The following is a 51,425-nucleotide window of genomic DNA, read 5'->3' on the forward strand; positions in this document are numbered from 1 at the left end:
GCCGTGTCGTCGATCACCGCGCCGCCGCCGGCCAGTGCCTGGAGTTCGTTGATAGCGCCGACCAGGCTGGATTTCTGAGTAGTGTTCAACGCGGCAAGGCTGCCTTGCGCCGCGGTCAGGGCTTTGATGTCGGCGCTGATGGCCTGCACCAACTCTGCAATTCGGGTCTGCAAGCTCATGTTCTTCTCCTCAAAGTTTCGCTATCTGGTAAAGCAGGGCTATGTCCAGGTCGAAGTCATCGACCACATTTTTACCCCTCGGCCCAACAGGCCCGGGCACGCCTTCAATCACGTGCAGTTCCGGCGTTTGCTCAACAACCACCGCCACCGCGGACGTTTCCACCACCACCGCCAGCGGGTCGTTATCCATCACCCGGCTCCTTCACCGTGAAGCGTCCGGCGATAACCGTCTGCACCGCGCCATCCGGCCACGTCAGTCCCAGCGCGCAAATCATCGGGCCAGAGGGCCAGCGCGCGGTGTCCGCTGGCAGAGCGGTAATCCAGATGCCCCCCGTTTCCAGTATCAGCGCCGGGGCCTGCGACAGCACGAGCAGCGTCTGGCCGCCCGGTTGCCGAAACGTCGCCCGCGCGCTCACGCCGGCCAGGTCCAGCGGCGCGCCGAACTGCAACACTGCGCCTCCGGTGTATCGCGGCCAGCCGGCGCCGGACACGTTGATCACCTCCAACGTGTTCGCATCAATCGCCACGACTTGATGGAAGTCATCCACCGCCGGCGGCCGGTTGCGTGCGGTCAGCCCGGGTAGAGCGACGCCGGTCACCGCGGCGCGCCAGGCGGGCGGCAGGCCATGTGCCGGCACGCTCAGCCGGACGGCCGCACCGCTTGAGTCAATTGCCGCCACCGGCCGCGCCGACAGCTGGCCGGACTCCAGCCGGACATGCCGACGCCAGGTGTCACCCTTGAAATGATCCATTCGAACTCCATGAAAAAACCCGCCGGCGGCGGGTCAGGCAAAGCAGATTGGCGCATCGTCAAAAACAAGCTGCCTGGTCACCGGGTGGACGGCGACGTGCGTTGCAGCCAAGGGCCATAAGGCGCCGGCGCCGGCGACCAGATCAACGACTCCATACCGAATTTCATCCCCCAGGCCGGTGGTCCGCGAAACCTTGACCAGACCATCGCCCACCATCGCAAACTGCGGTTCATCGCTCCAGATGAAGCCTGGCGCCTGCAGCAAGCCGGCCTGGATCTGCTGCAGGTCCGTGACCTGATAACCGGCCTCCACACTTCCTTCGGTCACCATCCGGTACTGCCCCAGCTTCGCCGGGCCGATGCGCCACTCCAGCAGGCCAGTGAATCGTTTCTTTTCCGTTCCCGGGATATCGCCAACCGATGACGAGAGCAGCACCGACTCGCAGAGCGCGGGAGCGACGCCAGTGCCTGAGGGATATCCAGCAAGATCAACACGCCGCTCAGTTGCAAACCCAACCTGCGCGCCGGTCCCGCCATGCTCAACAATGCTGAGGCTCGCCCCGTCCGGCGTGATCTGGAGCGTCACCGCATACACCGAACCTTTCACAAACGACAGCGCGGCGGCATGGCCGCTGGGCGACGCCGCAGTGAGGCTCCATTTCCATCCGGTGTTCGGCTTGAAGGCATCCGCCACCTGCCCCCAGTTCAGCGGAAACGATTTCGAGCCTGGCCGGTTCAGGCATTGCAGCGTGAGGCCGCTCGCGGATATCTCCACCGTCCAGATGTCGGCAACACCGAATGCAACGAGCCAGTCGCAGTTGTTAATCAAGCGGCCGTACAGATAGCAGCCGTCAAAAAACTTGTGCCGCTGGTAGATCGCATACGGCAGCCAGCTGTAGCCCGTGACTGGGTCGTATTGCTCCTGCCCCTCCCAGCCCGGCACCTGCAGCTTTGTCGAAATCCCCAGCACGCTGTACGGCACAACTCGGCCATTCGGCAGCGTCAGCCCCTGTTTGACGAGTCCGTGGAATGGATGGCCGGCCGCGGTCGGCCGCGCCATCGGTAGCGGCGAACGGGTATCCAGCTTCATGGCGCGGCGTACTCCATCACCACGGCCTTGCCGTTAGCGTCTGTCAGCGTGACCTGCTTGATGGGCTGGACCTTAATTACGAACAGCCCGTCGCTCGTCGTCATGCTCGTCTCGGCGTGGTACTGCCGCAGGCTCGCGTCCTTCTCCACCAGCGGCCCGGCGATGGCGCCGGTAGAAGCCGCCGGCCCACTGACCGTGCTGCGGCCGGCGCCGGTCTTCGCCGGCAGTGCGCCCGGCGCGGGCAGCTTCGGCAAAGCGGCCTTGGCCTGGCCCGCGCGCCGCGTCTGCTCCAGCGTCTGCGCCAGCATCTTGGCGTCGGATTGCTTCATGTCTGGATGACCTCCCCGAGCGTCAAACTCACATTCGACCACGCGCCGTTGCTGCCGGCGTGGTCCCAGCGCACCCAGATTTCAAGCGCGTTCTCCGCGCCTCCCTGGAGCGGCGCCGGCAATTCCAGCGCGCCGCCGGGCGGCGCCGTTTCCAGTGCCGCTTCGGTCCTGGCCAACCGGATCGACTCAATCGGCTCCCCGCTGCCGGCGCTGAGCGGCGCCAGCTGCAACGGAGGTGATCCCGGGTTGAACGTGCCGGGGTCTGGCGAGCCCAGCCAGAACCGCGCAGCCAGGCGCTGACCATCCGCCGCCATTCTCAGAGGCAGACCGGCCAGCTTCACGGTCAGCGCCGCGTCGCTGTAAAACCCCAATGTGACGGCCATTTCTACCCTCGCTTCAATGTAATGATGTCCGCCGGCACGCCGACCCGATACGACACCGTCGCCGGCGCGGTTAGCGGGTCTCGCGTGCTGGCCGGGATCTCCGGAACGGTGATGCGGAACTCGGACGCTCGCGTCGCATCCTCCGTTGACGGCTTGTCCGAGAAGCCCAGGAAGCCGTCATGGGTTGCCGTCGATGTGTTGCTGACGTCGAGCGTCGTCTGCCCGCTGCCGGTGGTACTCATTGGCGGCTGCGGGATCTCTGGCTTTTTCGGCGCCGGCAGAGGATCAACCGGCACCGTCCCCACGGCCAGCGCGCCGAACAGCACCATGGTGATTTCGTCGACCGCGCGGCCGCTGCCGGTGTCGAGCGTTGTCACCACACGCTGGACTTTGCCGACGGCGTCGACTTGCGGATGCTCGACGGCCACCGTGTGGCATACGTCCAACTCCGAGTGCGCCGGCACTTGAAACGACAAGGTCGCATTGCGGTGACTCGCGGCGATCTGCGCCGCAGCCTCGGCAAGAAGGCATTGCAGCGCGACGTTGACCTGCGCGCGGCCCTGGCCGGGCAACCAATCCAGATCGGGCATTGGCCCGTCAAACGTGGCTTCGCCTTTCTCCCAGCCGCTGGTATCGACCTCGACCGCCAGCTGCCCGCTGTTGCCTTCCTTCTTGCGGGTGCCGTAGGCGGCCACCGAGTCCGGCGCCACCGCGACCACTTTGATTTCTTCCGTGATCTGCTGAGCACCGCGCCACTTGAGCGCGACCTCGGCCCGGCCGCAGTACGGGTCCGCGTCCGGGGTGGTGGTAAAAGGGTTTTTCCAAAAATACAGCACGCCGTTTTCGGTAAAGTACTGCTGGGGCGGACTGGGCAGATAGGTCGTGTTCACCACCGTCCAGCCCGTGCCGCTGGCGGCGCCGGCGACAGCTGATTTCTCCGGATAGCGGAATTTGCCGAGAAAGAAGTCTGCCAGCCGCTGGCTGTTCTCCCAAGTGAAACGGTGCCGGCACTCGTTCAGCCGCGGGAAGCGGAATTCGAACTTCGCCTCCACGGTGTTGAACAGCTCCGCCAGCCGGTTCGTTTTCAGTTGCAAGGACTGATCGAGGATCACCCCGGCGTCGAAGCGGAATGCCGGCGGCCCGGCGCGCCATGGCGTCACCCGCGGGTTTCCGTACACGTCCAGATCGAACGAGGCCTGCACCGTCGACAGCCTGTCCTCCGCGTAGCGCAGCGAATCCGCGTCTGGGCTGAAGACCAGGTCGGACCAGTGACCGCCCAGCAGCGACGCCAGGTCCGCCCGCGTCTTGCGCGCCAGCAGATCGCGGCGGCCGTCGGTGGCGTGCAGCGTCAGCACGCCGGTCGCGCTGCTAAGCTCCGGCATTTCGATGCGCCCCGTGAATCGCCGATACCACGCGCCGCCGGGCTCGCATTGCAGGTCCACCGTGAGCCGCTTACCGCTGACGCTGGCCAGCGTGTAGGGCGCTCCGGGCAGCAGCTGGATTTCGCAGATCCGCGCCAGCCCTTCCTCCGCCTCAATCCGAACGGATCCGGTCAGCCAGGCGCTGACGTCCTGCTGCTCCAGCACCGCGCGCACATCCCATTGCCCGGCGTGCCGCGGACTGCCCAGCGCCACCAGGTGCAGCGGCAACGACAGCGCCACCGCACCCTTTGACAGCGCCAGCGGCAGGCTCACAACGCCACGCTCGCCCGGGCTCTTGCTCGGGCCAGGCAGCGCCGCCAGCGGCGCGCTGGCAATGGGAGTCAGAATCATGGGAGTCTCAGCTCATTCAAAACGTATGCCGCCGGCGGCGTGCTGGTATCGCCCCACATCGAGGGCACGTGCATCGCCAGATCCAAATACCACGCCCGGGTCTGGCCCGGCCCAATCTGCGGCGGCACGACCGCAGAGCCGTCTTTGTTTTTGATCGTGCCGTCGTTCTGCAGGGTGAACACGTTCCCGCTGTTGTTTGCGACAACGAAGGAACAGCGTGGCCAGGCCAGGGCTTTTGTATTTGGCGCATAGACAAAGCACTCGGTGCCGGCCGGCAGCCCGCTCAGATCGAACAGCACCGCCGGCGCCGTCGGCATCGCTTCAGCTTCAAACGCTTGGGTCGGCCGCTTGAACAGCGCGCTCAGCGACGCCGCGGACTGGGTGACGAAGGCCTGGCAGGCCACGCCATCCCAGTTGTGTTGCTGCTGCTGCATCTCTCCGCCGACGCGCACCGGCTCGGCGGCACGGCTGATAAAGAACTCCTGGAAGTCCAGGTGCATCAGCTCGGCCTTGCTGCCGTCGTTTGCACGAAAACACACCACCGTCCGCCGGTTGCGCTTATCCGCCGGCTGCATCGTGATGCCGAACGCGCGCAACATCAGCATTTCAGGGTTCGCCATTTGCGTGGGCGACAGCCCCGTGGGCAAGTCCGCTTTGAGGTCGTTCCAGTAAATGTCCATCACACCTCCTCGCAGTTGAGCGTCCACTGAAAATTGCCGGCGGCCAGGTCGCCGGTTTCCGTCAGCTCGGCGAACACGGTCAGCACCGGCCAGTAGCTGACCTGATAGCCAACCGCGCCGGCGACGGGCGTCAGATTGGCCACCGAGCCGGACACCTCCGCCACGACTTCCACCGTCTCGCCGCCGGCCAGCACCGCGACACCGTAAACGCCCATGTCCTGGCGGAACGCCGGCAGCGCGATGCTGGCGGCCGGGCTGGCGGTGGCGCGCGGCGCGGCGCACCACAGCTCCAGCGGCTGGGACAGGTCCAGCGCGGACAGGCCGGCCGGCAGCCAGCCACCGCCCTGGAGCGAGGTTTTCAGCCGGGTCCAGCGCGTTTGCCGGAAGCCCGCGCCGATGGCCGAGCGCAGCGTGACCCGCGCCGCCAGTTGCTCATAGTTCTGGGTGAAATCCAGATGCGACAGCAACGGGCAGACCAGCCCGCCGATCTGGAACATGGGTGCGCTCATACCGCCTCACGATTTGAGTTGCAGCCGGCGGACGCCGGCCATAAAGTCGCTGGCCTCGCCGGGGTCAGCCGATACCGCCAATTGCTGGCCACCCAGCGACAGCATCAATGTGCCCAGCGCCTTGGCCGCCGGCTGCGCCAGCCCGCCGACATCCGGCAGACTGATGCGGTCGGCGAACGTCGGCAGCGCGGCACCGACCAGCCCGCCGTTGGCATAGCCGCGCCAGTCCTGCAGCGCGCCCATCCCGCGGCGGTGGAAGTCCCACATGAAAGCCAGAGCGCCGGGCTCGCGCATCCGATCCTGCGTTTGCACGAACTCACCGGCGTGGACGATGCCGGATGGTTTGTACTTATCGCCGGGACCGGTCCAGCCGCCGCCGGAGAAGCCGGGAGGCTTCTCGGGTAGGCCGACATCTTTGCGGGCGTCGGTCAGATACTTGCCGTCCTGGCCGACATACTGCACCGGGATCTTGATCGGCTTCGCGTCGGCAGCCGCTTGAAAGCGCGCGATCAGGTTGTCCAGATCAAGATTGCCTTTCTCCGTGTCGAACCCTACCTGCAAGCGCTTCACCGAGTCCGCGGCCTTCTTCAGCTCCTCGATTTTCTGCATCGCCTGCTGCAGCTGGTCGGTGGCCTGGCCTTCGGCCTTGGCATCGAAGCCGTCCTGCGCTTTGCCGGCCTGGTCGTTGAAGAAGTTGAACTCCCCCTCCGTGATCTTGCCGGCCTCGCGCAGCTTGTTGATGGTGTCCATCAGGCTTTCGAATGCCTTCTCCGTCGCCGTGGCGTCGCGCGCGGCTTGCCGAAGGTCGGCATCCTTCCCCGTTTTGGCCGCCTTGGCTTGGCTCTCCTGCGCCTTCCGCCCAAGGGTGTTCGCTTTCGACAAACCTTCGTAGTAGTCGGTGACGCCCATGGTCGCCGGGTCTTTGGCCTTCTTCGCCGGGTCAACGGCTTTGTTGCCATACCAGGCCTCTTGATGCTTTTTGCGGGCCTCGGTCGCCGTCTTGAGCGCATCGTTGGCTTTGTCGTAGAGCTTCTGCTCCTTCGCCAGTTTCTCGGCCAAGCCCGCCAGCGCACCGTTGCGCACCGCGTCGACGTTCTTGCCGAAGCGCTCCTCCTCCTTCACGCGGTTTTCGGTGTAGCCCTTGTAGTCGGACAGGGCCTTGCTGTATGCCGCGGCCTCGCGCGCCAGCCTCCTGGCCTCGGCGTCTTGGGTGGCGTCGCCGCCGCCGCGCTCCACCGACTCGGCTCGCTGCTGGAGCAGCAGCTGTTTGGTTTTGAGCGCACGCTTGAGCGAGTCCTCATACTCCGCCAACTGCGCACGGCCAAACCCATTCAGAACATCCGCGCCAACGACCGGGACATCAACCGTCTCGAACTCCTTGAGGCCCTGGTACTGCTTCAGAATTTCGCGGCTCAATTCGAGCGCGCGCTCCTGCTGACCATTCCAGATTTCGAATTGATCGATTGCAACCTTTACCCCCGCCGCCGCGGCAAGGCCAAGTGCAGCAAACCCCGCCACGGCAGCAAGAGGGATTGCGCCAATCGCGGACTTGAGAAGAGCGATTTCACCTATCGCCTTGGCAATACCGGACGAATCGACCGCCATCCCAATCGCGATCTTGGTCGATCCAATCGCTCGCAGCGTATTCAGCGCCGCGGACAGCGCGCCCACCCATTGCACGACCTGAACCAGCACTTTCATGCCAATGAAGCTGCCAACCAACAACTTGATTGCATCAGCGTACTCACGCACGAAACCTACCGTCACGCGGATGGCCGCCCCCAGCGCATTGATGATGGAGGCTAAACTCCGCCCCATCTCAGCGGCCGTGCCGTCTGCCATCGATTGAGCGATGGCGTCCATCAATGCCTTGACCTGGGACTTGGCCGCCTCAAGCGGGCCGCTATTACCGATGTCGGCCAGATACTGGTCCCAAATATCTTGCAGTTGGGAAACCATGCCTTGCCAAGTATTAACCTGCGATGACGCCGCCCCTTTGGACTCCTCCTCCATTACTTGGATCAACTGGCGGATCACGTCACGCCCCAGCAAGCCTTTGCTCCCCAATTCCTGCAGTTCGGCCGCGGTCTTGTTTAGCTTCTTGCCGAGCAGATCCCACACGGGAACGCCGGCATCAACAAACTGCAAGACCTCTTCACCCTGCAGCTTTTGTTTGCTCCAGGCCTGGCCCAGCGCCAGCGCAATCCGAGTCAGCGTTTCCTGGCTTCCTCCCAGCTTTGCCGACTGGTCGGTAATCGCCTGGAGTGAGCCGGCCATCGGGTCGAGGCCGAAGTTCTTCAACTGGGTGTAGGTCTGAGTCAAACCTTGCACGCCGAACGGTGTGTCCAGCGCCAACTGCTTCAATTGCTTGAAGGTGTGAGCGCCAAGAACGGATGATTTCTCTACGTTGTTGAGTTGGACTTGCAGCGTTTCAAAAGCCCCTGTCTTACTCAGGACGCTCATGGTTGCCTGGACTGCGCCAGTCAGCGAACCCAGCGCGGCAACGGTGCCGATGATCTCGCCTCGGACGCCAGACAGGAAGCCGGTGCCGGCCGGCGCCGCCAACTCGCCGCGCACTTCACGAATCTTCGCTTGGAAAGCCTGGCCCGCCGCGATCTGCTCGCTGTAGTTGAGCTGGCCGCTGTTGATCAGCCGGTTGTAAGCGGCCTGCGCCAGCTGCAGACTGCGGCCGGCGTCGTCATCGCCGAGCCCAAGGATTTCCTTTGCGCGGTTCATCTTCTGCCGCGGGACCAGCCGGGCGCGGGCTGAATCAATTTTGGCGCTCATTTCCGCCTGCGCCGCCGCGAGATTCCATGTGTCGACGCCAGCGGCCTTCAACTCTTTGCGCAGCCCCTGGACAGAGTCGATCTGCTTCCTCATAGACTTCTCGGCCCGGTCCAGCGCCTTGTCCGTCGTTGCCAAGGCCTTTTCAAGATCCTTGGTCGGCCCGGTCGCCATGGAGATGGCCTTCTGGTAGGCCTCGCTCTCCTTCTTCAGCTTGGAAAACTCGGAGGTCGCCTTCTTTGCGCTTTCCTGGGCCTTGCCGAGCAACTCCATCTTGGCCGCGGTAGCCGACATGCCCTGCAGCGCGCTGCCGAATTTCTGCTCAGCGGCCACTACTTCTTTCAGAAACGGGGACGCATCGCCGGCCATCACCATCCTGATCAGCATGTCGTTATTTGCCATGGGCGGCCTCGGCTTCGTCTATCGCGTGTTGGAACTGGGAATGGGTGTAATGCCAGGCCTCGCTATGACCCAATCGGATCAGAGCAGAGACCAGCATGTCGAACTGTTTCAGGACCGCGTCGACGCGAGCAGATTTTCGAGGCGGGCCTGCATGCCGAAAAAATACGAATTGACCTCCCGGCAATCGGCCAGGACTTTCTCTAGTTGCGACGGCGGCAGCTCCGCCATCTCTTCCAGAGGCAAATTGGTCATGGCGGCCAACTCGGTCAGCGAGATGCCTGGAAGGAGCAGTGCGTCGACCTGATCGACAGGCGGACACTCAAACAACGCGCGGATCTCGGCGACCGTCAGCTCGCGGCAATGCACATCCCGTTCATTCGACAACGTGGTAATTTTGCTCTTTTTCATTGCGATCCTTTGGATTATTTAACTAACTAGAACATTGACAGGCATTGTCAGGAATTTGACTTTTACATATTGAGCACCAGCGACTAACGTTAATTTGCATGCAATTCGCATGAAAAGGAGATTGACATGGTTACTCGCACTATTACCTTTATTAACAAGAGTACTGAGTCTCGTGCTTTTCTTTGCTATCAGGAAAATCCTGACAACCCTAAGACTGCAAAAACTCTGGCCTGGTTTGCTAAAGAGGCAAGGCCAAACACAACCGTTAACTTTGAGTGGGACGAAACCTACTCTTTCGTTTGGGCTGAAACAGGGAAATTAGCTCCTGGCATACGTTTTTTTGCAACAGAAAATGTCCCCGCCAACCCAACCGGAACCAATAAAATCAATTTCAACTATCAAAACAATGCTTTTGGTTTTGTGGATGCATCTCAAGATGGTGGGCGTGGCACTTTAAGCATTCATACAGAGGGAAGTATCCCTCCCAATCGGGCGTCTATTGGGGTCGGCATGAATGGCACGCCGGTATGTGCAGTTCAGGCCTTGCCAAACGACAATGTTTCTTTTATTTTTCACCCCAGATATTATGCAGCCTTTGGCTCCTTCACTAAAGGCGAAGTACTAGATGTGAACAAAATCAGCGACTCCGTTGAGTTGAGATTTGACCCCGGCGTCTATTCTCTAGTTGTGACACTTGACAAACAGTTCAATTGGCACGTAGAAGACGCGCTTTCCTTTAATGAAAAGCTGCTCTCTGGCGAAAGAAGTCTTGCCGACATTAGCCAATTATAATTTTGGAAAAATGGGCGCTCTGGCGTCCATTTTCTTGGAGTCATTTATAATGAATAACAGCCCAAAAATTTATAAACTCCTAGCCACCTTTTTCATTTGCATAGTAGCACTTTACCCAAGACTTGCTCACAGTGAAGATTTTGAAGCAGCATACTCGTATGTAAATGAAATGAAAGGAAATGAAGATTTTTATAGCATATGCTCTGAAATCAAAGAGGATGGCAGCTTCAAAAGATACTGCCATTTAAAAGAACATCCAAGATATGGTTTTTTAGTATGCTACGAAAATGCAGGCTGCAGCAAGGATATTGACAATGAAATTCAGGCACTCAGTGACCTGGTTGATATCGGAGCTGACACTATTGGGTTTTATGCCGAAACACTGGAAAACTTGCCATGCCCCAATGACAAAGGAAAATGTGACGGTTTCATCGTTGAAAATACAGACGGGGCATTGGTAAAAATTAGTGAAGCAATGATAGGCCTTAACGACTGCAAAAACGATGAGACTGTAAATAAATTTGTACAAGACAAATATACAAATAGCACAGGCTTCGGCGCAATTAGATCTTTGCCTCAAGAAGCAAGAACTCACATATCAGACTCATTAATCAAATCAAACGAAAAAATCATAAACGCCAATAACTACATTAAGGATTTCCAGGGGTTTGCCACAAAAGAATTTGGATTCCTAATTTCAGACCCTGAATTAATGAATGGCAAAGGCAAGCAAAGAGAGCTAGATTGTTTTAATAAAATCAATCAAGCTCTAGCTAAAGTCATCAAAACTAATTTGTAATTGTGAAACTGGCCGGAACACCGGCCAGTTTGAGCTTGCTTCAAGCTACCTGCGTCGCCATCACCACCTGGAAGTACATGGACTTGCCGCCGGTCTTGGTGCGATCAGCCAGCACGCCGCCCTTGAGCTTCAGCGTGGCGAAATCGTCTCCGATCAGCGCCAAGTCGTCGGCCGGGCTGGGCTTGAAGCGATGGATGGTGAGATTGACCTTGGCGCCGCTCTGCGCCTCGTTCAGGCCTTCGAAAATCAACTTGTATTCGGTGCCCAGCTGGGTCAACGCCTCGATGGTCGCTTCCTTGCTCGTCGCGTCAATCGTGACATCGCCCTGCAAGGCCAGCGCGATGTTGTCCGGAGACAGCTCGCGCAGGTCCATTTCGACATCAACCGAGCTGATGCGGACAACCTTGTTGGCCGTGCCGCCGCCTCCGCGGGTGTAGTCAGTCAGCTTCTTTTCGTCGGTACTGATTTTGAGGCTCAGCGCTGAGCAGTTGCCGACCTCGCGCGCAGTGGCCGCGCCCTTCTGCACTTTCACCACGCCGTTGCCGATGTAGCTGAATTCCTGAATCGCTGCCATTTCCGTCTCCTGTAGGCATAAAAAAACCGCCTGGCGGCGGTGATGGTTTTTGTTGCGGGTAAATCAGGGCTCCTCAGTCCTGCGTCTGAATTTGACCTCGATTGCCAGGTCGACGACGTAAGTCATCTCCTCGCGGTTGAAGCCGTAGCGCGTGCCCGTTTCGGTCAGTTCCAGGATGTGGTGGACGCCGCCAAGGTTGTGATCGGCGAACAGCGCCTGGCGCAGCGCGCCCATGTGCGGCTCAAGCCGCGAATAGACCTGGCCGGGGATTGCATCGACAACCGTCGTCAGACGCAGTTGGGTCCGGTCATTGCGCACGGCCAGCCCCTTCTTGTCTTCCGGCTGGTGGTCATCGAGATGGATAACCGTCATCGGCTCGGCCACGTCCTCCGGCTCCAGCACCAGCACGCCAAGCGCAACCCGACCTGGAAGCGCGGGCTCCAGCCGCTGGTAAACCGCGCGGGCAATGTCGAAATCTTTCACAGCCTGGCCTCCATCATTTTGAGCAGCACTCCACGCGCGCCGTCGAGCGCCGCCTCTTTCGCTTCATCCCCAACTTCATCCACCGCGCGCGACAAGTAGGGATGCGGGTCCATTTTGCTGGTCCCTTGTTCAATAAACCGACCGTAGTAGGCGGTCACCAAATCCGTCTTTCGTCCCCTGCTGGCCTTGGCCGCCAGCTTGGCGCGGCTCAACTCGCCGGCGCGGTTGCGCTTGGCTCTGGTGGCCACGGTGACAAAGCCGGTCAGCGGAGCATCGGTTTTGCGGACGTTGGTCCATGCGATGATCTGCGACCGCAGGAAGCCACTGTCCCGCGGCGCCAGCTGCTTGGCGCGCCGCATGATGATGCGGACGCCGGCAAGCAGCGGCCGGCTGAGTTCGCGGCGTTCTTCCACCGCGCCGGCCAGCCCTTCCAGTTGCGCAAAGATCCGCGACCGAGCGTCATCGGCTTTGAGGCTGACGTCCATCGTCGAGCTCCAGAATCAGTTCCATGTCGCGGCGCCGGCCGTCTCGGTCAATCGGCGGCGCTTTGACGGTGTAGGTTCTGGTCACGCCGTCTTTGACGTGGACCAGGCGCATGCCGGCCTCGATGCCTGGCCGCCAGCGCAGGAAGGCCCGGGCGTCGATCTGGTGCAACGTGACATCGCCGATCCGGTCGCGGCCGGTGATGTCCGCCACGTTGGCCCGGGTCTTGCAGACCCGCTCCCATCCGCTGACGTTCTCGCCGTGGTCGTTTTTGCGCTTTACCTCGCGCTGGATCTGGACCAGATGCCGCAGGCGGCCGGCTCTCATAGCGCCACCACTTGCATTGCGTAAGGCGTCAGCATCTCGTTAACGAACGATTTCGGCAGGTCTGTCACGATGGTCCCGGTAATGAACTGCTCGCGGTACTCGTAGAACGTGCCTACCCGGTACAGCAGCCACTGCTGAATGTCCTCCGGGACACGGTCGCCAGCACTGCCAAAGCCGGCCGTGTAGGTGATCTGGATCGCATCCGGAACAGCATCGATCTTCGGCCACGCCGCGCGCGGCCGGATGAACAGGTGCGGCCCGTCTTCCAGTGCGACGAAGTCGCGCCACTCCACCGCCTGGCCGGCCTGGCGCAGCATGATGGATTGCACCGACTTGGCATTCGCGGTCTGCAGCAGCAACGAAGGGATCAGCGGCCACTGGCCGAAGGTCTCTCGGTAGCCCGCCGTCAGCAACGGTCCCTTGAGCTTCCCCTCGCATGCGCGCACCGCTGCCCGCTCCATCTGGATTAGCAGGTCGTCGTCATCGGTCATGTCGAGATCGATGTTGCACTGCTGTTTGATTTGTCCCAGCGTCAACACCGCCGCCGCGCTGCGCTGGGTCACCACGGCGGCCATGATCAGCTGGCCTCGCCGGTGGCACCGCGGCGGCCGGTGCTGCCTTGCCGCTTGTTAGCGTCGCCGCCTTCGTCCGCCTTGTCGGCTTGATACGGCCCAACGACCCCGGCCTCGGCCAGTTTTTCCAGCCGCTCCTTGTCCGACTCGTCGAAGCCGGCGACATCGCCGGGGGTGTAGATGCCGTGAGGCTTCAAAAATTTGACTACGAGTTTTTCCATCTCGATCTCCAGCTTGAGTTGTTCGCGGCCGGAAGCCCGGCCGCTACTGCCTTACTTGCCCCACTTCACCCCGGTGCCGATGGCGATCGACTCGCGGTGGCGCGGGCCGAAATCGTGTTTGGCGATCACGCGGATCAGGGTCTGATCGCGCTGGAAGGCGCTGATGACGTTGCCGTCGCCGTCCTTGTAGGTCGCCTCCTTGGAGAAGTCGATCATCAAGGCCTGGTCCTCGCCGATGAAGCAATCGGCGAAGTCGGCAAAATACAGCTCCGACTCGTCGCCGCCGGCGCCCAGGTTGTTGGGTATTTGCGTGGTCAGGCCGACCGGGTAGCCTTTCAGCTGCTTCTGGCCCAGCTCCAGATAAACCTTGTTGCCCTTCATGTCGCGCAGGCCTTCCAAGAAACGGAAGGTGCGCGGCGACATCACCCAGCCCGGCTGCACCATATTGGCGTCGACGCCTTCCAGCGCCAGGATCAGCGTATTGAGGAACAACTCGATGGCCTGCAGCGCCGCGGCGTCGATGGCGGCAATCGCCGGCGCCGGGAACACATTGCCCGGCAGCACCCAGTTGCGCAGGCCTTTGGGCAGGTTGCCACTGCCGTCATCGCGCAGGAACGCCTTGTCCTCGCGAGCGCCGACGGCCGAGGTCAGATCGTCCACAACGACGCGGTCCACGTTGGGGCTGATGCCCGAGTTGGCCAGCAGGTCGTTGCTGATCGGCACCAGCGCGGCCATCTTCTTGGACGACAGCTTCAGGTCGTCGAACTGAGCGCCGGTGACCGGGGCATCAGTATCGGTGCCGATGTAGCCGACCTGCGCGCCGCCCTTCAGCCGCGGGATGGTCAAGTTGCCGTTGTTGAGCGGCAGCGAGCGGGCTCCCAGGCGGCGAACCACGGTTTTCGGGCGCAGCAACTCGATCACTTCGCTCGCCAGGTTGGTCGGCACCAGCACGCCGCCTGCCGAGGGGGTGGCGGTATTCAGGGCGGCGGCCACTTCGGCGCCGTAGCCGCGCTTGTCGGCGATGTCGGCAGCGGCTTGGTAGTTGCCTTGCGCCTCGATCAGGGCCATGGCCAGGTGAGCTACACCGGCACCGGCGACCTTCGGGCCGGCGGGCTGGGCAAACGGCTTGCTCTCCGGCGGCGCGCCTTGAGCGTTCAGGCTCTCCACCTGAACGGCAGCTGCCGCCTGCATCTGCTCGGCAGCTTCCAGCCGTTGCAGCTGCGCGCCGAGTTGGTTGAACTCGGCGTGCATGGCATTGATCTGCTCGATCTGCTCGGCGCTCATCACCTCGCCGGCAGTCTCCAGGGCGGCCATCTCGGCCACCTTGGCGGACAGTTCGGCACGGCGGCGCTTCAGTTCTACGATCTTCGACATTCGGTTTTCTCCAGACGAAAAAAAACCGCCTCTCGGCGGTAGAAATAAAAAAAGCTCCTTTCGGAGCTGGGTTGTCGTCGCCGTGCGGCGGCGCGTTGGATCAGAGTTTCAGGTTCAGGCTCATGGCCATGGATGCGGCAATGGCCTGAGTGCTGCCGCGTGCTTTCGGCACACGGGCACGCTTGGCGGCGACGCCGGCGGCGATGCGGTTCACTGCCTGCTGCTGGCTTTCCAAAGTGTGGGCCAGTCCGGCCTCGATGGCCTTGCCGCCGTAAAACAGCCCGGCCTCGGTGCCTTTCACGTCAGCCACCTTCATGCCGAGGTTCCTCGCGACGGTGTCGCAGAACATTTCGTAGTAGTGGTCCAGCATGCTGTCGGCGGCGGCCATGGCCTCCTCGCTCAGCGGCCCGGTCTGCGACATATCGTCTTTGCGCGCGCCGCGGTAGAGGGTCGTAACCTTCACCCCCTCGTTTTCCAGCTTCTGGCTGAAATCGGCGTGCTTCATGATCACGCCGATGGAGCCAACGCCGGACGTCTTCGACAGCACGATGTCGCTGCAGGCGCTGGCGATGGCGTAGCCGGCACTGAACGCGCTGTAGTGAACCAGCGCCGTAATCGGTTTGATGTCGCGACCGGCGCGGATGTCGTCCACGAACTCGAAGCAGCCGGACACCGCGCCGCCGGGCGTGGCCAGGTCCACAACGATGTGCTCAATGCTCGGGTCGTTGAGTCCGGCATTCATCTGGCTGCGCAGGCCTTCATAGCTAGCCTGGTTCGAGCACAGCCCTACATCGTTGGTCCGCGGCACCAAGATGCCGGCGACCGGCAGCACCAGCACGCCGCTGCCGCGCGCGGCCTCCATGCGCCGGTCCTCGGCGGACACTGCTTGCACTTCGCCGTGGTCGCCGTCGTCCTTCCAAGCAGTCATCGGCAAACCGATGTTGACCTGCTGCAGGTTGACGCCCATGCGCTGGCCGGCCCAGGCCACCGCTTCATGCAGCATGTCCGGCAGCACCATGTGCGGCGTGTTGAACAGCTGGTGCAGGAAAAGATGCTTTCTCATTGGGTCTCCAGAATCTTGTGAATGGCGTCGATGGCGTCGGCCGAAGCCCCCGCCCCTTTCGGCAACCCCGCGCCGGCGTGAACCATGTTCAGCGGCTGCAGGTAGATTTCGCCGCCCGGGATCGGCGGCAAGTTTTCCAGCCGGCGGATGTCGTTGACCGAAAGCCAGCCCCATTGCCGCCCCACCGCATACGCGGCATAGCGGGTCTGCGTGTCGCCGCGCAGCAGGCCGCCCACGTTGAACTCGATGTAGTACTCGTCGCGCTCTTCCGGCAGCAGCAGGTCGCGCATCATGGCCTGCTCATGCCGGCGCAGCCACGGCATCAGGCAGTAGACGACGAACTCAATCGCCTGGTGCTCGATGTTGTTGTTGGTAGCCCGGTCCAGCAGCCCGACTTTGTGCGGCGGCATCTTGTAGATCTGGGCGATCTCCAGCGCCGACAGCTTGCGGCTGTCGATCAGCTGCGCATCCTCGTTGGTCATCGACAGCGGCCGGAAAGACATGCCGTCTTGCAGTACCGCCACCTTCATCGCGTTGCTGGTGCCGGCGTACTCCGCCCGCCAGCTATCTTTAATGTCCTGAACCCGGTCTTTCTTCAACGGCTCCAACGTGGTTTGCCCCACCACCGCCGGCCGCTCCAACACGCCGGCCAGGTGGGTGCCGTTGGCAAAAACCTGGCTGGCGTGGTCTTGCGTTGCAAGGGCCAGCCCGATGGTGTCGCAGTGCAGTTGCACCGGGCTCACGCCGGTATAGCCATTGAGGGTGAACCAGCGGACATGGTGGATCATCCGCATCGGCATCGCCGGGTTGCTGCCGATCCGGAAGTACGGGAGCAAGTCCTCACCTTTCAGGACCGTGACTTTGGGATGGTCCAGCGGAATCAGCGCCACCGGGTAGCCTGCCGCATCACGCTCGATAAAGCTGTAGGCGGCACCACGCAGCCCAGCCGAAATCTGCTGTTGCTCACGGTATTCAAACGAGGTCTGCCACTGGTTAGGCGCATGATGAATCAGCGAGTAAACCGGGTGCTCCGTAGCCCGAACTCGGTTTTCTCCATCGCGCCGGTACAGCTCGCAGGGAAGCTGGGCAACAGATTCGGCGATCTGCGTCACGCACGCCTGCAGCGTAGTCAGCGCCAGCGCCTTTTCAGGCGAAACCCGAACGCCCGCGGCGCTGCGCGCCCCGGCGCCCATCAGGCTGGATATCCAGCCGCGCTCCGGGTTGGCCGCATCCTGAACGCCAAACTGCTGTGAGGAGAACATTAGCCAGTCCTCCGAGCCGCCGCCCGTGCCGTCATGAACGACCACACCAGGGCGAAGCCGCCGCCGACAATCCAGCCGGCAGCGGAATGAAGAAGGGCCGCTCCGGTCGTAACCGCAGCGGCCCCCGCCAGGCCCACCAGCATGGTGAGCTTGTCCGTGTTGCTCATATATAAACCTCGTCCTCGTAGGCGGACTTGAAACCGCTGTCCGGCTGCTCCGGATTCATCGCGCGCGTCATGCCGATGATCAGCGCCACGGCGCCGTCGATCTTGTTCTGCGCGCTCTGCTTGTCCGGGAACAGGTTGTCGTTTTTGTCCGCCCGTGCGGTGACGTTGGACATCATCCAGGCCAGCACCGGGTCGCCGTTGTGATGCATCCGCCCTGAGCGCAGCGCCGCCTCAATCTCGCGCATGGCCGGCGTCAGGTACATGGCCTTCATCGGCACGTCCACCACGGTGGCGCCGCCAGCGGTCAGTTGCTGGGCGATCCAGGCCGCGCCGAACTTGTCTTGGCAGAACTCACGCACTTGGAACCGCGTCGGGATGCCCTCAAGATCCTGCAGGATCATGGCGAAGTCGTTCTCCGTCCCATCGTGCTGTTCGATCCAGCCGGCGTTTCGCCACCGCACATAGGCGGCCCGGTTCGGGTTGTCCTCCGCCTCCAGCGTCGCCTCGGGCAGATAGTGGTGAGCGAACACGTAATAGTGGGTTCGCCCGGTTTCCGCGTGCTTACGAGCAAAGATTTTGACCCGCGTTGCAAAGTCCAGCTTGCTGGCTAGGTCATACGCGGCCACGCACTCTTCACCGAGGAAGTCCTTCTCCCTCAACGTCTCGTCGCCAGCGGCGTGCCACTCCGCCATGTTGATCCAGGCCGATTTCGCCGAGCACCAGATGTTCAGGTGCTTCGTCTTGAAACGAACCTGCATGCTGGCGTTCTGCGCAGCCTGCCTCTGCTGGCTGAGCATGAAATCCGGATCAACGGATATTCCCCAGTTCGGGTTTGCCTTGATCAGCGTTCCCGGCGCATAAGGGTCGTCATCATCGTCGGCGCTGAACATGATGCAGAACAGTTCGTTGTTCTCCACCAGCCCCTGCAGCACCTTCTCCGCTTCGATCCTCTTTTCGTAACACGGCCCGGCCAGGTTGAAGCCTGAGGTCGTGATGATGAAGGCCAGCGGCTGCTCGCGTGCCCCCATGCCGGAAATCATTGTGTCGTACAGATCAGACGAGTCGTGCTCGTGGTATTCGTCGATCAGCGCGCAGGATGGCGACGCACCGTCGCCCGGCTTCCCAATCACAGGCTCGAATCGGCTGCCATCCTCGGGGATGGCCATGGCCTTCGCGTAGACCTCCGCGCCGGAGGCGTCTAGCAGATCCTGTGTCCTCTCCAGCATCTGCTTGGCCGGTCGGAAAACCTCCCAAGCCTGCTTTTCGCTGGATGCGCCCGAATACACCTCGGCGCCAAACTCCCCATCCGCAACAAAGCAGTACAGGCCGACGCCGGCCGCCAACACCGACTTGCCGTTCTTCCGTGGGATCTCGTTGTACGCCTCGCGGAAGCGTCGGAGCCCAGTCTTCTTGTGGACCCAGCCGAAGACGTTGACGAAGATGAAGCACTGCCAGGCGCCGAGCTTGATAGTCTCGGCCGACCGCGCCCACTTGCCCTTTGTGTGCGGAAGCTCTTCGACGAAGCAGCAGGAGCGCTCGGCCTCCGCCTTGTCCAGCTTGTACGGGAAGCCTTTGGTTTTTGCGCGGTCTAGGTCATCAATGAAGCGCTGAGCGGAAAGCCGCGTCCACTTCCCTGCCGGGAAGCGGCCTGCCACCACATCACGCGCCCACCTGGTAGCCGCGGTGACGTGGGGGTATGCCATCGTTTCATGACGCTTTCTTTTTCAGCAGCCCGGTAAACCGGTTGGTTGTCTTCGTGGCCGCGCCGGCCGTTCCGAGCCTGCTTCGGCTGGATGGGTCCAGGCCAAGCATGGCGCCGAAGGCGGCCAGCTGCCGGCTGGTCTCGTTGATGACGGTGCAGGCCGGGTTCTTCTTCGGCCCGAACGGCGTGTCAACAATCACGCCCTTCTTGCTGACGCTATCCTCGGCTTCCCGCCAGCGCGCATAGGCCTGGCAGAACACTTCGAGGTTGTGCAGGTCGACATCGGTCAACACCTTGGTGCCGGACAGCAGCGGCGCCAGCTCTTCCCACTTCTCAACGGCCAGCGGCGAAAGCCAGTCCGGCGGCGGCGCGGCCGGCACGGATGAATACTCCGGCTCCGCCTTGTTCAGCGCGCGCTTACCCGGGTTGCCGGTGACGATCTTGAGATGGGTCGGCTTCGGCTTCCGTCCTCCCCCTGGCGCTCGGGCCATCGCACCCCCAAATTTTTTATTTCGCGGGAAAAAAAATCGAGGGAAGCACGCGGTTCCGGCTGGCCGAATCCCGCGAAGGATTTACCCCCCCCTACCCCCTGGCATGGTTCAAGCGCGAACAGTTCGCACCGCAGCAGACTCAAGCGTCCGTCTTCCACCAGCGATCAACGCCATCGGTGCATTGATACCGTTCGACCTTGGCCTTGTAGGGGATGTACACGTTGCCGGCGATCATCGCCTGCTGCTGGTATCCAATCTCACCCGTCGGGCGGCATGCGGGGGACTCGCCGCAGCCTGCCAGCAGGGCCAGAACAATCGCCACGATCAACCGCATCAGCGTCTCCCATTCCCGAATCCACCATCCTCGCGGGCGGTCTTCTCCGAGTGGCAACGCCAGCACAGCGCCTGCCAGTTGGCTTTATCCCAGAACAGCGCCTGGTCGCCGCCATGCGGCTTGATGTGGTCCACGCACGCTGATGGCTCCAACCGGCCAGCGCGCTTACAGGTCACGCACCATGGGTTCTTGCGGCGGTAGCCGATTGACGCCTTGATCCACGCGTTCGAATAGCCGCGCTCGGTACGGGTGCCGCGCCGTGCGTCCGCCTCGGCGGCCAGCTTGCGCTCGCTCTCGGCATGCGTTGGGCAGTAGCGCGCCGGCGGCGTCACCAGGGCGCCGCAACCGGGCCGGCCACAGAGCCGCTTGGGCGAGCCCGCCATCAGAACCTGACGCCCTGGCGGACATGCTCCCGCGACAACTCGACCAACTCGCGCTGGCGCAGCCCCAGGTATTCGAACACGATGGAATGCAGCTTGATTTCGGCGACGCGCGCGGCCTGGCCGGAAGGCATCAGGACATGTTGACCGTGGGCCAACCCCAGGGCGTCATGAACAACCCGCGTTTGCCGCATGTGCATACCGCCTCCGGAAATAAAAAGGGCCCGACAGAGTTAACTGTCGGGCCAGGTCGTCTTTGTTGTGCGTAGCTTCGCCACCACGTCGTCAATATAGCGAATCCCCGTGGATATTGGAACCGGGCGTCGCTTTCGGCATATATGCCAGAAATAGCATCGCACAGAATAAGCTATATGAAGCCACCACTTAACTTCCTTTGCTCTATCACCTCCAAACAAAAGTCCGGCAAAACAATTTCTTCTTGCACTTCAATTTTTTCAACACTGGCGTTAAAGTACCTAAAGTGTTTTTTGATTGCATTTACATGCCCAGCACTCAGCTTCAGTGTTGCATATATTTCCAATGCAATAACCAATGCCTTGTACCCCATAAATATTAATACTTCTTGCTCTTTTTTGTATGCATCTTCTATGTCTCCAACTGAATTATAGTACCCTATAATCCATTCACGATATTCCATAACCTCATCGCGAAATCTATTCAACCTAGCCGTCACATCAATTGACACCAACTCCCAGTTGGCGACTGATCCATAATCAAATTCAATCCAATTCGGTATATTTTTTAAGGCACTATAATCATGGATCACATGCATTTCATGAATGCTATCATCAATATCAAACACCCTTTTTTTTACATTTTTTGCAAACCTCTCAAGATCAAAAGCAATACCAAGCAGCACATGGTTTATTTGCTTCTCATCCTTTTCCCTATCTTTTTCGTGCTGCTTGCTCTGCATTTTGATATTTACAAAAGCATTGACAATCGCAGCAAGGAGAGTGCTCGAAAACAGCAAGCCTATCCATTTAAAATACTCAACATCTATAGCGCCCCAGATTCTAGATAAAAACTCAAAAACATCACTTAAAACCATCATGGGTATTGCCACCTATAAAATCACTGACACATAAATAATAAGCATTGGACTTTTTCCTTCCCGCACCATCTCGGTCTTTAATCTCCGAAGCTACACTCCCTCTTTTTCTTAGCTTAACCAAAGCTGACATTATTTCAGAAGCAGAAAATTCAAAACCAAGAGCCGCCTCTATTTCTCCCAAGAATAATGGCCTTGGTGTATCCAAGAGCAAATAGCAGATTTTTGCGGACAATCCATTGCCACGTGGTTTCTGCATTTTACGCTACATTCCTACATTGGTTTCGCCACGCTTGTCCAAATCGCACCGTGGCAGCCAGCAGCAGAGTGTCGAAGGCCCGGGCGCTCATCGCCAGCCGGCGCGCGATGTCCTCGTTCGCCAGATGCGGATAATGCACGTGGCGCGCGCGGAGCGCCGCCTTCTCGCCCTGATGCAACTGGTTCACCATCTGCTCCACCTGGTTGGCGATCAGCGGGCTATAGCGGACCTCGCAGCGGCGCCTCGCCGTCTCGGCATCCTCGGCGAACCGGTAGCGCTCCGGGTCGCTGGCGTAGCGCCCTTCAATCGAAAATGTGGTGCCGCGCCAGCTGCCGCTGTCGTTCAGCCACTTGCCCCACTGCGCCAATGCTGCTGCCGGTTCGATCATGGCCGCCTCACGCCGCGAACAGTGCGCCGGCGATCTCGCGCACGGTCACTTCCACGCCGGGCTTATCCGCGTAGCGTTTCCGCACGACGATGTCGCAGGCCTGGACGTCATCCACCCAGACCACGCCGTTGATGCCGTCGAAGATGGCCTTGATCACGTTGTCCGCGTCCGGCTTCTTCGTCGGGTACACCTGGCCCTGCAGCGCGGCCGTCTGCTTCTTCTTGCTCCAGCTGGTCGGCACCGGCAGGAACATGGAGATTTCAACGTCAGCGGGGCCGGCGATCAGCGGGTTGCCGTCCATTGCCTCCTGAGCCGCCAGGGCGATGAGGGATTCATAGTTCGCGGTCTTCTCCGGCGTGTACATCTGGGCGAACTTGCCGCCGCGGCTGCTCACCTTGGGGCGGCCTTTGCCCACCGGCGCGCCTGGCACAAAAAACGAAATGTTCATCACTGCCCTTTCTTGTTCGTGTTGGCGTAGTGCTCCTCGCACCGCGCCATGTGGTCCTGGGCCGGGCCGGCGCCAACCGAGAGCATGGCTCCCTCCGGCGTGAACGCCCGGTAGATCGGGTCGCCGCTGGCGCCGTGGCCATATTTCACGACGCTGTAGCCGCGCCACTCCCTCGTGTCGTCGGCAGCCTTCGTCCATTCGGTCACGCGGCTTCCTCCCCGTGGTCATTGGCGGCATGCATCATGTTCGACCCCTGCAGGTACTGGACCAACGCCGGCGGCACCTGCTTACCCGAATCCCGGATGGCCTCTGCGGCCATTCGCTTGCCGATCATTCCCCCGCGATAGACGCCCCTGCCGGCCTCCTCGGCGATCCTGAACGCCCAATCCAACTTACGGGCGCTGTCTGCCGGGAAGGCCATGCTGCGAGCCGCGCGCTTTACCTCGGCCATTTGGGCCACGGACTCTTCACGACTCATCCTCGGTCCGGTGAGCTGGTTCGGGTTGTACTCTGGCGCCGGCGGTTGAAACTCGCGGGTGCAGCAGGCCATCACGAACTCATCCGCGCTTGGCGGGTACTTGAAGCGGCAAGTCAGGCCATGCTGGATGTCCGCATTGTTCAATTTCCGGAGCTCGTAGGCCCAGACGTCCATGGCCTCCAGCAAGCCAGGGTCAACCATCTTCCCCGTGACGGCATCGAACACCTTCTCGTCATCGGTCCGGAACTTGTCCACGAAGCCGTTTCCAAAGCGACCGCGCAGAGTGCGGAAGACGAAGCGGATGGTTTGCGAATCAGCGGAACTCATTGGCGGCCTCCAGGTACGGGACTTCACGGTATTGGGAACCCACGCCAAGCGCGGCACAGTCAGCAGCACGGCTGGATTGCTTGGTCTGCATTCGGGACTCGGTCACCTTGTCCCGGTCGGCGTTGTACTGCTGCTGGTCCAGCATCCACTTGCGGAACTGGGCCTCCCAGGCTTTGAGGTCGGCACGGGTTTCGCTTTTCGCCTGGTAGTGAGCGACGAAGCGCTCAACCTCGGTCTCCAGGTTCAGGCCAAGGGATGGTGCCTTTGCCGCGTCCATCCTGGCCGGTTGAAAGTCGTCAGGGACAGGGATGCCTTCGCAGATGTCACGCGCGCCCTCACCCACCGAACGTAGTGAGGTGGGTTTATCTTTATCTGTATCTTTATCTAGCGTGACATTGCGTGACTCGTCGTGACATTGCCGTGACTTGGAAAGCTCTTTGGCCTCTTTTTCACGTTGCCGCTGCTCTCTCTTCCGCTCTGTTGCTGACTTTGCGCCGGTTTGCTCATCTCCGGAGTCCTCGCGTTTAGGTTGACGGCCATCCCATCCAGAGAGCTTTTTCCCGTCCAGTACGCGGCCCTGCATGGCGTCTTGAATGGCCAAAATTTCACCCTCTGTCACGTCGAGGGCACTGGATAAATCTTCCGCCGTGACTGTCACGTGACCTCGCGTGACATTGCGTGACGCATCCACTAGTAAGTGCAAATAGACAGCTTGCACCAGCGCAATAGGTTGCCCAGAAATGCGGCTAATCGTCCGCCACTTTGGATCGTTCGGCATGTCGTGCCAGAGCCTTAGCCATTGATTGCTCATACGCCACCCTGTAGCTTCTTCATTGAATGCATGACACAGAGTTGACCAATCAAAGCGCTAACGAACACCTCCTTTTCTCTGCTGATTAGGTACTGTTGCATCAACAGAGTGTGCGCACGTTCAGGCCAGTTTTTGATAACATTCGAAATCTCGATGTCATGCTGAATAATGTTTTCAAGACTGGAGTTGTTCATGGCTGTCCTTTTGCACGACTGTCCGCATTGCAATGGAAGTAAGGTTAGCTTTCCTATCACTGCTTCTCGGCAAAACCCCCGGTTTGGAGGATGCTGGAATGTGCTCGCAACTTGCCCAGCATGCTCTCAACCAATTTGTGCTGTCATTGATATGACCAACATGAATGATCCAATGGCCTATCAACTTAACTTGACAGGAGCAGATGCGCTCAATTTGGTTCGAAGTATTGCTATTTTTCCAAAACCTGAAGCAATCGAAATCCCTAAAAACCTGCCTGATAATGTTTCTCGAGCATTTATTGATTCGGCAAAAGCCCGCAAGTCTCGTCTGTTCTCTCCAGCATGTGCCAGCTATCGCAGGACAATGGAGTTGGCTTTGAAAGGCTTTGCCCCTGAGATTGAAGCGTGGAAGCTTGAAAAGCGTATTGATAAACTTGCTGCAGAGCACAGGATCACCCCAGCTCTTCAAGAGTGGGCTCACCAACTCCGCTTGGATGGCAATGAGGCTATTCACGGGGATGACGAGGCCGACGAAGAGCTCTGCACTCAAATGCATGAGTTGACACGGTTTTTGCTCATCTACCTGTATTCCTTGCCTGCCCAGGTAGAGCAAGCTAAGCCGGCAAAGATGGATTGATTTGCCCATAAGATTTCTCTACTTCTCATCCACCTTGGCGAACTCCAGCTCCCAGCCTGCCAACTGCCCGGCGATCTGGCGCATGGCCTGGCGCGCGTGCTTGATCTGCTCGCGGTCGTCGTGGTCCACCTTGCCGTCCGCGATGATCTCGGCGAGGTGTACGAACAGGTCGGCGGTGGTGCGCATCGTGGCGCCCAGCGTTGCCGCGTCGGCGGTGGTGTCGTTGGCCACCGCCAGCATGCCGTGGACCTTCAACAGGTCGGCCAGGCACCCGTCGCGGTACTTACCTTCCAGGGTAGCTATCCAGGCATCCAGGATCTCCAACGGGAGTTTCACGTTTCGCTTGAGCCAGCGATCAGTTACCAGCGCGTTCTTGCGTTTGATCGCGAAGAAGTCGTCCACCGTCCCATCGACCGGGATTTCCTCCAGCGGGCAGGCTCGCCGGCCTTCCGGCGTCATGGCCAGGTAGTTGTCGGTCAGCGCCTCGGCGAACTGGGCAATCGGCTGGCGCGTTTCTTCCATCTGCTGAAGAGCCCACGCAAGCAGTGTGTCGGTGGGAGATACAAAGTGAGACATTTGCATCGTGTTTCCTTTGGGCCTAATGACATAGCATTATCCCGTGATTGATGATCTCGACGCCCTGACCTTGGGAGTGTTGCAAGTCTGCAAACAGGAGCTACTTGCGCAGCTTGTTAAACCATTCCCCAGCCCGATGCGCTGACTATGTTTTCTGAGTGCCGCTCAATTTTGAGGGCCAGACGAAGCGATGGCGTCCGATGTTTGCCGGCAAGTTGATACATATAAGCAACTGATGTACCACACTTTTTTGCAAACTCTGATCGCTCTGTCTTGCTCAGTGTGCGGAGGTATTCATGCAGTTTCATGATTCAAAATGTAGCACAATGCTAAACATTGAACAACACAAGTTCAACAAGTCGCTTATTTCGCTACTTGCTAAACATTCCTACCATGTAGGGATGGAACTTGATGTCTTTGAAATTCGCCGGATCAACCTGGATTCGATACTTGCTGGACGAGGCAAGGCGGCAGCGATTGCTGCAAAAACAGGTACGGCCGCCTCTTACCTTTCTTCCGTGAAGAAGGGCGACCGGCGCCTGGGGGACGAGCTCGCGCGCAGAATTGAAGAAGCCGAGTCGTTGGAGAAGGGTTGGTTGGATCGCATGCATGGCGAGCTGAGGCACGCATATGGTTCGGAGGAGGTTCTGCCGACCGATAACTTAATCGTCGCAGATACCCTCCTTGAGGTGGCAAGACAAGTGAAGGCTCGGGGCCATGATGAAGTGCTGGAGCTGATCAAACTGCTGGCCGACAACGCAGACGAAAACAGCAACAAAAAAAGCGACTGAAGCCAGTCGCTTTTTCCACTCACCGCAGCTCTACCCTCTTCAAAATCTCCCGGGCCGCTGCCAGCATTCCCGCTACATCTCCCCCGTAGTTCATGATCTTTTTCCCATCTCTCCGTATTGCCAGATAGAAAAAACTCACCAGGTCGTCTGCCTCGCCTGTAGTTGAACATGGCCGGAACTGACGACACTGGCCGGCATGCACGCATTGTTCTTGTAGTCTACCCATTACCGCCTCGCGAAGTTGTTGTTGCTGTTGCGGGGAGTAGATTAAGTCGCCATGACAAATGTGTGTATTAGTAGTTAGGACAGTGCAGTTAAGTCGCGCTTAAAAAATCTGTCTACTTGTAGGCCAGCTTTCGCATCATCAGTCGCACAATATGCAAACCCTCGGTGTCCACCATCGGGCTGAGCATGTTCAACTCCGCGATGATTTCGTCCCTTTCTTCGTCCAACTCGCCATGAACAAGCCAATCCACAGTGACATTGAAGAACTGTGCGAGTAAGGACAGATGCCCGCTGTTCGGCACTGATGTTCGCATCCAGGCGGACACGGCCGGGACGGAAACTCCGCAGGCCGTTGCAATTTCTTTGGTCAGAACTCTGTCGCGTTTTTTGAGAGAGCGCACTCTGTCATGTATCGTCTGCACTGCATATCTACGTGATATTACGTAAGTACAGATTTGGCACGACTTATCGCCGGTATCAAGTTTTGTTTCTAGTTATGACAAAACAAGACTGAACAACTGCCCAGACGGACAGTTGTATGCGCGGATCATTCAGATTTTGACTTGATGTCGAGGATCAGTTGCCAAAGTTTCGCAATTTCTGCGTTACCTCGGTCAACGAGTTGGAGCGCTAGGTCTTCGATGGACTCGGCCGCGATGTAGGTGTTCTCTGGTGCCGGCACTGGAGTGCGTGAGCCCTTCCCTGTTTCCAGCCACTGCGGGCTCACGTTGAGGGCTTTGGCCAAAGGCAGTAAGTGTGTGGTGCCCTTGCTGTTGCCATTTTCCAGGGCAGATACAGTGCCCCGTGTGATGCCAGCCTTCCGGCTCAGCGTTTCTTGTGACCATCCGCGCGCGATGCGCACGTCTCTGATGCGATTGCCTCGTCCGTTCATCAGGGTATTGTCACGGACAGCGTCGTTGGTATGCTTTCAACCTTCGACAGCATGCTAACGACCATCCTACTAGACGGTCTTCATGCCCTACTCTCTAACTCATATTGCATTTTTCCCATTTGCCCCAATCTAGTGTCAGTACCACCCACCTTGATAAATGGAGCTTGATATGGCTATTAGAGACGGTGTATATGGGGTTCGCTTTACAAATGGAACAATTGATTTTGGATCAGGAACAATTACGCTGCGTAATGGGATGATAAATGGTGGTGATCATGGGTTTTTCTATCAAGGAACCTTGGAGTCACAGGCTTCATCAGGTGATGGAATATGTGTTGCCGGCAAACTTCATGTAAACCGTTGGAACGAGCAGATACCCTCCGTAGTTCCTGGGCAGACTAACTATATGCTTGAGGTTAACGGTTCGATTAACCCTGAAACACACACTATTGAATTGCAGGGAACAAGCTCTTCTGTACCAGGTACAGTTCTCAAAATCAAAGCCACGAAACTGGCTGATCTAGTCTAGCAAAGGGATCAAAACTGAACCCCGCAATGCGGGGTTTAACTTCACTCCAACCTTTTCGCGTGCTCCTCCCAGATACGTTTACATCGACCAGTCATTGACCAATTTTCGGGCAAAGGTGCAACGTGATGGCAGCATGCTGTGACGCGAAGCCATACTTAAAACAAAGAAAGCCCGAAAACGGGCTTTAAGTTTGGGTTAGATTATTATGACACTAGTCTGAGTTGACTGTACGTCCAAATCCAGCAAGATCTTGTCCCTTTGGAGCTATGACATCAGTCTCTTTTAGTGGCTTAGTAGCTTCGTTAATCGCTTTAGCCAACCTTTCTTTTTCCTTTAGGTTTGATCTAAATTCCCTTAGTTCTTCTAACCACGACTCATAAAGAAGGACGCAGAAGACTCCAGCGCCAATTACCAGTCCAAAAATTCCACAAAAAATAGGGTCAACTGAGCCACCCTGCTCTAATGAAAGAACTGGAATTAAACACAAGGCAGACAAGAGTACATTTATCCTGCTAACTGCCCATAAATTGCGCAGCTTTAATTTTACAATTTTATCTAGCCTAAGATGCTCTTCGTAGGTTAATGCAGGAATATCAGTAATATCTGACACTTTACTCATCAAGCCTAAGAGCACTGTCCACAAAAAGGCAAAAACACCAATGCCCCACTTTGCAATTCCCGCTACTTGCGACGGTTGAAATGTTGAACCAATATACAATCCGGCAAACCATCCAAGCAACATGCAAAGAAGCGCGCGAGATAATAGGCGCATCACCCCTCCCGTATCTATTACTACACAACAATATCGCCTGATTTAATTAGCGTCACCAATAGATTAGAAAGCTCAGCAAATACACTGTCAGGCGACAAGATACCATTCAACGATGTTACTTTAACCTTTGTTTTAAGCTTGAGTTCATGACCGTTGATTTCTCCGCCGTCATTTAATATGATCTTTGTATCGGCATCTTCATAATTTCTAAGCACCATTGCTAATTGATCTAGCAAATTCTGAGCTTTTGGACCAATGACTCTATTGTACTTAATACGCAACGTCAGGTCTATATTTTCGTCCAAAGCATCTTTAAAATCCGGAAGCTTTGGCATCGCAGATTTTAGCGCATCAAAAACATCAACCCCTAATCCCCCTAAACCATATTCAACAGAGGACTCCTGTTTATTGCGTTCAACTGTATTTCCATCAGAGTCTTTTTCTACAACCAGCTGCCCATTCATTTCAAAGCTTTTAACGTGAATTTTTTCAATACGCTCTTTGATTTTTGCATTTACTGCATCAGTCAAATTAAAATTCACTCCTTTGCCATCAGGAGAAGCCTCCTTCAGCAGCCAGTAAAGGTATCTTTCAAAATCACCAGATCTCAATGCTTTTGACTGAATAATCGCCACAGCATTTCCCTGTATGGCAAAATAGAGCAACCCCTCAAGAAACTCTCTACGCTTTCCATTTTTTTCTGGCGGAACAAAACTGTCTACATCATAGACCTCGACTGTTTCATCCTCTGACAATGCAAGAGCATTAGCATTTTTTTCATACGAAAGCATAATGCCACAAAGCGCGCCACCTGATGTGGCAAAATTATTTATCAGCCTAAACTGAGTTTCTTCTGAATTTGTACACTCTTTTCTTTGATGTGCTTTTGGAAACCTTACCAGTGCGCGGCTAAGCAATTCACGGAGATTTTCATTCGCTCCAGAATTCGAGGAAATTTTTGCTTTCTTACAGTAAACATTTTTGGACACTCTACTTTGAGAATTTGCCACACCCTACTCCTCTCGCATGCTTAGACCAACCATGCATGCATATTTTAAATTTTCAATATAACTTATACCAACTGAATGATTTCAGTATTACTAAGCGCTGATATCAATATATTCCTCACATCACAAAACAACGTATCTCCATGTCTTTAGCCCCATCCTAATGGCAGATATCTTGGCAGACTCCTTGTTTCCCCATATCGGTGCTGCGCTCAGGTCGAGGGTGTCGGACAGCGTGTAGCCGGCCTCCGGACTGTCTCGTTGGTACACATACCACTTCACCTTTTCGCCAGTCGTGGCGAGAACATAGCTTTTCATATCACTCAAACTCTTTGCAGTTGTTGTCCTTCATGCCGTTTTGGACGTAGCGCTCCTGCCACTTGAGGTCTCGGTCCTTGGCGCCGTTGTAACCCTGGCTGCGCTCCTCGGCGTTGTCATCGCGCCAGCCCTTATAGAACTTGCATTTGCGCTGGTGATCCTTCTTGTCGGCATCCTCTATCGCGTTGCGGTACTCGTTCCTCGCCTGCTGCCGTAGACGGTCGTTCTCTTTCCGCGCCTCGCGGTTCTGCCGCAACCGCTCCTGCCGCTGGATGTCGCGGCTGTCGTATTCCATGTAGCCGCTGTCCAGCGTGTGGTGCCGCACCGATCCGCTGCAGGCCACGTCCGAGTAAGTCACCTTCCCGTCCGCTCCCACGCATTTGAAGATCGCGTGCGCCGGCGCCGCGGCGACCAGGCCCAAGGCAGCCACAACAAGGGCTTGCTTGCATTTGCTCAATGGCATGGCCTTCTCCTTCATGAATTGACGATTGCATTTTATGACGTTTGCCCATGGAAAACGTTAAGCACACAGTTGCACTTTCCCAACAATATTTTGCTTCGTGCTAAATTTTGTTTTGCATAATGTTTAGCACACTGCTAAATTTCACTCACCAGCCCAGACCACCGGGCAGCCAGCAGGCCATGAGCCTGTCCTACACCGACACCGGAAAGCCTAAGCGGTTGCGAAGAGCGAAGCGCAGGTGAACAGCAAGGGTCGGTTCAGCGGATGAAGCGTGATAGCGCGGACGCGGGGATCAGATAAGGACGGATGATGTCGAGCCGCCGTCCTCGTGGTCGCCACTGGGCGCGGCGCTGATTGGTGGAAGATCTTTGATGGCCGCTTCTCGGAGAGGCCGGTAGTAAGTATGGATACGGTTTCCATCTCTTCGGGGATGCGACATAGTGATATGTCATTCTCTTGAAGAGGTGGAAATCATGTCGTTGCGGGATGAGTACATCAAGGCAGGGATCATTAAACCTGCAGGAGTGGTTGCTGAACCAGTGGCCAGCCGGCCAAGAGATGTTGTTGGTTCGGTTTTGCCAAGTGACAGACCTGCAAGCCTCAAGGAAACAAAAAAGTCTTCGTCATTGGTCAAGAAGAGTAATAAGCGCGATCTATCTTTGCTGATTCACCCAAAGCAAAAACCTTTGTTTTGTCCTCTGTGCGGTGAAAAAGTAGCTGGGGGAAAATTGCTGGAGCACAAAAACCTTGTCCATGGTGAAAGACTGCACTCGCCTCCGCCTAAGCGAACAGCACCACTTCATATCGAGAAAGCATCTTTCGTCCGAGGCGGAGCGCCTGGACTGAAGAAAAGGTAGTCAACCCACAGCCCGCTGAGCGGGTTTTTTTACGACCATCGGCAGGCATACCAAAGCACCTCTGCCCTTAGCTTGGGTGCTTTGGTGTGCCACGGCACACAGGCGAGAGCGGCCTGCACAAGAACGGCTTCCGGGGCCAGCGTGGCCCCTCTTCTTTCCTCCTATTGAAAGGCAAGCAATGAGTTTCGAAATCAACGACAAGGTCAAATTCACCGTCAAGACCCGCTCCGGCTCGGGCGTCATCACCGACATCACCGAAGGCGCGCGCGGCGCGTTCTACGAAGTCACCGACGCCGACGGCAAGAAGACCAAGGTGCGCGCCGGCCAGCTGACCAAGGCCTAAGAATGGTTGCCGGCGATGGCCGGCACCAACACGCAGAACGGTTGCCCCGCAGCCGTTCCTCATGTTGGTTTTCAACCCCGTTGCCCAGCCTCCGCGCTGGGCTTTTTTATTCCCGAGGAGGTTGTATGCATGCACTGAAAGTTGACCTGGCGCCGCGCGTGGTCGCCAGCAACACCGAACTGCCGGCGGCGCGCATGGGCGCCTACGTGATCGACCTGCAGCAACCCCGCACCCGCATCCGCCGGACTCAGGACGTTGTCCATCGCGACCTGGACGCGGCCCTGGCCACCGCCGCGCGGCTTAACCCCGGCTTCCTGATTTCTGGCTGGCGGCCGGCGGCAGGCCGGCAATGATCCGCGCCGCAGCACTCTTTACCTACCGCATGGCCGCCCTCTTCGCGGCCATTGTCCTTCTCTCTATGGTGATCCCCAAATGAAACTCGAACACATCGCCGGCGACCCGGCGCTGATCCAGGCCGCCGGCCTGATCGCGGCATTCGCCGAACGCATCAACGGGCATTTTGAAGGCATGCAGCCCCGCCCCGCTGCGACCATCCGCCACGCCGGCGGCGGCCTGCTGCTGGACATCACCGCGCCGTGGGAGGGTGGCGGCACGATGTCGCGCTCTATCAGCAAGCTGGACTGGGAGGAAGCCGACATCCTGGGCGAGCTGCTGCGCGTGGCATTGAGCCGCAGCATGGAACGCGCCATCGCGCGCCGGCACGAGCTGGCCCGGGCTTGGGCCGGTGCCGCGGCGCGCAGTATGTCGGCGCCGGCCGAGGCTTCGCAGCGTGAGGACGACGGCAGCGCGCCGGCGAACTGGCAACGGGCTGAGGACGCGGCGTGATGGAACTGACAAAGAGCACCCCGCGCGAAATCGCACAGGCCTTACGCAAGGAAGGGATGCACTGCAATTGCGACTTGGATAACTGGGTTCCGGAGCAATCGACAGGACATTCTCCCGTTTGCCGCATCCACAAGACCGCCTGGTCCATCCATCGCGGCGACTTAGTGAAAACGGTCGGAGTGATGACGCACACTAAAGAGCCGTGGCCGCCTTTCATTGATCTTTGCGAGCCGGCCACACCACACCCTGACAGCGAGCCAATCGTCAGACTGTCACTTGAGGACTACTACCGGGCGAAGATCTGCGTCAATGCCTTGGCCGGCTGGGACACTGCCACGCTGGAACCCTATGCACAGGGTGGTGCGCCGGGCAATCCAAACCTCGGCCAGAAGGTCTCCGAGCTGATTATCGCACGCGAGCAGCGCGATGAACTTCAGGCCCATCTCGCAAAGGCAAACGATGCTTTGGCAGTGACGGCTGAGCAGCGAGATCAGGCTTGGTCCGAGCTGCGTGCGATCCGCGAGGTGATTGGCGCCAATCCGGAAGAGTCCACCCTCGACGAGGTGGCCAGTAAGCTGACCTACAACGACGAGGCCGTCAGCAAGCTGATCTCTCAGAGCGACAGTCTGCTCGCAGCGCTTGAGCTTATGGTGGAGCGCGTCGCCGAGCCTCCAGATGCTAACTGCTCTTGCCACCTATCGCCGCCCTGCAACGACTGCGTTGACTACGGTGGCGAACGGGAGGCCTTCGAGACGGCGAAGGCCGTAATTTCAGAGGCTCGAAACGCCAAATGATCAGCCACAACACCCAACTGCGCGACTACCTGATCACCGCCCGGCAGGCTCGGTCCAACGAACTGGTGCCGAAGGTCCGCAGCGCGCCTGATTCGCCCGAACTGCGCCGCCGGCGCGACGACGCTTGGGAACGCCGCATCGCCCGCGAGCTCGCCGGCAACGACCCGATAACCGACAAGGCCGCTTAGGCGGCCTTTTTTACGCCCATTGGGCGAGGAGGCAGAGCATTGACCGCAATATCTCGCGATGAATGGCTTGCGCTGCGCAACACCGGAATCGGCGGCAGCGACGCCGGGACGGTGCTGGGCGTGAACCCCTACATGACTCCCCTGCAGCTGTACTTGGAGAAGCGCAACGAGCTGGAGCCGGACGACATAGGCGCCAAAGAGGCAGTCCATTTCGGCAATGTGCTGGAAGACGTGGTGGCGCAAGAGTACAGCCGCCGCACGGGCCGGAAGGTGGAGCGCTGCAACACCATGCTGCGCCATCCCAAGCATGATTTCATGCTGGGTAATCTCGACCGCCTGGTATGGGAAGGCGACAAGCGTCCGCAGCACCGCGGCGAGATCCGCACACGCCATCTGCTGGAATGCAAGACCGCGCTCGGCCGCTTCATCGACAAGTCGGCCTGGGGGCCGGATGGCTCCGACGAGGTGCCGATCACCTACATGGCGCAATGCCAGCATTACCTGGCAGTGACCGACGCCGAGCAGATCGATTTGGCTGTCCTGTTGTCCGGGCCTGAGTTCCGCATCTACCCAATCCGGCGGGATGACGAGTTGATAGCCGCGATGATTGAGCAAGAGGCGGAGTTCTGGGAGCAGGTGAAAAGCGGCAGCGCCCCGGCAATGGACTATGACCACGCCTCTACGCCCGACTTGCTGGCCAAACTCTACCCCGGCACCGACGGCAGCGAGATCGTTCTGCCCGACGGCGCGCTGCACTGGCAGCAGGTCATGGCCGAAGCCAAAGAGCAGGCCAAGCACTATGAGGGAGTGGCCACCGGCGCCAAGAACCACCTCCTTCACCTCATGGGCAACGCCGCGATTGGCAAGCTTTCTGACGGGTCGCAGTTCACCCGCAAGGCCATCTCCCGCGGCTCTTACACCGTTGACGGCGTTACCTACATGGATTTCCGCTACAAGAAGGCCAAGGAGCAGGCAGCATGAGCGCCCTGATTGAACACGAAAGCATTGCCGAAGTGCCGGCATTCCACGGTCGCCAGACTTCCACCTCTGCGCTGGTGCTGGACGATGGCAGCATCGACCGCATGATGCGGGTTGCCGAGATCATGGCCAGCGGTCGGTCAACCATCCCTGAGCACCTGCAGAACAACCCAGGCGATTGCATGGCGGTGGTTATGCAGGCGATGCAGTGGAAGATGAACCCCTTCGCGGTAGGGCAGAAGACCCACATTGTGAATGGCGCGCTGGGCTACGAGGCGCAACTGATCAATGCGGTCCTGCAGGCCACCGGCGCAATCAAGGGGCGGTTTCACTACGAATACCGTGGCGAGGGCAATCACCTGGAATGTCGGGTGGCCGCTATTCCCGCCGGCGAAACAGATCTAGTCTGGAATGAGTGGCTGAAGAGCAGCGAAGTCACCGTTAAGAATTCCCCTCTCTGGAAGACGAACCCGAAGCAGCAGATGGGTTATTTGCAGGTCAAGAACTGGGCGCGGGCAACGACGCCTGGTGCAATTCTGGGCGTCTACACCACCGATGAGTTGGCAGAGCGCCAAGCAGAGCGCGACATCACGCCTCGCGCCGATAGTGCGCCGGCCGCTGCCGCGCCGGCTACGCGAACGGCTCAGCTCAAGCAACGGCTTGCGGCGAAGCCTGCGCCGGCAGCCTTGCCCTCTCCGAGCCTGGATGACGTGCTGCTTGCCATCAGTACCGCCGGCGGCCGGGCGCAAATGCAGGCCGCGAAGGAACTGGCCGGCCAGTTGGGCGAGCAGGACTACGCCGTCGCCGCGCAGCGCTACCAGCAACGGGTCGATGAATTGCGCGCCCAGGCGGCGCCGGCCACCAGTAGCACCAGCGGCTTTGATCTCGATGGGTTCAAGAACAAGCTGGCCAGCTGCAATGATCTCGACACCCTCGACGTGATGGCGGCTGACGCAAGCAGCCTTGCAGATGGCGTACAGCTGGACGAAGTAAGCCGGCTCTATGCGGCGCGGCGCGCCGAGCTGGGAGCCTGACCATGGCGCTCCCTTCTCTCAGCTGCCCCATTCACCAACTCTACACCGCCGACCAGTTCCGCCAGCTGCTGGCCAGCGCGGTGACCAACGCCGCCGGCCGGCCGTGGGACGAACAGTTCATCAGCGACCTGGCGCAGCGCTACCAGCAGCACGGCCAGGAAATGCTGATCAGCATTCTCCAACGGCACCAGCTGACGCGCATCGCCGGCGCTTAGGAGACAAGCCATGTCATTGGCCTTTTACAAAAACCTCTCGCTCTTCCACGTCCTGGGCGGCCGCTCCATCGTCCGCCTGGACATCGAGGAGAGCCTGGGCTTCCTGAAGTTCGCGCCGCCCAGCTCGCTGCAACTCACCAGCACCGGCTTTGTGAATCCGCTCACGTTGCAGCCTGATGACGAGCTGACCTATGCGGCCAACCAGTGCGTGTTCTTCGCCTTGCGCACTGACGAGAAGCAGATTCCCAAGCAGGCGCTGGAACAGCTGGTCGCCGCCAAGGTGGCCGAGGTCGAAGAGAAGGAGCAGTGCAAGGTCGGGAAGAAGTGGCGCCGCGAGTTGCGGGATCAAGTCATTGAGTCCGTCCTGCCGGCGGCCCTGCCCAAGCAGGCGCTGTTGCGCGGGTACTTCGACCTCCGCCAGCGGCTGCTGGTGGTGGACTCCGCCAGCGCCAGCAAGCTGGACGAACTGACCGGGGCTCTGACCAAAAACCTGTTCTTAAACTCCGGCAACGGCATCAGCTTCCTGGGCCTGGACGTCGCACAGAACGCGGCGGACGAGATGACGCAATGGGTCAAAGAGGGCGAAGCGCCTTTCGACAGCTTCACCATCGACGACCAGGGCGAGATCATCAAGACCGGCGACGACGCCGGCGCGATCCGCATCGCCCACCTCGACATGGTGGAGCCGGACATCATCAACCTGCTCTGCCCTGGCCGCGTCGTGAACAAACTGGGCCTGACCTGGGACAGCCGCATTTCCTTCGTCATCAGCGCGAGTTTCCAGTTCAGCAAGCTGGCCTGGGGCGAGGCGGTGCAATTGCGCATTGCCGAACAGGGCGCCGAAACCGTCGAGGATCATCGCGACGCCAGCATGACCATCATGACCGGCGACGTCCGCGAGTTGGTCTATCGCACCGGCGAATGCTTCGGCGGCATCAAGGTGCCTGACGAAGATGAGAAGAACCCGCGGCAGATCGAGCAAGAGCCCGTGACCGGTGACGGCAGTGACGCGCTGGCCAGTGAGGCCCTGCGCATCGTCACAATGACCGGCAAGGCCAGCATCAGCCACCTGCAACGCAACCTGCAGATCGGGTACAACCGGGCCGCGCGGCTGCTGGAGCATCTGGAATCCACCGGTGCGGTCAGCCCGATGGACGCCAAAGGCAACCGTGATGTCCTGATTGCAACCGAAAGGGCCGCCGCGTGACCCGCCGCTTGCGCAACTCCCTGCGCCCCGTCCTGATGCTGTTCCGGGACGGGGTAGTTTTTGGCGCGGGCGCCGTCGCCGGTGGTGCCGGCGTCGTGTCCCTCCTCCTCATATTCCAGTTCGTCGCGGAAGCGGCGGGAAAGTAAAACCATGGCCTCCGTTCCTTTCATAATTAAATTCGACACACCCGTCGGCCAAGCCATAAGCAAAGCAGTGAGCGAGATCGGCTACCTCGAACGGCTGAAAACCACAGTCGAGCGCCTGAAATACGACAACGAAAAGCTGACGCGCGGCATCGCGAAAGCAAGCGAGAACGCCGCGCGGCACTTCGCCGCCCACGCCCAGATCCAGCGCGAGCTGGCACTCGCCCAAGCCCAGGTGGCTGCAGTTGCGGCTGACTTCGAAATGGAGCGGGCGAACAGCGAGCGCCTGGCCGCCGAGGTTTCCGAGTTGCAGAAGCGCATCGGCATCCTTGAACAGGATGTCGAGCTGCGCGACCAGCATCTGGAAGCGCGCGACCGGGAATGTGACGAGTTGACCCAGGCTCTGGCCCTCGCCAAGCTGCCGGCCACCAGTCGCAATAACGTGATCGACCTGCTCCGGGATGCTGCGTGATGGCCGGCAAATACAACCCGCGCAAAGCAGCCGAGCGCGCGGCCCGGCTGACGGACAACTGCACGACGAACACGGTCGCGCGCGTAGTCGCCCAGGTCAACACCATGACGCCGGGCCAGCAGTCTGGGCTGATGATGACCCGGGAGCAGATCGAGACCCACAGCATCGGCATGCTTGCCGCGCTGGACCAGTTGCAGCACCGCTGGGACAGCTTCGCATACCGCTGCCTGAGCAGCTGGTACCGGATCGCGTACTACACTGCCCAAAACCTCAGCCGTCCGGATCTCGACAAGCTGGCGCGCGGCGCCCGCTGCGCGCTGTTCGACCTCAGCAACGACGGCATGCAACCGGTGATGCGTCCCAATCAATACCGCATCCTCCGCGGCATGGTGCTGGCGCTGATCAACGCCTTGCCCTTCGTGCCGGCCAAGTTGATGGAAGTCATGCAACAGCAAAGCCGAGAACAGTTCGAGCACGACGTCGCGCCGGAGTGGTACGACGCTCCGGCCTGGGCGCGTGACGCCGTGGTCAAGGTGATCAACGGCGCCAGCATGACCGCAGCGATGCAGCAGCACGACCTGGGCAACCGCGAGGCGCGCGAACAGGTGATCACTCTCGGCATGGCCGCGCACGCGATGCTGCACGACAGCACCACGCCTATTCCCGAAACCCTCCAGGCTCTGCGGAGTCTGCGCCGGCAGCTGCTGCCGGTGATTGAGCGCTTCAACCGCGGCGACTACCTGCCCGAACCCTTGAGGGCCGCGGCCTGATGTCGATTGCAGCCCACCGCCGCCGGATGTGGATTCGCGCGGCACTGAACAAACTGGCCCGCCAAGCGCGGGCCTTGTCATTGGAGCAGACCCAAATGGATGAAGCGGACGTGCAAGCCTGGCGCCGGATGAACCCCGGCGCGCCCATCAACCAACAGCCCCCCAGCCAACAGAAATAGGAGTCGCCATGTCGTCTTTCGCCATCATCGAGCAGCCTCGCGAGATCCGCCGCAAGCTCGGTCTGAACCAGCAAGAGTTCTGGAGCCGTGTCGGCGTCACCCAATCCGGCGGCAGCCGCTACGAGAGCGGCCGCAACATGCCCAAGCCGGTGCGCGAGCTGGTGCGCCTGGTCCACATCGAGCAGGTCGACCTCGCCGCGGTGACGCGGCACGATCTGGAAGTCATCGCGCTGCTGAAGGCCGAGCACCCCGACCTGTTCAAGAGCCTGCGCAAGGCGGCAAAGACCCGCGCGGAAGCGGCCAATCAAGAGCTGCAGGAGCAGGCAGCATGAGCAAGCTATCCGTCATCGACGTGATGAAAGCCATCTCTGCGCCGATCTCCATGCAGGCGCTGGCCGACGCCATGGGCATCGAACGCAGCGAGGCCCGCCGCCAGGTACGCGAGCTGACCGCCGCCGGGACCGTCAGCCCGGTCAAGGTCGGCAATGAAACCCACTACCGGCCGACCGACCATATTTACCCCACGGCAGCGCCGGCGCCAGAGACTGACGCCGCAGCCGAGCAGTTGACGGCAGTGCGCGGCCGAGAACAGCAGCTGGCGCGCGAGGTGGACGACTTGAATCAGCGGCTGGCCATCGCCGAGCAAGAGCGGGACAAGCAGGCCGGCCTAGCAGAAGAGGCGCTGCAACTTTGCCAGGAACAGGTAGACCGGCTGGCGCAGCTGGAATGCAACGCCGCGGCCTTGGGCTTCTCCCCTTCGGCCGGCGTCCCGCTTTTCGATTGGCTTGAACTGTCGCTGGCGGAGCTCGTCCACGAGACGGCTCACATGCAGGCGCTGCAGAGCCAATTGGCCCAGGCCCGGAACCTGAACCGCGGCTTGCGCCTGGCGCTGGAACTCAACCCGGCGGAGCGCGCGGCGCTGGCCGAGTGCATTTCGCCGGCGGTAGAGCAAAAGGCCGCCTAATTCCCACATGCCCAGGCTAATTGCCTGGGCGCTTTGCCGCCCTACGATCATGACCGACTACCTTGAATTCCTGCGCGCCAAGATCCGAATGGCGCGCTTCGCTGGTTTCGCCATCGAACCGGCTGAGATTCACCCGACATTGATGCCCCACCAGAGCGATATCGTTCGCTGGGCCGTTGCCGGTGGCAACCGCGCAATCTTCGCCAGCTTCGGACTCGGCAAGACCTTCATGCAGACCGAGTGGTGCAAGCAGATCCAGAAGCGCGCCGGCGGCCCTGCCCTGGTGGTAGCTCCGCTTGGCGTCCGGCAAGAGTTCCTGCTCACCACGCCTTCGCTTGGTGTCGAGTTCCAGTTCATCCAGTCTGCCAGTGAGATGCGCGCCGGCTGTGAGTTCTACCTGACGAACTACGAGACTGTCCGCGAAGGCAAGCTTGACCCTCGCCGGTTCGCTGCTTCCAGCCTGGATGAAGCCGCTGTACTGCGTTCATTCGGGAGCAAGACCTATCAGGAGTTCCTGCCGCTGTTCGACGGCGTGCAATACAAGCTGGTGAACACCGCCACACCGAGCCCGAACCGATACAAGGAGCTGATCCACTACGCCGGCTTCCTCGGGGTGATGGACACCGGCCAGGCGCTGACCCGCTTTTTCCAACGCGACAGCGAGAAGGCCGGCAACCTGACGCTGTACCCGCACAAGGAAGAGGAGTTCTGGCTGTGGGTGTCCAGCTGGGCTGTGTTCATCCAGAAACCCAGCGACCTGGGCTACAGCGACGAAGGCTATGAACTGCCGCCGCTGGACGTGCGCTATCACGAGGTGCCGAGCGACTACAGCGCCGCCGGCGCCGACAAGATCGGCCAGAACCTACTGTTCCCTGATCCTGCGCTTGGCCTGTCCCCGGCCTCCGCCGAGAAACGCGACAGCCTGCCGGCGCGCGTGGCCAAGGCCTGCGAGATCGTCAACGCGGATAGCGCTGACCACTTCGTGCTTTGGCACGACCTTGAGTCCGAGCGCCACGCGATACAGGCCGCACTACCCGAGGCCGTCAGTGTGTGGGGCAGTCAGGAGCTGGGCGAACGCGAACAGCGCATCGTCGACTTTGGCGCCGGCCGTTACCGCCTGTTGTCCACCAAGCCGATCATCGCCGGCAGTGGCTGCAACTTTCAACGCCATTGCCACCGAGAGGTGTTCGTCGGCATCGGCTTCAAGTTCAACGACTTCATCCAGGCGATCCACCGTGTTCAGCGCTTTCAGCAGCGGCACCCGGTACGCATCGACATTATCTACAGCGAGGCGGAGCGCGAAGTACTGCGCACCCTGCAGCAGAAGTGGGTTCAGCATGAAGAAATGGTGCAGAAAATGACCGAGATCATCCGCAAGTACGGCTTGAATCAGCTGGCCATGCAGGAGACGCTCGCGCGCGCCATCGGCGTGCAGCGCATAGAGGTGAGCGGCGAACGCTTCGTGGTGGCCAATAACGACTGCGTGGATGAAGCGCGCCGCCAGCCTTCCAACAATGTCGATCTGATCGTCACCTCGATACCGTTCGCCAATCACTACGAATACAGCCCCAGCTATAACGACTTCGGCCACACCGAGGACAACGGGCACTTCTGGCAGCAGATGGACTATCTGACGCCGGAGCTGCTGCGGATCTTGAAGCCTGGCCGGCTGTACTGCTGCCACGTCAAAGACCGAATCCTGTTCGGCAACGTCACCGGCGCCGGCGCGCCGACGGTAAGCCCGTTTCACGCGGAGGCGATTTTCCACGCACGCCGGCATGGCTTCGACTACATGGGCATGATCACCATCGTGACCGACGTGGTTCGCGAGAACAACCAGACCTACCGCTTGGGCTGGTCCGAACAGTGCAAGGACGGCACCAAGATGGGCGTTGGCTCGCCGGAATACGTCCTGCTGTTCCGCAAGCCGCAGACCGACCGGAGCCGCGGCTACGCTGACGAGCCGGTGGCCAAGGACAAGGCCAACTATACCCGGGCGCGCTGGCAGGTCGACGCACATGCGTTCTGGCGCTCCAGCGGCAACCGCCTGCTGTCGGCTGACGAGATGGCCGGCTACGGCCCGGCCAAGCTCGCCAAGCTGTTCACCGACTACAGCCTGGCCGGCGTCTACGACTACGAACACCACGTTCGCGTTGGCGAGGAGCTGGAAGCCCGCGGCGCGCTGCCGTCAACCTTCATGTCGCTGGCCCCAGGAAGCCATAGCCCAGACGTGTGGCATGACGTGAATCGCATGCGCACGCTGAACGGGGACCAGGCAAAGCGCAACGTGGAGCAGCACGTTTGCCCGCTGCAGTTCGACATCGTCGACCGGTTGATCGAGCGCTACAGCAGCCCGGATGAACTGGTGTACGACCCATTTGGCGGGCTGATGACCGTTCCATACCGCGCAGTCTTGAAGGGCCGTCTCGGCCAGGCCAGTGAGCTGAACCCCGCCTACTTCCTCGACGGTGCCCACTACTGCAAGGCCGCTGAGGCGGAATTCAGCATGCCGTCGCTCTTCGATTTTGAAAACCATCAGGAGGCAGCATGAACCCGCAACACCTGCACGACACCCCCGACACCGGCTCCGCCATCGCGGTAGTCAACGAAGCCCACGCAAGTGGGCTTTTTAGCGCCAGCGAGGAGCAGGCCATGAGCAACAGCATCAACGGCATCAAGATCTACGCGATGAACGACTGCGACTGGGTTGTAGCCCGCAGCCGGGAAGAAGCCATCACGTTCTATCGGACCTTTTCCGAGGATGCGGAAGACTGGGAGGACGCGGAAGAGCTGAGCAGCAAGGCTCTGGACAAGCTCAAGTACGCCACCGGGGAATGCCTCAGCGGGCCGACCATCTCCTTCCGCCAGCGCCTGTAGCAGATCGTGGACAACGGCGAGGAAGTCCCGGACCTGTTTGCGACGACTGAGTTTTGATGGCCGGCCGCTGGGTCCACACCGGCTATCGCGCAGATGGCCGGCCTGTTCTTCGATGGGTCGCCGCGGCGGCCCTTTTCTATTGGGAGTCCACATGAAGGTCGCCGACGGATTTGCAGGGATGGGCGGCTCCAGTGAAGGGGCAAGGATGGCAGGCGCCGAAGTGGTCTGGACTGGCAATCACTGGCCTCAGGCGGTAGAGCTGCATGCTCGCAACCATCCTGGCGCCATCCACGCCTGCCAGGATATGCACCAGGTTGACCCATCCACTATCCCGGCTCACGACACCTTTCTGGCTAGCCCATGCTGCCAGGGGCACAGCCCAGCGCGCGGCAAGGCAAACGGCAATCCTCAACATGACAGCAGCCGAGCCACGGCGTGGTCCGTGGTTGCGATGGCTGAATACCACCTGCAGGACGTGATCGTGGTCGAGAACGTGCCAGCCTTCACGCGCTGGCAGTTGTACCCGGCATGGCGCCAGGCTTTGCACGCTCTGGGCTACGCCATACAGCCCTACGTTCTGGACGCTGCCGATCACGGCGTACCTCAGAATCGTGAGCGCCTGTACTTGGTCATGACTCGCAGCAAGCACCCAATCGAGCTGCGACTGCCCGAGCACAAGCACACGGGCGCCAACAGCTTCATTGACTTCTCAGCAGGCAATTGGAGCCAGATCGAGCGCCCAGGCCGTAGTCCGGCAACCTTGAAACGGATTGCGGCCGGCCGGGCTCGCTTTGGCGATCGCTTTCTGGCCCCGTATTACGGCACCGGCTCCGGAGAAACAGGCCGCTGCCTGTCTCGGCCCATCGGCACAATCACCACACGTGACCGCTGGTCAGTAATCGATGGAGACCGGATGCGGATGCTAACCGCCCAGGAATGCCGCGCCGCGATGGGCTTCCCCGCTGAGTACATCATCCCCCAGCAACACCGCCTTGCGGTGCACATGCTGGGGAATGCAGTTTGCCCTCCGGTCATGCGCGACATCCTGCTGGCGATTAACGCAGCCGCATGATCAGACCTTACTTATTGGGAGTGAGCATGAAAGAACGCCCGATTTTGTTCAGCGGCGAGATGATCCGCGCGCTGCTGGCCGACACCAAGACCCAGACGCGGCGGCTTGTGAAGCTTCCAAATGGTGGCTACATCCCGCCGAGCGAGCGCAAAGACCCCAACGGCTGGCGGCAGCTTCTGCGGGAATGCAAGTATGGCCAGCCCGGCGACCGGCTTTGGGTGCGGGAGACTTGCCGCGCGGAGGAGTTGGAGAGCGGCCAAGATGGCGTGCGCTACCTTGCTGACAACCACTTCAGGCCCATCAACGACACCCCAGGTGACGCCATCAGTTGGATGCACATGCATGCCTACGGAAGGCAAGACGGTGCCTATGTTCCTTCCATCCACATGCCGCGCTGGGCCTGCCGGCTGCTGCTGGAGATAACCGACATCAGGGTCGAACGGCTGAATGACATCACCTTCGCTGACTCCCAGGACGAAGGCTGGCCGAGTATGGTAGACGGGAATCCCAACCCTTACGACCCAATCACATGGTTCAAGCTGCTCTGGGAGCAGTTGCACGGCGCCGGAAGCTGGGATGCAAACCCGCTTGTCTGGCGCATTTCGTTCCAGAAAGTGGAGGCGTGACCATGCAACAGAACCTGATCGACGCGGCGCGCGCTGTTGTCGCGGCAGACCGCGCCGGCGAGCTGACGGACGAGCACATCCAGGCGTTGGAGGCTGCGGCCGATGCTGAAGCGGTGCCGGCCGGCGAGCCGGTGGCGCATGTGAAGCGCGGGACGAACACCTCGTTTATCGACTCGACCGACTGCAAAACCTGCTGGGAAGACCTCCCGGACGGCACTGCGCTCTACACCAAGCCGCAGGCGGTGCCAGCAGAGTGCAGTTGGAAGGATGCCCCCTGGATGTCCGCCGATACTGAGCCGTCGGTGGCCTACATGTACGGCTGGAACTCCTGCCGTGGCGCGATGCTCGTTGGAGAGGTGGCCCAACATGACTGATCTGGAAAAGCAACTTGATGCCCTCCCCGATTGCGTTATTGAAGCGACGGCGGAAGCCATTGGCGGCGCGATGGATTGCTTGCGCGTGTGGAGCGCCTGGGGCGTCGGCACCATGGGCGCCGATGATTTCGCATCGGTCGCCGACGACGGCGAGCGCGTGGCGGAAATCGCGCGGGCAGCGATCACGGCATACCTGAGATTTTCCGCAGATGCCTCTCCGCAGACGACGCCGGCACAGGGCTGGATCGACAAAGTGATGGAGCAGGCGCAGGTATTTGCCAGCGCCTGGTCGTTGGTCGGTAGCCGGTTTGATCGCGGTGGCGAGCTGGAAAACGCAGAGGAGCAGAAGCGGCAATTGCGCGCCTTTGTCTCCGGCGGCCCGGTTCCGGACAAGAAGGAGTCATCCGATGACTGAACTGGAAAAGCAGTTGCTTGCTGTGCTGAGGGAGTGCGACGAAGCCATGGCGTACATGAGCGAATACGACATCCCGTTGACGCTGCCTGATCGTGTGAAAGAGGCCATCGCAGCCGCCGAGGCCGCGCAGCCGGCGGCATCTACGACGCTGACGGTGTGGTATGGAAGCATGCCGGAATCAAATGGCAAGGCCAACTGGACAGCGATACTGCACCGCAAAGGTGGCTGCATATCAGAAGGCTTCACGCTTGAACGGTCCGAGTATCCAGGCCGCGTAAAGTACGAGGCAGACCGCGTTCGCTATTTGATTGGCGAGTTAGAAACTGAGCCCAGCATTCTGGATTACGACGGAGATTTGCACAGCGACTACGTGGCCAAGGAGCCAGCCACCACCCAGCCGGCGGCCGTGCCGGAGGTGTGGCGCGCGGCCATCTCGGAGCTACTTGCTTGCGACGGGGGCAGCGGGGTTTACGATGCTGGTCGTTGCATCAAGGCACGCAACACCTTGCTTGCCCTGCTCGCCACGCCGGCAACCGTCAAGGATTCCTTGATAGTTCAGGCTGCATGCCCTGACCAGTTCTTTGCTTACAGCAACGAAATCGGTTTTGAACTGCTGAATACAGCAGATGAAGCACGAGCTTTTGCTCAGCAAGAAATCGACGAGTACCGCGATAACGCAGCAGAAGGCTGGGATGAGGCGGTTGAAAAAGTGCGTTGGGGCATTGTGCTGGGAAAGGCTGAGGAAATCCCCATCACCGACCATGACGGCAACACCACTGACAGCATCGGAGACAGATTCGTTGACTACGTTTTGTCGGACTGCGCGCCGGCCCAGGTCGAACAGCAGGCGCCGGGCAAGTGGCAGCCGATCAGCACGGCGCCGAAAGATGGAACAGTAGTTCTTGGCGCACTGGTGGGTTCTGACATTCCACAACCAGTTCGCTACGTCCTCGGTGGGTGGCGGCTTTCATGGGATGGCCATCCGGTAGCTTTTGCTGATGGCCCAACCCATTGGCAACCGCTGCCGGCCGCGCCGACTCAAGGTGCCGGCGCGCGCCTGGCGGCAGAGGCGAAAGGGGGTGAGGCATGAGCAAATCCATAGAGCAACTGCAGGCCGAGAACGCGGCTCTGCGCGCTTGCGCCCTGAAATACATCGACTGGCTGGATGTCGACCTCGACCCGGAGCTGGTGCTGGACCAGGACATGCGCGACCCTGAGATGGTCGGCGCGGAGTTGGCTGGCAAACTGGAGCCGTCGAAGGAAGGAGGCGAGTGATGGCGTGCGAGCGCTGCACCGGCCTAGATGGCGACGAGCTGTATCCGCAGTACGGCCACGCGCCGCACGTCCACACCAGTGGCGGCACCGCCTTCATCGGCGAGCCGCCGGCCAACTTCATCCCGGACCCGGACGCGCCGGGCCTGGGAACTTGGTATTGCCCGGCCTGCAAAGCGGGCATGGAAATTGAGGAAAAGAGTAATGATTAAATTCATCCTGCCGCCGATGCAGAAGAAGACGCGCATTCTCCAGCGCAACATTCTGGCAGCCAAGGCTCCACCTTGCTTCAAGTTGTATCGAACCTGGGAAGAAGCTTACGTGGCTCTGCTCGAACTAGCGCGCAAGCGCGTCGCGCGGGATGAGCGCAAGCTGGTAGAAGCGCGGCAGTTCCTGGCCGACGTCGAAGCGATGAAGAAGGGAGGCGCATGAAAGAGGTCCTCGCGTTTATCGGCGCCGCCGTTCTCCTCCTTACGTTGCTCGGCGCCGCCGGCGTCGGAGACTTCGTTTTCTACTACGGCCCCAGCATTCAGCAGTGGTGCCAGCAGAAAGGCAACAACCAATGACCCACTTCAAACACATCTGCACCGGTGCCGAATTCGGCACCTACACCGGTTGCGTGGTAATCACCACGCCCCAAGGCAGGCTGGCGGACATTGACGCTTGCCTGGTCCCGGAAATCGCATCTCTCTGGGCCGGTGGCATCCGGACGCTCGAAAGCTGCTGCGGCCACGGCCGCGTTGCCGGCTATATCGCCGTTCCAGCTGAGTACATCGAGCAAATGCGAGAGTTGGGTTATGTCGATGACGAAGGCCACCAAGGGTGCTTTCTCACCAAAACCAATGTGCATTCCGAGCGCATCACCGAACTGGAGCAGGACGCGGCGCGGTATCGGTGGCTGACTCAGGATGCATACATCGGTGAGTGCTTTACAGAACGAGGCACCGTGCTTGAAATCTGCGGGACAGATAGAGAAATTCCCGTACATCACGAGCGCTCGACTGATAGGGATGAAGTAGACGCGGCCATCGACGCCGCTATGACCACCCAGGCCGCCACCGAGCGGCCTTAGTTTTGAGGTGATGATGATCCCCGATCAACGTGTTATCCAACTCGCCGGTGAGCACGGGCTCGCGCTGTCTGGCGCCGGCTTCCAGGGCACCCGCCACGCCCTCCTCCAGACCATTCGCTCCGCAGTTGCCGAGTCGGTCCCTACCACGCCCTTCCATCTGCAACTGGTCAACGAGATCCGCGACGAGATGCTGGCCGCTAACGCGCGCGCGGCGCAGCTTGAGCGCGATATCCAGACCCTGCTGCAGATGGCACTCGGAGGCGTCCGCTGGCCAGAGGGGCAGGATGCCGCGGCCGTTGCTCACTACATCGCGCAGCTGCGGCAGCAAAACATCCTGGGCGTTGACCAGTTGAAACCCGGCCACCGCTACTGGGCACGCTGCGGCCCGGCTATGAAATGGGCGCTGATTGAGGTCGGCAATTTGAAGGGTATCGAGTACGGCATGAAGGGCTGGCAGTTTGTCGGGCCGGTGCTTCCCCCTTCGAATGCAACGTAAATTTAGCGCCGGTTAGTTACAGGGATCGGTTTAATTCTAAGACTGCTTAGGCAGTCTTTTTTATTTTGAGGGCAACCATGTATAGGTTCGTCACCATCGAAAGGTTTGCGGAGCAGACCGGATATACGCCGGTTGCCATCAGAACCAAAATCCGGGACGGCATTTGGAAAGAAGGTGTCGTCTGGAGGAAAGCGCCTGATGATCGGGTGCTGATTGACACGGAGGGTTATCAGGAATGGGTACAGAACGGGAGTACGACGGCGTTCGGGCCGCTTCGGCCTCAACGATCGAAATCGATTTCTACTATGCGGGAGAGCGCTGCAGGGAGCGGATCAAGCTTCAGCCCACCCCCGCTAATATGAAACGCGCGGCCCAACACCGGGCCGCCGTTTTGATTGCAATTGAGCAAGGTACTTTTGATTACGCAACGACATTTCCGAATTCGAAACGAGCCTCAACATTGGCGAGAGCGACTTCTGGCAAAATGTTGGCGAGCGACTATTTAGTTATCTGGCTAGAAAAGAAATCATTGACCATTAAGTCAAGCACAATAAATGGATATCGGAAAATAATTTACGGCCACTTAATTGCCACCCTCGGCAATGATTCATTGGCCGATGTTTCTCGAAGTTCTCTGAGGGATAAATTCTCCAACATCGCCTGCAAGAATAAAACCCTTGCCAATATTCAATCTGTTTTACGGGCCGCATTAACCGATGCACTTGAGGAGGGCTTAATAAGTTCCAATCCAATTGCAGATTGGACTTACCGAAAGGTCGAGCCACCGAAATTAAGCGATGATATCGATCCGTTCACCTCAGAAGAACAAAACCGCATCTTGCAAGCATGCGAAGGGCAAGCCCGAAATTTCATTCAGTTTGCTTTCTGGACTGGTCTGCGCACATCTGAAATAGTTGCGCTTGATTGGTCTGATGTCGACTGGACAAGAAAGGTTATCAAGGTCAATAAGGCCATAACCCAAAAGTCCGGAGAAGCTGAGGACACAAAGACCAGGGCGGGACGGAGGGAGGTAAAACTACTTGCTCCAGCACTATCGGCCTTGCTGGATCAGAAGCAATTCACCTATCAACAATGGGCGGAGATTTTCCAGAACCCAAACACGGGTGAACGCTGGGCCGGAGACCAGCCAATCCGTAAAACGATGTGGACTCATGTTCTGAAGCGCGCCCATGTTCGTTACCGCTACCCATATCAAACTCGCCATACCTACGCATCCATGATGTTGTCCGCCGGCGAGCATCCGATGTGGGTTGCAAAACAGATGGGGCACGCTGACTGGGGCATGATCAGGAAAACGTATGGACGCTGGATACCCTCCGAAGTCGACGATGCTGGCAGCAGAGCAGTGGCTATGTTTTGCAAGGGCTCCAGTGAGGCCGGCGAATCATAAAAATGGCGCGTGGTCTGGTTTTGGTCAGCAATGCCGCTATCGCCTTTTATCTGCGCGGCTTTCCGCGGGTTCGATTCCCGCCGCCTCCACCACAACATCTTTTCATGACGCGTCATGAAGACTCAGAAACCCCGATAGCTCAAGGCTTTCGGGGTTTTTTATTGCCTCACATCGTGTCATGCGATGTCTTGACATCCCGCCATCTCCGGGGGCACATTTGGGGCACAAAGTCACGGGGGCACAAAGGAAAACGTATAAATGCCCCCACCCACCCGGAGCGCCCCTACACATGCCGCTTACCGCCGCTGCCTGCAAGAACGCCAAGCCCCGAGAGGATGGCAAGCCTCTACGCATCTCAGACGAAAAAGGTATGTACCTGGAAATCATGCCGAACGGCTCGAAGTACTGGCGCCTGAAGTACCGATTCGCTGGCAAAGAGAAAAGGCTTGCGCTGGGAGTCTACCCGGAAGTCAGCTTGGCCGAAGCCCGGACAAAGCGTGACGAGGCCCGCCGGCTACTCTCTGATGGTGCCGACCCAAGCTCTGAACGAAAAGTACTGAAGGCCACAAAACTTTTACAAGCTGAAAATGGATTTGAAGCCGTGGCTCGGGAGTGGTTTGCCAAATACCAATCAAGCTGGAGCGCCGGCCACGCAGAGCGAATCATCCGGCGACTTGAGCGAGACATCTTCCCTTGGCTTGGCAAGCGGCCCATTGCCGAGATAGAGGCCCCAGAGCTCCTAGCAACGCTTCGCCGAATTGAAAACCGCGGCGCAATTGAAACAGCCCACCGCGCGATGCAGAACTGCGGACAGGTCTTCCGATATGCAGTGGCAACCGGCCGTGCAAAACGTAACCCTGCAGCAGATCTTGCCGGTGCCATCCCCCCTCCCATCAAAACCTCCTTTGCGACCATCACCGACCCGGCACGTATCGCGGAGCTTTTGCGCGCCCTGGATGGCTACCAAGGATCGTTCGTCACGCAGTGTGCGTTGAGGCTTGCACCGTTGGTATTCGTTCGGCCTGGAGAACTCCGCAAGGCCGAATGGGCAGAGATTGACCTTACCGAAGGCCAGTGGGTGATTCCTGCAGAACGCATGAAAATGCGAGAAAAGCACATTGTGCCACTGTCAAAGCAGGCCATTGCCAGCTTTGCAGAGCTCCAAGCCCTAACCGGGAGAGGCCGATTTGTTTTCCCTGGCGCCCGTACAAATAGCCGCCCCATGTCGGAAAACACAGTGAACGCAGCACTCCGCCGACTTGGCTATAGCACAGATGACATGACTGGCCACGGATTCCGACACATGGCCTCAACACTACTAAATGAACAAGGTTGGAACCGCGACGCCATCGAGCGCCAAATGGCACACGGCGAGCGGAACAGCATCCGAGCGACTTACAACTATGCGGAGTACTTGCCCGAGCGGCGCCGGATGATGCAAGCCTGGGCTGACTACCTTGAAGCACTCCGTACTGGAGCGAAAATGCCACCTCTGTTCACAAAAGCCTAACACCAGCCTTGCCAGCACCTAGCCCGACGGGGTGAAAAGCGGGAGCCCCTGCCCGCCTGGTGCAGGCACCCTAACAGGGATGCGCAAAGGGAGCGCAAATGCTTGATCCAACTGAAGAGCAAACGAAGTTTATCAGCCTACGAGAGACTCTTTTCCTCATTAGCCATACCTATAACGAGTCTCCACAGGCAGCAGCTAAGCGGCTAGCTCTAAATCTAAGACGCCACTCTGGCTGGAAAGAACTCAATTTAATGACCCACACCCCTGTACATGGGATGATCAAAGCGGCATCTCTACAAATCCGACTTATGCAATTGATTGATCGTTTGGCCATCGATAATAAGCACTCCCCGGTGATGAATGATGACGACATTCCCTTCTGATTTCCTCCAAGGCTGCGATGCCGACTTCGACCGTATCGGGTTTACGCGCGAGGCCATCATGGAATTGCTTAAGGGCACAAGTAATGATGGTACGACCTCCTCACCCAAATCCATGAAATGGGAAAATGGTATGCGACTCCGGAAGTGGTTCTCCATTGATGAGGCCGCCTGCATCGCTACCGGCTGCCATCCAAGAGAGATGGAAGTCTGGGGCTGGGACAATTGGCCACGAGAAGTGGAGAGCATGAGGCAAGCCATAAAAGATGCAACACCAGAGCTTGAGCTGGATCTCGATAACTGGGGAGGAGAAGCCCAAGGGCATCACAAAGTCAGCCATGAGTCCATTTCCGCATGGTGTACGGCCAATGACATTCCATGGCCACTCTTACCACGCATAGAACACAACCCCGCTTCCGATGAATACCTTAT

The 51,425-nt window shown here is 59.3% G+C and carries 75 protein-coding genes (2 of these 75 running past the window's edge); 36 read left to right on the forward strand and 39 right to left on the reverse strand.

Going from position 1 to position 51,425, the window contains the following annotated elements; translation table 11 throughout:
• The 11 genes from QUG03_RS17350 to QUG03_RS17400 form a co-directional block, all read right to left on the reverse strand.
• Nucleotides 1–179: the 5' portion of a hypothetical protein gene (locus tag QUG03_RS17350; protein ID WP_500820500.1), read on the reverse strand. 295 nt of this gene lie to the left of the window's left edge; the window shows 179 of its 474 coding nt (coding positions 1–179); it begins with the start codon at nt 177–179; its stop codon lies off the left edge, out of view.
• A gap of 10 nt (nt 180–189) precedes the next feature.
• Complete coding sequence (locus tag QUG03_RS17355) at nt 190–369, reverse strand: hypothetical protein (protein ID WP_500820501.1); 180 nt, start codon at nt 367–369, stop codon at nt 190–192.
• A complete protein-coding gene (locus QUG03_RS17360; RefSeq protein ID WP_500820502.1) occupies nt 362–931 on the reverse strand; it encodes a hypothetical protein in 570 nt (189 codons plus the stop codon). The genes QUG03_RS17355 and QUG03_RS17360 overlap by 8 nt, the downstream gene beginning before the upstream one ends.
• Nucleotides 932–964: 33 nt before the next feature.
• On the reverse strand, nt 965–2,020 hold the full coding sequence (locus QUG03_RS17365) for a hypothetical protein (RefSeq protein ID WP_500820503.1): 1,056 nt from the start codon (nt 2,018–2,020) through the stop codon (nt 965–967).
• On the reverse strand, nt 2,017–2,349 hold the full coding sequence (locus tag QUG03_RS17370) for a hypothetical protein (RefSeq protein WP_500820504.1): 333 nt from the start codon (nt 2,347–2,349) through the stop codon (nt 2,017–2,019). The genes QUG03_RS17365 and QUG03_RS17370 overlap by 4 nt, the downstream gene beginning before the upstream one ends.
• Complete coding sequence (locus QUG03_RS17375) at nt 2,346–2,732, reverse strand: hypothetical protein (RefSeq protein WP_019102689.1); 387 nt, start codon at nt 2,730–2,732, stop codon at nt 2,346–2,348. Before QUG03_RS17375 ends, QUG03_RS17370 begins: the two co-directional genes overlap by 4 nt.
• Before the next feature lie 2 nt (nt 2,733–2,734).
• Nucleotides 2,735–4,504, reverse strand: a complete 1,770-nt coding sequence (locus QUG03_RS17380) for a hypothetical protein (protein ID WP_500820505.1) — start codon at nt 4,502–4,504, stop codon at nt 2,735–2,737.
• Nucleotides 4,501–5,184, reverse strand: a complete 684-nt coding sequence (locus QUG03_RS17385; protein ID WP_500820506.1) for a hypothetical protein — start codon at nt 5,182–5,184, stop codon at nt 4,501–4,503. The genes QUG03_RS17380 and QUG03_RS17385 overlap by 4 nt, the downstream gene beginning before the upstream one ends.
• Entirely contained in the window at nt 5,184–5,693 is a 510-nt protein-coding gene (locus QUG03_RS17390; RefSeq protein ID WP_500820507.1) for a hypothetical protein, read from the reverse strand. The genes QUG03_RS17385 and QUG03_RS17390 overlap by 1 nt, the downstream gene beginning before the upstream one ends.
• Before the next feature lie 6 nt (nt 5,694–5,699).
• A complete protein-coding gene (locus QUG03_RS17395) occupies nt 5,700–8,879 on the reverse strand; it encodes a tape measure protein (RefSeq protein WP_500820508.1) in 3,180 nt (1,059 codons plus the stop codon).
• A 108-nt stretch (nt 8,880–8,987) separates the two neighbouring features.
• Complete coding sequence (locus tag QUG03_RS17400) at nt 8,988–9,287, reverse strand: hypothetical protein (protein WP_500820509.1); 300 nt, start codon at nt 9,285–9,287, stop codon at nt 8,988–8,990.
• A gap of 126 nt (nt 9,288–9,413) precedes the next feature.
• On the opposite strand from QUG03_RS17400, the gene QUG03_RS17405 reads away from it, so the two are divergent.
• Both QUG03_RS17405 and QUG03_RS17410 read left to right on the forward strand, forming a co-directional pair.
• Nucleotides 9,414–10,079, forward strand: a complete 666-nt coding sequence (locus QUG03_RS17405) for a RhiA family protein (RefSeq protein WP_500820510.1) — start codon at nt 9,414–9,416, stop codon at nt 10,077–10,079.
• Between the two features lie 49 nt (nt 10,080–10,128).
• Nucleotides 10,129–10,878, forward strand: coding sequence for a hypothetical protein (locus QUG03_RS17410; protein WP_500820511.1), 750 nt, complete (start codon nt 10,129–10,131; stop codon nt 10,876–10,878).
• 40 nt (nt 10,879–10,918) lie between these two features.
• Here QUG03_RS17410 and QUG03_RS17415 read toward each other — a convergent pair whose 3' ends face one another.
• The 22 genes from QUG03_RS17415 to QUG03_RS17520 form a co-directional block, all read right to left on the reverse strand.
• Nucleotides 10,919–11,452, reverse strand: a complete 534-nt coding sequence (locus tag QUG03_RS17415) for a phage tail tube protein (RefSeq protein ID WP_500820512.1) — start codon at nt 11,450–11,452, stop codon at nt 10,919–10,921.
• Nucleotides 11,453–11,515: 63 nt separating this feature from the next.
• On the reverse strand, nt 11,516–11,935 hold the full coding sequence (locus QUG03_RS17420) for a hypothetical protein (protein ID WP_500820513.1): 420 nt from the start codon (nt 11,933–11,935) through the stop codon (nt 11,516–11,518).
• Nucleotides 11,932–12,420 (reverse strand): HK97-gp10 family putative phage morphogenesis protein, encoded by a 489-nt coding sequence (locus tag QUG03_RS17425; RefSeq protein ID WP_500820514.1) that lies wholly within the window; start codon nt 12,418–12,420, stop codon nt 11,932–11,934. Before QUG03_RS17425 ends, QUG03_RS17420 begins: the two co-directional genes overlap by 4 nt.
• Nucleotides 12,395–12,745, reverse strand: a complete 351-nt coding sequence (locus QUG03_RS17430; RefSeq protein WP_500820515.1) for a head-tail adaptor protein — start codon at nt 12,743–12,745, stop codon at nt 12,395–12,397. Before QUG03_RS17430 ends, QUG03_RS17425 begins: the two co-directional genes overlap by 26 nt.
• Complete coding sequence (locus tag QUG03_RS17435) at nt 12,742–13,320, reverse strand: head-tail connector protein (protein WP_500820516.1); 579 nt, start codon at nt 13,318–13,320, stop codon at nt 12,742–12,744. The genes QUG03_RS17430 and QUG03_RS17435 overlap by 4 nt, the downstream gene beginning before the upstream one ends.
• A 2-nt stretch (nt 13,321–13,322) precedes the next feature.
• Entirely contained in the window at nt 13,323–13,538 is a 216-nt protein-coding gene (locus QUG03_RS17440; RefSeq protein WP_500820517.1) for a hypothetical protein, read from the reverse strand.
• A gap of 51 nt (nt 13,539–13,589) precedes the next feature.
• Nucleotides 13,590–14,912, reverse strand: a complete 1,323-nt coding sequence (locus tag QUG03_RS17445; protein WP_500820518.1) for a phage major capsid protein — start codon at nt 14,910–14,912, stop codon at nt 13,590–13,592.
• 100 nt (nt 14,913–15,012) lie between these two features.
• Nucleotides 15,013–15,975, reverse strand: a complete 963-nt coding sequence (locus QUG03_RS17450) for a S49 family peptidase (RefSeq protein ID WP_500820519.1) — start codon at nt 15,973–15,975, stop codon at nt 15,013–15,015.
• Entirely contained in the window at nt 15,972–17,237 is a 1,266-nt protein-coding gene (locus QUG03_RS17455) for a phage portal protein (protein ID WP_500820520.1), read from the reverse strand. The genes QUG03_RS17450 and QUG03_RS17455 overlap by 4 nt, the downstream gene beginning before the upstream one ends.
• Nucleotides 17,237–17,404 (reverse strand): hypothetical protein, encoded by a 168-nt coding sequence (locus tag QUG03_RS17460; RefSeq protein WP_500820521.1) that lies wholly within the window; start codon nt 17,402–17,404, stop codon nt 17,237–17,239. Before QUG03_RS17460 ends, QUG03_RS17455 begins: the two co-directional genes overlap by 1 nt.
• A complete protein-coding gene (locus QUG03_RS17465; RefSeq protein ID WP_500820522.1) occupies nt 17,401–19,107 on the reverse strand; it encodes a terminase large subunit in 1,707 nt (568 codons plus the stop codon). The genes QUG03_RS17460 and QUG03_RS17465 overlap by 4 nt, the downstream gene beginning before the upstream one ends.
• Nucleotides 19,108–19,111: 4 nt before the next feature.
• On the reverse strand, nt 19,112–19,597 hold the full coding sequence (locus QUG03_RS17470; protein WP_500820523.1) for a phage terminase small subunit P27 family: 486 nt from the start codon (nt 19,595–19,597) through the stop codon (nt 19,112–19,114).
• Nucleotides 19,598–19,736: 139 nt separating this feature from the next.
• Nucleotides 19,737–19,931 (reverse strand): hypothetical protein, encoded by a 195-nt coding sequence (locus QUG03_RS17475; protein WP_500820524.1) that lies wholly within the window; start codon nt 19,929–19,931, stop codon nt 19,737–19,739.
• Entirely contained in the window at nt 19,931–20,314 is a 384-nt protein-coding gene (locus QUG03_RS17480) for an HNH endonuclease signature motif containing protein (protein ID WP_500820525.1), read from the reverse strand. Before QUG03_RS17480 ends, QUG03_RS17475 begins: the two co-directional genes overlap by 1 nt.
• Nucleotides 20,314–20,511, reverse strand: coding sequence for a hypothetical protein (locus QUG03_RS17485; protein ID WP_500820526.1), 198 nt, complete (start codon nt 20,509–20,511; stop codon nt 20,314–20,316). Before QUG03_RS17485 ends, QUG03_RS17480 begins: the two co-directional genes overlap by 1 nt.
• Nucleotides 20,512–20,678: 167 nt before the next feature.
• Nucleotides 20,679–21,386, reverse strand: coding sequence for a hypothetical protein (locus QUG03_RS17490; protein ID WP_500820527.1), 708 nt, complete (start codon nt 21,384–21,386; stop codon nt 20,679–20,681).
• The gene (locus QUG03_RS17495) at nt 21,370–21,642 is read right to left on the reverse strand and encodes a hypothetical protein (protein ID WP_500820528.1); all 273 of its coding nucleotides are present in this window, start codon (nt 21,640–21,642) and stop codon (nt 21,370–21,372) included. The genes QUG03_RS17490 and QUG03_RS17495 overlap by 17 nt, the downstream gene beginning before the upstream one ends.
• A gap of 1 nt (nt 21,643) precedes the next feature.
• On the reverse strand, nt 21,644–22,030 hold the full coding sequence (locus QUG03_RS17500) for a hypothetical protein (protein ID WP_500820529.1): 387 nt from the start codon (nt 22,028–22,030) through the stop codon (nt 21,644–21,646).
• Nucleotides 22,031–22,037: 7 nt separating this feature from the next.
• A complete protein-coding gene (locus QUG03_RS17505; RefSeq protein ID WP_500820530.1) occupies nt 22,038–22,478 on the reverse strand; it encodes a RusA family crossover junction endodeoxyribonuclease in 441 nt (146 codons plus the stop codon).
• Nucleotides 22,478–22,684 carry a hypothetical protein gene (locus tag QUG03_RS17510; RefSeq protein WP_500820531.1) on the reverse strand — a complete coding sequence of 69 codons (207 nt, stop codon included), beginning with the start codon at nt 22,682–22,684 and terminating at the stop codon, nt 22,478–22,480. Before QUG03_RS17510 ends, QUG03_RS17505 begins: the two co-directional genes overlap by 1 nt.
• Nucleotides 22,681–23,283, reverse strand: a complete 603-nt coding sequence (locus QUG03_RS17515) for a hypothetical protein (protein ID WP_500820532.1) — start codon at nt 23,281–23,283, stop codon at nt 22,681–22,683. The genes QUG03_RS17510 and QUG03_RS17515 overlap by 4 nt, the downstream gene beginning before the upstream one ends.
• Nucleotides 23,270–24,094, reverse strand: coding sequence for a hypothetical protein (locus QUG03_RS17520; RefSeq protein ID WP_500820533.1), 825 nt, complete (start codon nt 24,092–24,094; stop codon nt 23,270–23,272). The genes QUG03_RS17515 and QUG03_RS17520 overlap by 14 nt, the downstream gene beginning before the upstream one ends.
• 192 nt (nt 24,095–24,286) lie before the next feature.
• Here QUG03_RS17520 and QUG03_RS17525 point away from each other — a divergent pair, with 192 nt between their 5' ends.
• A complete protein-coding gene (locus QUG03_RS17525; RefSeq protein ID WP_500820534.1) occupies nt 24,287–24,925 on the forward strand; it encodes a DUF4145 domain-containing protein in 639 nt (212 codons plus the stop codon).
• An 18-nt stretch (nt 24,926–24,943) separates the two neighbouring features.
• Here QUG03_RS17525 and QUG03_RS17530 read toward each other — a convergent pair whose 3' ends face one another.
• The gene (locus QUG03_RS17530; RefSeq protein WP_500820535.1) at nt 24,944–25,507 is read right to left on the reverse strand and encodes a DUF8585 domain-containing protein; all 564 of its coding nucleotides are present in this window, start codon (nt 25,505–25,507) and stop codon (nt 24,944–24,946) included.
• A 290-nt stretch (nt 25,508–25,797) separates the two neighbouring features.
• On the opposite strand from QUG03_RS17530, the gene QUG03_RS17535 reads away from it, so the two are divergent.
• On the forward strand, nt 25,798–26,292 hold the full coding sequence (locus QUG03_RS17535) for a hypothetical protein (protein ID WP_500820536.1): 495 nt from the start codon (nt 25,798–25,800) through the stop codon (nt 26,290–26,292).
• Between the two features lie 338 nt (nt 26,293–26,630).
• On the opposite strand, the gene QUG03_RS17540 is transcribed toward QUG03_RS17535, so the two are convergent.
• Both QUG03_RS17540 and QUG03_RS17545 read right to left on the reverse strand, forming a co-directional pair.
• Nucleotides 26,631–26,939, reverse strand: a complete 309-nt coding sequence (locus QUG03_RS17540; protein WP_500820537.1) for a helix-turn-helix domain-containing protein — start codon at nt 26,937–26,939, stop codon at nt 26,631–26,633.
• Between the two features lie 125 nt (nt 26,940–27,064).
• Entirely contained in the window at nt 27,065–27,409 is a 345-nt protein-coding gene (locus tag QUG03_RS17545) for a helix-turn-helix domain-containing protein (protein WP_500820538.1), read from the reverse strand.
• Between the two features lie 169 nt (nt 27,410–27,578).
• Here QUG03_RS17545 and QUG03_RS17550 point away from each other — a divergent pair, with 169 nt between their 5' ends.
• Complete coding sequence (locus tag QUG03_RS17550; RefSeq protein ID WP_500820539.1) at nt 27,579–27,938, forward strand: GrlR family regulatory protein; 360 nt, start codon at nt 27,579–27,581, stop codon at nt 27,936–27,938.
• A 211-nt stretch (nt 27,939–28,149) separates the two neighbouring features.
• Here QUG03_RS17550 and QUG03_RS17555 read toward each other — a convergent pair whose 3' ends face one another.
• The 3 genes from QUG03_RS17555 to QUG03_RS17565 all read right to left on the reverse strand — a co-directional run bounded on the left by QUG03_RS17555 (nt 28,150) and on the right by QUG03_RS17565 (nt 30,498).
• On the reverse strand, nt 28,150–28,710 hold the full coding sequence (locus QUG03_RS17555; RefSeq protein ID WP_500820540.1) for a hypothetical protein: 561 nt from the start codon (nt 28,708–28,710) through the stop codon (nt 28,150–28,152).
• Nucleotides 28,711–28,730: 20 nt separating this feature from the next.
• On the reverse strand, nt 28,731–29,720 hold the full coding sequence (locus QUG03_RS17560; protein WP_500820541.1) for a hypothetical protein: 990 nt from the start codon (nt 29,718–29,720) through the stop codon (nt 28,731–28,733).
• Nucleotides 29,721–30,036: 316 nt separating this feature from the next.
• A complete protein-coding gene (locus QUG03_RS17565) occupies nt 30,037–30,498 on the reverse strand; it encodes a DUF4124 domain-containing protein (protein WP_500820542.1) in 462 nt (153 codons plus the stop codon).
• 473 nt (nt 30,499–30,971) lie between these two features.
• Here QUG03_RS17565 and QUG03_RS17570 point away from each other — a divergent pair, with 473 nt between their 5' ends.
• The 31 genes from QUG03_RS17570 to QUG03_RS17720 all read left to right on the forward strand — a co-directional run.
• Nucleotides 30,972–31,355: a hypothetical protein gene (locus QUG03_RS17570; protein ID WP_500820543.1), complete on the forward strand. Its 384-nt coding sequence runs from the start codon at nt 30,972–30,974 to the stop codon at nt 31,353–31,355.
• Between the two features lie 178 nt (nt 31,356–31,533).
• Complete coding sequence (locus QUG03_RS17575) at nt 31,534–31,698, forward strand: hypothetical protein (RefSeq protein WP_500820544.1); 165 nt, start codon at nt 31,534–31,536, stop codon at nt 31,696–31,698.
• A gap of 125 nt (nt 31,699–31,823) precedes the next feature.
• Entirely contained in the window at nt 31,824–32,051 is a 228-nt protein-coding gene (locus QUG03_RS17580) for a hypothetical protein (RefSeq protein ID WP_500820545.1), read from the forward strand.
• Between the two features lie 79 nt (nt 32,052–32,130).
• Nucleotides 32,131–32,544, forward strand: coding sequence for a hypothetical protein (locus tag QUG03_RS17585; protein ID WP_500820546.1), 414 nt, complete (start codon nt 32,131–32,133; stop codon nt 32,542–32,544).
• Nucleotides 32,544–33,338 carry a hypothetical protein gene (locus QUG03_RS17590; RefSeq protein ID WP_500820547.1) on the forward strand — a complete coding sequence of 265 codons (795 nt, stop codon included), beginning with the start codon at nt 32,544–32,546 and terminating at the stop codon, nt 33,336–33,338. The genes QUG03_RS17585 and QUG03_RS17590 overlap by 1 nt, the downstream gene beginning before the upstream one ends.
• Nucleotides 33,335–33,526 (forward strand): hypothetical protein, encoded by a 192-nt coding sequence (locus tag QUG03_RS17595; protein ID WP_019103069.1) that lies wholly within the window; start codon nt 33,335–33,337, stop codon nt 33,524–33,526. Before QUG03_RS17590 ends, QUG03_RS17595 begins: the two co-directional genes overlap by 4 nt.
• A 39-nt stretch (nt 33,527–33,565) precedes the next feature.
• Nucleotides 33,566–34,507, forward strand: coding sequence for a YqaJ viral recombinase family nuclease (locus QUG03_RS17600; protein ID WP_500820548.1), 942 nt, complete (start codon nt 33,566–33,568; stop codon nt 34,505–34,507).
• Complete coding sequence (locus tag QUG03_RS17605) at nt 34,504–35,538, forward strand: recombinase RecT (protein ID WP_500820549.1); 1,035 nt, start codon at nt 34,504–34,506, stop codon at nt 35,536–35,538. The genes QUG03_RS17600 and QUG03_RS17605 overlap by 4 nt, the downstream gene beginning before the upstream one ends.
• Nucleotides 35,539–35,540: 2 nt before the next feature.
• Nucleotides 35,541–35,753 carry a hypothetical protein gene (locus tag QUG03_RS17610; RefSeq protein WP_500820550.1) on the forward strand — a complete coding sequence of 71 codons (213 nt, stop codon included), beginning with the start codon at nt 35,541–35,543 and terminating at the stop codon, nt 35,751–35,753.
• Between the two features lie 10 nt (nt 35,754–35,763).
• Nucleotides 35,764–36,960, forward strand: coding sequence for a recombination-associated protein RdgC (gene rdgC / locus QUG03_RS17615; protein ID WP_500820551.1), 1,197 nt, complete (start codon nt 35,764–35,766; stop codon nt 36,958–36,960).
• Nucleotides 36,961–37,110: 150 nt separating this feature from the next.
• Nucleotides 37,111–37,575 carry a hypothetical protein gene (locus QUG03_RS17620; RefSeq protein WP_500820552.1) on the forward strand — a complete coding sequence of 155 codons (465 nt, stop codon included), beginning with the start codon at nt 37,111–37,113 and terminating at the stop codon, nt 37,573–37,575.
• Complete coding sequence (locus QUG03_RS17625) at nt 37,575–38,345, forward strand: hypothetical protein (protein ID WP_500820553.1); 771 nt, start codon at nt 37,575–37,577, stop codon at nt 38,343–38,345. Before QUG03_RS17620 ends, QUG03_RS17625 begins: the two co-directional genes overlap by 1 nt.
• 187 nt (nt 38,346–38,532) lie before the next feature.
• Nucleotides 38,533–38,856, forward strand: coding sequence for a helix-turn-helix domain-containing protein (locus tag QUG03_RS17630; RefSeq protein WP_500820554.1), 324 nt, complete (start codon nt 38,533–38,535; stop codon nt 38,854–38,856).
• Entirely contained in the window at nt 38,853–39,488 is a 636-nt protein-coding gene (locus QUG03_RS17635; protein ID WP_500820555.1) for a hypothetical protein, read from the forward strand. Before QUG03_RS17630 ends, QUG03_RS17635 begins: the two co-directional genes overlap by 4 nt.
• A 49-nt stretch (nt 39,489–39,537) precedes the next feature.
• A complete protein-coding gene (locus tag QUG03_RS17640) occupies nt 39,538–42,039 on the forward strand; it encodes a DNA methyltransferase (protein ID WP_500820556.1) in 2,502 nt (833 codons plus the stop codon).
• Nucleotides 42,036–42,365 carry a hypothetical protein gene (locus QUG03_RS17645; protein WP_500820557.1) on the forward strand — a complete coding sequence of 110 codons (330 nt, stop codon included), beginning with the start codon at nt 42,036–42,038 and terminating at the stop codon, nt 42,363–42,365. The genes QUG03_RS17640 and QUG03_RS17645 overlap by 4 nt, the downstream gene beginning before the upstream one ends.
• Nucleotides 42,366–42,516: 151 nt before the next feature.
• Complete coding sequence (locus QUG03_RS17650; protein ID WP_500820558.1) at nt 42,517–43,437, forward strand: DNA cytosine methyltransferase; 921 nt, start codon at nt 42,517–42,519, stop codon at nt 43,435–43,437.
• Between the two features lie 26 nt (nt 43,438–43,463).
• Nucleotides 43,464–44,063: an ASCH domain-containing protein gene (locus QUG03_RS17655; RefSeq protein ID WP_500820559.1), complete on the forward strand. Its 600-nt coding sequence runs from the start codon at nt 43,464–43,466 to the stop codon at nt 44,061–44,063.
• A gap of 2 nt (nt 44,064–44,065) precedes the next feature.
• Complete coding sequence (locus QUG03_RS17660) at nt 44,066–44,437, forward strand: hypothetical protein (RefSeq protein ID WP_500820560.1); 372 nt, start codon at nt 44,066–44,068, stop codon at nt 44,435–44,437.
• Nucleotides 44,430–44,852, forward strand: a complete 423-nt coding sequence (locus QUG03_RS17665) for a hypothetical protein (RefSeq protein ID WP_500820561.1) — start codon at nt 44,430–44,432, stop codon at nt 44,850–44,852. Before QUG03_RS17660 ends, QUG03_RS17665 begins: the two co-directional genes overlap by 8 nt.
• Nucleotides 44,845–45,942: a hypothetical protein gene (locus tag QUG03_RS17670; RefSeq protein ID WP_500820562.1), complete on the forward strand. Its 1,098-nt coding sequence runs from the start codon at nt 44,845–44,847 to the stop codon at nt 45,940–45,942. Before QUG03_RS17665 ends, QUG03_RS17670 begins: the two co-directional genes overlap by 8 nt.
• Nucleotides 45,939–46,127 (forward strand): hypothetical protein, encoded by a 189-nt coding sequence (locus QUG03_RS17675; protein ID WP_500820563.1) that lies wholly within the window; start codon nt 45,939–45,941, stop codon nt 46,125–46,127. The genes QUG03_RS17670 and QUG03_RS17675 overlap by 4 nt, the downstream gene beginning before the upstream one ends.
• Complete coding sequence (locus tag QUG03_RS17680) at nt 46,127–46,336, forward strand: hypothetical protein (protein ID WP_500820564.1); 210 nt, start codon at nt 46,127–46,129, stop codon at nt 46,334–46,336. The genes QUG03_RS17675 and QUG03_RS17680 overlap by 1 nt, the downstream gene beginning before the upstream one ends.
• Nucleotides 46,329–46,556, forward strand: coding sequence for a hypothetical protein (locus tag QUG03_RS17685; RefSeq protein WP_500820565.1), 228 nt, complete (start codon nt 46,329–46,331; stop codon nt 46,554–46,556). Before QUG03_RS17680 ends, QUG03_RS17685 begins: the two co-directional genes overlap by 8 nt.
• Nucleotides 46,553–46,690, forward strand: a complete 138-nt coding sequence (locus QUG03_RS17690) for a hypothetical protein (RefSeq protein WP_500820566.1) — start codon at nt 46,553–46,555, stop codon at nt 46,688–46,690. The genes QUG03_RS17685 and QUG03_RS17690 overlap by 4 nt, the downstream gene beginning before the upstream one ends.
• The gene (locus tag QUG03_RS17695; protein ID WP_500820567.1) at nt 46,687–47,196 is read left to right on the forward strand and encodes a hypothetical protein; all 510 of its coding nucleotides are present in this window, start codon (nt 46,687–46,689) and stop codon (nt 47,194–47,196) included. The genes QUG03_RS17690 and QUG03_RS17695 overlap by 4 nt, the downstream gene beginning before the upstream one ends.
• A 13-nt stretch (nt 47,197–47,209) precedes the next feature.
• On the forward strand, nt 47,210–47,692 hold the full coding sequence (locus QUG03_RS17700) for a hypothetical protein (protein WP_500820568.1): 483 nt from the start codon (nt 47,210–47,212) through the stop codon (nt 47,690–47,692).
• Nucleotides 47,693–47,927: 235 nt separating this feature from the next.
• Complete coding sequence (locus QUG03_RS17705; protein ID WP_500820569.1) at nt 47,928–49,103, forward strand: tyrosine-type recombinase/integrase; 1,176 nt, start codon at nt 47,928–47,930, stop codon at nt 49,101–49,103.
• Between the two features lie 289 nt (nt 49,104–49,392).
• Nucleotides 49,393–50,613, forward strand: coding sequence for a tyrosine-type recombinase/integrase (locus QUG03_RS17710; protein ID WP_500820570.1), 1,221 nt, complete (start codon nt 49,393–49,395; stop codon nt 50,611–50,613).
• A 98-nt stretch (nt 50,614–50,711) separates the two neighbouring features.
• Complete coding sequence (locus QUG03_RS17715; protein WP_500820571.1) at nt 50,712–50,996, forward strand: hypothetical protein; 285 nt, start codon at nt 50,712–50,714, stop codon at nt 50,994–50,996.
• A protein-coding gene (locus QUG03_RS17720; protein WP_500820572.1) for a hypothetical protein crosses the window boundary here: on the forward strand, nt 50,977–51,425 show its 5' portion. 427 nt of this gene lie beyond the right edge of the window; 449 of the gene's 876 nt are visible here — the first part of the coding sequence; it begins with the start codon at nt 50,977–50,979; its stop codon lies off the right edge, out of view. The genes QUG03_RS17715 and QUG03_RS17720 overlap by 20 nt, the downstream gene beginning before the upstream one ends.

The organism is Chromobacterium sp. CCUG 30098, from assembly GCF_059916605.1.

Excerpts from the sequence above, each read along its gene's own strand:
- QUG03_RS17675 (WP_500820563.1), top strand. The coding sequence starts at position 45,939 with ATGAGCAAATCCATAGAGCAACTGCAGGCCGAGAACGCGGCTCTGCGC.
- QUG03_RS17505 (WP_500820530.1), bottom strand. The coding sequence starts at position 22,478 with ATGAACATTTCGTTTTTTGTGCCAGGCGCGCCGGTGGGCAAAGGCCGC.
- QUG03_RS17485 (WP_500820526.1), bottom strand. The coding sequence starts at position 20,511 with ATGCACATGCGGCAAACGCGGGTTGTTCATGACGCCCTGGGGTTGGCC.
- QUG03_RS17425 (WP_500820514.1), bottom strand. The coding sequence starts at position 12,420 with ATGGACGTCAGCCTCAAAGCCGATGACGCTCGGTCGCGGATCTTTGCG.
- QUG03_RS17610 (WP_500820550.1), top strand. The coding sequence starts at position 35,541 with ATGGCGCTCCCTTCTCTCAGCTGCCCCATTCACCAACTCTACACCGCC.
- QUG03_RS17705 (WP_500820569.1), top strand. The coding sequence starts at position 47,928 with ATGGGTACAGAACGGGAGTACGACGGCGTTCGGGCCGCTTCGGCCTCA.
- QUG03_RS17445 (WP_500820518.1), bottom strand. The coding sequence starts at position 14,912 with ATGTCGAAGATCGTAGAACTGAAGCGCCGCCGTGCCGAACTGTCCGCC.
- QUG03_RS17415 (WP_500820512.1), bottom strand. The coding sequence starts at position 11,452 with ATGGCAGCGATTCAGGAATTCAGCTACATCGGCAACGGCGTGGTGAAA.
- QUG03_RS17370 (WP_500820504.1), bottom strand. The coding sequence starts at position 2,349 with ATGAAGCAATCCGACGCCAAGATGCTGGCGCAGACGCTGGAGCAGACG.
- QUG03_RS17525 (WP_500820534.1), top strand. The coding sequence starts at position 24,287 with ATGGCTGTCCTTTTGCACGACTGTCCGCATTGCAATGGAAGTAAGGTT.
- QUG03_RS17605 (WP_500820549.1), top strand. The coding sequence starts at position 34,504 with ATGAGCGCCCTGATTGAACACGAAAGCATTGCCGAAGTGCCGGCATTC.
- QUG03_RS17650 (WP_500820558.1), top strand. The coding sequence starts at position 42,517 with ATGAAGGTCGCCGACGGATTTGCAGGGATGGGCGGCTCCAGTGAAGGG.
- rdgC (WP_500820551.1), top strand. The coding sequence starts at position 35,764 with ATGTCATTGGCCTTTTACAAAAACCTCTCGCTCTTCCACGTCCTGGGC.
- QUG03_RS17495 (WP_500820528.1), bottom strand. The coding sequence starts at position 21,642 with ATGCAGAAACCACGTGGCAATGGATTGTCCGCAAAAATCTGCTATTTG.
- QUG03_RS17500 (WP_500820529.1), bottom strand. The coding sequence starts at position 22,030 with ATGATCGAACCGGCAGCAGCATTGGCGCAGTGGGGCAAGTGGCTGAAC.
- QUG03_RS17690 (WP_500820566.1), top strand. The coding sequence starts at position 46,553 with ATGAAAGAGGTCCTCGCGTTTATCGGCGCCGCCGTTCTCCTCCTTACG.
- QUG03_RS17665 (WP_500820561.1), top strand. The coding sequence starts at position 44,430 with ATGACTGATCTGGAAAAGCAACTTGATGCCCTCCCCGATTGCGTTATT.
- QUG03_RS17450 (WP_500820519.1), bottom strand. The coding sequence starts at position 15,975 with ATGAGAAAGCATCTTTTCCTGCACCAGCTGTTCAACACGCCGCACATG.
- QUG03_RS17645 (WP_500820557.1), top strand. The coding sequence starts at position 42,036 with ATGAACCCGCAACACCTGCACGACACCCCCGACACCGGCTCCGCCATC.
- QUG03_RS17695 (WP_500820567.1), top strand. The coding sequence starts at position 46,687 with ATGACCCACTTCAAACACATCTGCACCGGTGCCGAATTCGGCACCTAC.
- QUG03_RS17635 (WP_500820555.1), top strand. The coding sequence starts at position 38,853 with ATGAGCAAGCTATCCGTCATCGACGTGATGAAAGCCATCTCTGCGCCG.
- QUG03_RS17640 (WP_500820556.1), top strand. The coding sequence starts at position 39,538 with ATGACCGACTACCTTGAATTCCTGCGCGCCAAGATCCGAATGGCGCGC.
- QUG03_RS17655 (WP_500820559.1), top strand. The coding sequence starts at position 43,464 with ATGAAAGAACGCCCGATTTTGTTCAGCGGCGAGATGATCCGCGCGCTG.
- QUG03_RS17555 (WP_500820540.1), bottom strand. The coding sequence starts at position 28,710 with ATGCGCCTATTATCTCGCGCGCTTCTTTGCATGTTGCTTGGATGGTTT.
- QUG03_RS17575 (WP_500820544.1), top strand. The coding sequence starts at position 31,534 with ATGAGTTTCGAAATCAACGACAAGGTCAAATTCACCGTCAAGACCCGC.
- QUG03_RS17490 (WP_500820527.1), bottom strand. The coding sequence starts at position 21,386 with ATGATGGTTTTAAGTGATGTTTTTGAGTTTTTATCTAGAATCTGGGGC.
- QUG03_RS17595 (WP_019103069.1), top strand. The coding sequence starts at position 33,335 with ATGATCAGCCACAACACCCAACTGCGCGACTACCTGATCACCGCCCGG.
- QUG03_RS17465 (WP_500820522.1), bottom strand. The coding sequence starts at position 19,107 with ATGGCATACCCCCACGTCACCGCGGCTACCAGGTGGGCGCGTGATGTG.
- QUG03_RS17375 (WP_019102689.1), bottom strand. The coding sequence starts at position 2,732 with ATGGCCGTCACATTGGGGTTTTACAGCGACGCGGCGCTGACCGTGAAG.
- QUG03_RS17530 (WP_500820535.1), bottom strand. The coding sequence starts at position 25,507 with ATGCAAATGTCTCACTTTGTATCTCCCACCGACACACTGCTTGCGTGG.
- QUG03_RS17545 (WP_500820538.1), bottom strand. The coding sequence starts at position 27,409 with ATGAACGGACGAGGCAATCGCATCAGAGACGTGCGCATCGCGCGCGGA.
- QUG03_RS17360 (WP_500820502.1), bottom strand. The coding sequence starts at position 931 with ATGGATCATTTCAAGGGTGACACCTGGCGTCGGCATGTCCGGCTGGAG.
- QUG03_RS17430 (WP_500820515.1), bottom strand. The coding sequence starts at position 12,745 with ATGAGAGCCGGCCGCCTGCGGCATCTGGTCCAGATCCAGCGCGAGGTA.
- QUG03_RS17470 (WP_500820523.1), bottom strand. The coding sequence starts at position 19,597 with ATGGCCCGAGCGCCAGGGGGAGGACGGAAGCCGAAGCCGACCCATCTC.
- QUG03_RS17480 (WP_500820525.1), bottom strand. The coding sequence starts at position 20,314 with ATGGCGGGCTCGCCCAAGCGGCTCTGTGGCCGGCCCGGTTGCGGCGCC.
- QUG03_RS17620 (WP_500820552.1), top strand. The coding sequence starts at position 37,111 with ATGGCCTCCGTTCCTTTCATAATTAAATTCGACACACCCGTCGGCCAA.
- QUG03_RS17395 (WP_500820508.1), bottom strand. The coding sequence starts at position 8,879 with ATGGCAAATAACGACATGCTGATCAGGATGGTGATGGCCGGCGATGCG.
- QUG03_RS17565 (WP_500820542.1), bottom strand. The coding sequence starts at position 30,498 with ATGCCATTGAGCAAATGCAAGCAAGCCCTTGTTGTGGCTGCCTTGGGC.
- QUG03_RS17715 (WP_500820571.1), top strand. The coding sequence starts at position 50,712 with ATGCTTGATCCAACTGAAGAGCAAACGAAGTTTATCAGCCTACGAGAG.
- QUG03_RS17400 (WP_500820509.1), bottom strand. The coding sequence starts at position 9,287 with ATGAAAAAGAGCAAAATTACCACGTTGTCGAATGAACGGGATGTGCAT.
- QUG03_RS17550 (WP_500820539.1), top strand. The coding sequence starts at position 27,579 with ATGGCTATTAGAGACGGTGTATATGGGGTTCGCTTTACAAATGGAACA.
- QUG03_RS17515 (WP_500820532.1), bottom strand. The coding sequence starts at position 23,283 with ATGAGTTCCGCTGATTCGCAAACCATCCGCTTCGTCTTCCGCACTCTG.
- QUG03_RS17405 (WP_500820510.1), top strand. The coding sequence starts at position 9,414 with ATGGTTACTCGCACTATTACCTTTATTAACAAGAGTACTGAGTCTCGT.
- QUG03_RS17460 (WP_500820521.1), bottom strand. The coding sequence starts at position 17,404 with ATGAGCAACACGGACAAGCTCACCATGCTGGTGGGCCTGGCGGGGGCC.
- QUG03_RS17455 (WP_500820520.1), bottom strand. The coding sequence starts at position 17,237 with ATGTTCTCCTCACAGCAGTTTGGCGTTCAGGATGCGGCCAACCCGGAG.
- QUG03_RS17380 (WP_500820505.1), bottom strand. The coding sequence starts at position 4,504 with ATGATTCTGACTCCCATTGCCAGCGCGCCGCTGGCGGCGCTGCCTGGC.
- QUG03_RS17710 (WP_500820570.1), top strand. The coding sequence starts at position 49,393 with ATGCCGCTTACCGCCGCTGCCTGCAAGAACGCCAAGCCCCGAGAGGAT.
- QUG03_RS17570 (WP_500820543.1), top strand. The coding sequence starts at position 30,972 with ATGTCGTTGCGGGATGAGTACATCAAGGCAGGGATCATTAAACCTGCA.
- QUG03_RS17385 (WP_500820506.1), bottom strand. The coding sequence starts at position 5,184 with ATGGACATTTACTGGAACGACCTCAAAGCGGACTTGCCCACGGGGCTG.
- QUG03_RS17475 (WP_500820524.1), bottom strand. The coding sequence starts at position 19,931 with ATGCGGTTGATCGTGGCGATTGTTCTGGCCCTGCTGGCAGGCTGCGGC.
- QUG03_RS17435 (WP_500820516.1), bottom strand. The coding sequence starts at position 13,320 with ATGGCCGCCGTGGTGACCCAGCGCAGCGCGGCGGCGGTGTTGACGCTG.
- QUG03_RS17355 (WP_500820501.1), bottom strand. The coding sequence starts at position 369 with ATGGATAACGACCCGCTGGCGGTGGTGGTGGAAACGTCCGCGGTGGCG.
- QUG03_RS17700 (WP_500820568.1), top strand. The coding sequence starts at position 47,210 with ATGATCCCCGATCAACGTGTTATCCAACTCGCCGGTGAGCACGGGCTC.
- QUG03_RS17590 (WP_500820547.1), top strand. The coding sequence starts at position 32,544 with ATGGAACTGACAAAGAGCACCCCGCGCGAAATCGCACAGGCCTTACGC.
- QUG03_RS17585 (WP_500820546.1), top strand. The coding sequence starts at position 32,131 with ATGAAACTCGAACACATCGCCGGCGACCCGGCGCTGATCCAGGCCGCC.
- QUG03_RS17670 (WP_500820562.1), top strand. The coding sequence starts at position 44,845 with ATGACTGAACTGGAAAAGCAGTTGCTTGCTGTGCTGAGGGAGTGCGAC.
- QUG03_RS17520 (WP_500820533.1), bottom strand. The coding sequence starts at position 24,094 with ATGAGCAATCAATGGCTAAGGCTCTGGCACGACATGCCGAACGATCCA.
- QUG03_RS17660 (WP_500820560.1), top strand. The coding sequence starts at position 44,066 with ATGCAACAGAACCTGATCGACGCGGCGCGCGCTGTTGTCGCGGCAGAC.
- QUG03_RS17390 (WP_500820507.1), bottom strand. The coding sequence starts at position 5,693 with ATGAGCGCACCCATGTTCCAGATCGGCGGGCTGGTCTGCCCGTTGCTG.
- QUG03_RS17535 (WP_500820536.1), top strand. The coding sequence starts at position 25,798 with ATGCAGTTTCATGATTCAAAATGTAGCACAATGCTAAACATTGAACAA.
- QUG03_RS17580 (WP_500820545.1), top strand. The coding sequence starts at position 31,824 with ATGCATGCACTGAAAGTTGACCTGGCGCCGCGCGTGGTCGCCAGCAAC.
- QUG03_RS17365 (WP_500820503.1), bottom strand. The coding sequence starts at position 2,020 with ATGAAGCTGGATACCCGTTCGCCGCTACCGATGGCGCGGCCGACCGCG.
- QUG03_RS17680 (WP_500820564.1), top strand. The coding sequence starts at position 46,127 with ATGGCGTGCGAGCGCTGCACCGGCCTAGATGGCGACGAGCTGTATCCG.
- QUG03_RS17685 (WP_500820565.1), top strand. The coding sequence starts at position 46,329 with ATGATTAAATTCATCCTGCCGCCGATGCAGAAGAAGACGCGCATTCTC.
- QUG03_RS17440 (WP_500820517.1), bottom strand. The coding sequence starts at position 13,538 with ATGGAAAAACTCGTAGTCAAATTTTTGAAGCCTCACGGCATCTACACC.
- QUG03_RS17625 (WP_500820553.1), top strand. The coding sequence starts at position 37,575 with ATGGCCGGCAAATACAACCCGCGCAAAGCAGCCGAGCGCGCGGCCCGG.
- QUG03_RS17630 (WP_500820554.1), top strand. The coding sequence starts at position 38,533 with ATGTCGTCTTTCGCCATCATCGAGCAGCCTCGCGAGATCCGCCGCAAG.
- QUG03_RS17410 (WP_500820511.1), top strand. The coding sequence starts at position 10,129 with ATGAATAACAGCCCAAAAATTTATAAACTCCTAGCCACCTTTTTCATT.